42 protein-coding genes (1 of these 42 only partly in view) are annotated in these 45412 nt (G+C 46.7%); 9 read left to right on the forward strand and 33 right to left on the reverse strand.

Going from position 1 to position 45412, the window contains the following annotated elements:
* Positions 1-521: the 3' portion of a hypothetical protein gene (locus B7992_RS02520; protein WP_073159747.1), read on the forward strand. Its footprint begins 838 nt before the window's first position; only the last 521 of its 1359 coding nucleotides appear in the window; its start codon lies off the left edge, out of view; it ends in the stop codon at positions 519-521.
* Positions 522-599: 78 nt separating this feature from the next.
* Here the strand turns inward: B7992_RS02520 and B7992_RS02525 are convergent, their stop codons facing one another.
* Positions 600-1694, reverse strand: a complete 1095-nt coding sequence (locus tag B7992_RS02525) for an MBL fold metallo-hydrolase (RefSeq protein ID WP_073159871.1) — start codon at positions 1692-1694, stop codon at positions 600-602.
* Between the two features lie 203 nt (positions 1695-1897).
* Positions 1898-3238, reverse strand: a complete 1341-nt coding sequence (gene glmM / locus B7992_RS02530) for a phosphoglucosamine mutase (RefSeq protein WP_073159744.1) — start codon at positions 3236-3238, stop codon at positions 1898-1900.
* A 122-nt stretch (positions 3239-3360) separates the two neighbouring features.
* On the opposite strand from glmM, the gene B7992_RS02535 reads away from it, so the two are divergent.
* A complete protein-coding gene (locus tag B7992_RS02535) occupies positions 3361-4482 on the forward strand; it encodes a GGDEF domain-containing protein (RefSeq protein ID WP_083542051.1) in 1122 nt (373 codons plus the stop codon).
* A complete protein-coding gene (locus tag B7992_RS02540) occupies positions 4479-5423 on the forward strand; it encodes a bifunctional oligoribonuclease/PAP phosphatase NrnA (RefSeq protein WP_073159740.1) in 945 nt (314 codons plus the stop codon). The genes B7992_RS02535 and B7992_RS02540 overlap by 4 nt, the downstream gene beginning before the upstream one ends.
* Positions 5424-5477: 54 nt before the next feature.
* Here B7992_RS02540 and B7992_RS02545 read toward each other — a convergent pair whose 3' ends face one another.
* The gene (locus B7992_RS02545; protein ID WP_083539767.1) at positions 5478-7469 is read right to left on the reverse strand and encodes a cellulase family glycosylhydrolase; all 1992 of its coding nucleotides are present in this window, start codon (positions 7467-7469) and stop codon (positions 5478-5480) included.
* A 204-nt stretch (positions 7470-7673) separates the two neighbouring features.
* Between B7992_RS02545 and B7992_RS02550 the strand changes: the two genes are divergently transcribed.
* On the forward strand, positions 7674-8813 hold the full coding sequence (locus B7992_RS02550) for a diguanylate cyclase (RefSeq protein WP_083538194.1): 1140 nt from the start codon (positions 7674-7676) through the stop codon (positions 8811-8813).
* A 68-nt stretch (positions 8814-8881) separates the two neighbouring features.
* Positions 8882-9940 carry a GGDEF domain-containing protein gene (locus tag B7992_RS02555; RefSeq protein WP_088665521.1) on the forward strand — a complete coding sequence of 353 codons (1059 nt, stop codon included), beginning with the start codon at positions 8882-8884 and terminating at the stop codon, positions 9938-9940.
* Between the two features lie 26 nt (positions 9941-9966).
* Here the strand turns inward: B7992_RS02555 and B7992_RS02560 are convergent, their stop codons facing one another.
* The 13 genes from B7992_RS02560 to B7992_RS02620 form a co-directional block, all read right to left on the reverse strand.
* Positions 9967-11019, reverse strand: coding sequence for a tetratricopeptide repeat protein (locus B7992_RS02560; protein WP_254795026.1), 1053 nt, complete (start codon positions 11017-11019; stop codon positions 9967-9969).
* The gene (locus B7992_RS02565; protein WP_254795025.1) at positions 11012-11659 is read right to left on the reverse strand and encodes an energy transducer TonB; all 648 of its coding nucleotides are present in this window, start codon (positions 11657-11659) and stop codon (positions 11012-11014) included. Before B7992_RS02565 ends, B7992_RS02560 begins: the two co-directional genes overlap by 8 nt.
* A 142-nt stretch (positions 11660-11801) precedes the next feature.
* Positions 11802-12206 carry a biopolymer transporter ExbD gene (locus tag B7992_RS02570; RefSeq protein WP_073159736.1) on the reverse strand — a complete coding sequence of 135 codons (405 nt, stop codon included), beginning with the start codon at positions 12204-12206 and terminating at the stop codon, positions 11802-11804.
* Between the two features lie 53 nt (positions 12207-12259).
* Positions 12260-12898 (reverse strand): FISUMP domain-containing protein, encoded by a 639-nt coding sequence (locus B7992_RS02575; RefSeq protein WP_170932316.1) that lies wholly within the window; start codon positions 12896-12898, stop codon positions 12260-12262.
* 11 nt (positions 12899-12909) lie between these two features.
* Positions 12910-13563: a MotA/TolQ/ExbB proton channel family protein gene (locus B7992_RS02580; RefSeq protein WP_073236044.1), complete on the reverse strand. Its 654-nt coding sequence runs from the start codon at positions 13561-13563 to the stop codon at positions 12910-12912.
* A gap of 2 nt (positions 13564-13565) precedes the next feature.
* Positions 13566-15101 (reverse strand): MotA/TolQ/ExbB proton channel family protein, encoded by a 1536-nt coding sequence (locus B7992_RS02585; protein ID WP_088665522.1) that lies wholly within the window; start codon positions 15099-15101, stop codon positions 13566-13568.
* Positions 15101-15952, reverse strand: a complete 852-nt coding sequence (locus B7992_RS02590; protein WP_073236128.1) for a DUF3450 family protein — start codon at positions 15950-15952, stop codon at positions 15101-15103. Before B7992_RS02590 ends, B7992_RS02585 begins: the two co-directional genes overlap by 1 nt.
* A gap of 42 nt (positions 15953-15994) precedes the next feature.
* Positions 15995-17608 (reverse strand): hypothetical protein, encoded by a 1614-nt coding sequence (locus B7992_RS02595; protein ID WP_139259209.1) that lies wholly within the window; start codon positions 17606-17608, stop codon positions 15995-15997.
* Between the two features lie 43 nt (positions 17609-17651).
* Complete coding sequence (locus B7992_RS02600) at positions 17652-20108, reverse strand: TonB-dependent siderophore receptor (RefSeq protein WP_254917588.1); 2457 nt, start codon at positions 20106-20108, stop codon at positions 17652-17654.
* Between the two features lie 144 nt (positions 20109-20252).
* Complete coding sequence (locus B7992_RS02605; protein WP_083538196.1) at positions 20253-21470, reverse strand: HD-GYP domain-containing protein; 1218 nt, start codon at positions 21468-21470, stop codon at positions 20253-20255.
* Between the two features lie 145 nt (positions 21471-21615).
* Complete coding sequence (locus B7992_RS02610; RefSeq protein ID WP_088665523.1) at positions 21616-23913, reverse strand: caspase family protein; 2298 nt, start codon at positions 23911-23913, stop codon at positions 21616-21618.
* 12 nt (positions 23914-23925) lie between these two features.
* The gene (locus tag B7992_RS02615; RefSeq protein WP_073236058.1) at positions 23926-24711 is read right to left on the reverse strand and encodes a hypothetical protein; all 786 of its coding nucleotides are present in this window, start codon (positions 24709-24711) and stop codon (positions 23926-23928) included.
* Positions 24711-25214, reverse strand: coding sequence for an RNA polymerase sigma factor (locus tag B7992_RS02620; protein ID WP_073159717.1), 504 nt, complete (start codon positions 25212-25214; stop codon positions 24711-24713). Before B7992_RS02620 ends, B7992_RS02615 begins: the two co-directional genes overlap by 1 nt.
* 200 nt (positions 25215-25414) lie before the next feature.
* Here B7992_RS02620 and B7992_RS02625 point away from each other — a divergent pair, with 200 nt between their 5' ends.
* Both B7992_RS02625 and B7992_RS02630 read left to right on the forward strand, forming a co-directional pair.
* Entirely contained in the window at positions 25415-27070 is a 1656-nt protein-coding gene (locus B7992_RS02625; RefSeq protein ID WP_073286222.1) for a bifunctional diguanylate cyclase/phosphodiesterase, read from the forward strand.
* Positions 27070-27426, forward strand: coding sequence for an Hpt domain-containing protein (locus tag B7992_RS02630; RefSeq protein WP_073159713.1), 357 nt, complete (start codon positions 27070-27072; stop codon positions 27424-27426). Before B7992_RS02625 ends, B7992_RS02630 begins: the two co-directional genes overlap by 1 nt.
* 87 nt (positions 27427-27513) lie before the next feature.
* On the opposite strand, the gene B7992_RS02635 is transcribed toward B7992_RS02630, so the two are convergent.
* Positions 27514-27837, reverse strand: coding sequence for a hypothetical protein (locus B7992_RS02635; protein ID WP_073159711.1), 324 nt, complete (start codon positions 27835-27837; stop codon positions 27514-27516).
* A gap of 45 nt (positions 27838-27882) precedes the next feature.
* Positions 27883-28644, reverse strand: a complete 762-nt coding sequence (locus B7992_RS02640) for a hypothetical protein (protein ID WP_073286219.1) — start codon at positions 28642-28644, stop codon at positions 27883-27885.
* 130 nt (positions 28645-28774) lie between these two features.
* Here B7992_RS02640 and uvrC point away from each other — a divergent pair, with 130 nt between their 5' ends.
* Positions 28775-30655 carry an excinuclease ABC subunit UvrC gene (gene uvrC, locus B7992_RS02645; RefSeq protein WP_073286216.1) on the forward strand — a complete coding sequence of 627 codons (1881 nt, stop codon included), beginning with the start codon at positions 28775-28777 and terminating at the stop codon, positions 30653-30655.
* Positions 30656-30660: 5 nt separating this feature from the next.
* On the opposite strand, the gene B7992_RS02650 is transcribed toward uvrC, so the two are convergent.
* Positions 30661-33366: a TIGR02171 family protein gene (locus tag B7992_RS02650; protein ID WP_073286332.1), complete on the reverse strand. Its 2706-nt coding sequence runs from the start codon at positions 33364-33366 to the stop codon at positions 30661-30663.
* Between the two features lie 486 nt (positions 33367-33852).
* Between B7992_RS02650 and B7992_RS02655 the strand changes: the two genes are divergently transcribed.
* Positions 33853-34497 (forward strand): formate/nitrite transporter family protein, encoded by a 645-nt coding sequence (locus B7992_RS02655; protein WP_083539829.1) that lies wholly within the window; start codon positions 33853-33855, stop codon positions 34495-34497.
* A gap of 91 nt (positions 34498-34588) precedes the next feature.
* Here the strand turns inward: B7992_RS02655 and B7992_RS02660 are convergent, their stop codons facing one another.
* The 14 genes from B7992_RS02660 to B7992_RS02715 form a co-directional block, all read right to left on the reverse strand.
* The gene (locus B7992_RS02660; RefSeq protein ID WP_073287327.1) at positions 34589-35584 is read right to left on the reverse strand and encodes a bile acid:sodium symporter family protein; all 996 of its coding nucleotides are present in this window, start codon (positions 35582-35584) and stop codon (positions 34589-34591) included.
* A gap of 25 nt (positions 35585-35609) precedes the next feature.
* Positions 35610-36554 carry an ADP-ribosylglycohydrolase family protein gene (locus B7992_RS02665; RefSeq protein WP_217650920.1) on the reverse strand — a complete coding sequence of 315 codons (945 nt, stop codon included), beginning with the start codon at positions 36552-36554 and terminating at the stop codon, positions 35610-35612.
* A gap of 150 nt (positions 36555-36704) precedes the next feature.
* A complete protein-coding gene (locus B7992_RS02670) occupies positions 36705-37466 on the reverse strand; it encodes a hypothetical protein (RefSeq protein ID WP_176421821.1) in 762 nt (253 codons plus the stop codon).
* 110 nt (positions 37467-37576) lie between these two features.
* On the reverse strand, positions 37577-37774 hold the full coding sequence (locus tag B7992_RS02675; protein ID WP_073159696.1) for a hypothetical protein: 198 nt from the start codon (positions 37772-37774) through the stop codon (positions 37577-37579).
* 14 nt (positions 37775-37788) lie between these two features.
* Entirely contained in the window at positions 37789-38184 is a 396-nt protein-coding gene (locus tag B7992_RS02680; RefSeq protein ID WP_254794916.1) for an ATP-binding protein, read from the reverse strand.
* A 14-nt stretch (positions 38185-38198) separates the two neighbouring features.
* Positions 38199-38480 (reverse strand): hypothetical protein, encoded by a 282-nt coding sequence (locus tag B7992_RS02685; RefSeq protein ID WP_073159692.1) that lies wholly within the window; start codon positions 38478-38480, stop codon positions 38199-38201.
* Complete coding sequence (locus tag B7992_RS02690) at positions 38473-39585, reverse strand: YhcG family protein (RefSeq protein ID WP_073159690.1); 1113 nt, start codon at positions 39583-39585, stop codon at positions 38473-38475. Before B7992_RS02690 ends, B7992_RS02685 begins: the two co-directional genes overlap by 8 nt.
* A gap of 292 nt (positions 39586-39877) precedes the next feature.
* Positions 39878-40054, reverse strand: coding sequence for a hypothetical protein (locus B7992_RS16510; RefSeq protein ID WP_175547663.1), 177 nt, complete (start codon positions 40052-40054; stop codon positions 39878-39880).
* Positions 40055-40133: 79 nt separating this feature from the next.
* Positions 40134-40916, reverse strand: coding sequence for a hypothetical protein (locus B7992_RS02695; RefSeq protein ID WP_073159688.1), 783 nt, complete (start codon positions 40914-40916; stop codon positions 40134-40136).
* On the reverse strand, positions 40904-41446 hold the full coding sequence (locus tag B7992_RS02700; protein WP_073159686.1) for a hypothetical protein: 543 nt from the start codon (positions 41444-41446) through the stop codon (positions 40904-40906). Before B7992_RS02700 ends, B7992_RS02695 begins: the two co-directional genes overlap by 13 nt.
* Positions 41447-41526: 80 nt before the next feature.
* Entirely contained in the window at positions 41527-43083 is a 1557-nt protein-coding gene (locus B7992_RS02705) for a hypothetical protein (RefSeq protein ID WP_088665524.1), read from the reverse strand.
* 10 nt (positions 43084-43093) lie between these two features.
* Complete coding sequence (locus B7992_RS02710) at positions 43094-43846, reverse strand: abortive infection family protein (RefSeq protein ID WP_073159682.1); 753 nt, start codon at positions 43844-43846, stop codon at positions 43094-43096.
* Positions 43847-43921: 75 nt separating this feature from the next.
* Entirely contained in the window at positions 43922-44644 is a 723-nt protein-coding gene (locus tag B7992_RS16265; RefSeq protein ID WP_139258476.1) for a hypothetical protein, read from the reverse strand.
* Positions 44645-44671: 27 nt separating this feature from the next.
* Positions 44672-45412 (reverse strand): hypothetical protein (locus B7992_RS02715; RefSeq protein ID WP_176421823.1); only part of this gene is annotated, 741 nt, incomplete at its 5' end.

The raw sequence follows: 45412 nt of genomic DNA on the forward strand, positions 1-45412 counted from the left end.
ACAAGCTCCTCACCACCATGGAAGACAACTACTGTATCGATACCTCCCGCGTGTTTGTCACCGGCTTTAGCTTCGGTTCCATGTACAGCTACTCCCTGGCAGAAGAATTCCAGGAAAGAGTCCGTGCTGTGGTTACCTACGCTGTGGCAGACTACAACATTTACGAACCCCACAATAGCGGAACTGAAAAGCAGCTGCCCATCGCCTGGATGAATGTTCACGGCAAGAACGACGGCACCTGCCCCTACAACACCGCCCTCACAAGCGCACTGCCCCGCGTTCTCAAGAAGAACGGCAAGGCATCTGACGGTGATAGCAAATTCACTGACGCCAGTTCCGAAAAACCCCAGGAAGTGGGCGGTTCCGGCCATCTCTGCTACGACTTCAAGAACGTTGATGAACGTTTCCCTGTGAAGTGGTGCAGCTGGAACGGTTCCCATCAGTGGACTGCTTTCGACAATGGCAGCTGGCAGAACACCTGGGTACCTGAAGAAGTCCACAAGTTCTTTGAACAGTTCTAAAGAATCTTAAATCCTCTCTCATTTAAAAAAGATTCCCTGTTTGTTGCAGGGAATCCTTTTTTTATTCAATCCTTTCGATTATTCAAGATAGAGGACTTCGCCCATCTGGGGCATCAGAACAGGTTTGCCGGATTCGCTGGCAGCCTGCTTCGCGTTTTCCAGAGGTTCCCGGTAATCGTGTTTCGACAGGGCGAATCGGGAATGATGAACGGTCAGATAGCGGTTGGCGTTCAGTTCCTTCATTTCCTGACCTAGATATTTAGGCATGGTATGTATGAAGGCCCAGTCAGGATTGTACTGACCGTTTTCAAGAACAGCCAAGTCGATATCCTTGAACTTTTCGCCTATGGTCTTGAAATGGGAACCGTAACCGGAGTCACCGCTGATCCATACGTTACGTTTAGGCGTCTTGAAATAGAAAGAAGACCAGAGGGTTCTATTCTGATGGAGTTCGCGACCGGAGAAATGTCGGGCCGGCGTAGAGACGACCTTAAAAATGCGGTCATTACCAGAGACGTCCTTTTCCTGATGCAAGACGGAATCTTCCCACCAGTCTAGTTCAATCAGCTTTTCCTTTGGATAACCCCAATATTCAAAATGTTCACCCACCCCAAGGCCAGTAATGACCTTGCCTACTTTAGGTTCCAACTCGACAACGGCCTCGTAATCCAGGTGATCCCAGTGATCATGGCTAATGACCAGATAATCGATGAAGGGGAAATCCTTGGGTTTATACACATCGGTACCCTTGAACATCTTATTGACAAAGCTAACCGGGGAGCCCGCATACAGAACAGGGTCTACCAGGACTTTCTTGCCAGAAAGGTTCATCAGGTAACTGGAATGCCCGAACCATACCAACCAATCCTTGTCGGCAGGGAGCGCCTTCAAGTCCGTGCGGATAACGGTCAACGAATCACCCTTGGCAGGGGCGATCTGCACGCCGGAATTGTCAAAGAGGAATTCCTTCCATACCTGCAGTTTGCTTTTCTTGTAAATCAAGTTGACGGTGGTATCAAGATTCACAAACTGTTCGCCGTTGTAATTCGGCGACTGTTTGATACGGGCAAGGCGTTCCCCCTGAGGCAGGCGGCCAAAACTTTTCTGACTTAAGAACAACACACCGGCATCCCCCAGCAAGAATAGGATTGAAAGGATAATCGCAGTAACCATATATTTCTTTTTCTTGAAAATCTTCATTAAGTATAAAATATAAGACCTAGAGCAAGCTCTAGGTCAATATATAATTCTTTAATTTTGAAAAAAAATTTAATGAGTTTTTCGAAAAACTCAGATAAGCAAGTTAGACTAGGCGCGAACCCCGAAGCCGTAGTTTCCTACGGCGAGAAAGGGTGAGCAACGACGTATAACGCAGCTTAGATGAGTTTTTCAACTTTACTGCAGAGGGCTTCAGCCTCTTCCGCCGTGGGGGCTTCGGCAATCACGCGGATCACAGGTTCAGTGTTGCTTGCGCGAACATGAACCCAGGACTTTTCAGAACCCAGCCAGAGGCCGTCGCGTTCATCCATGGTCCAGCCGGCGAATTCAGCCTTCACCTTGGGCAGGATTTCAGCAACGCTCTTGTTGCCCAGTTCAAACTTTTTCTTGGGCATGGAGTAAGCCGGATTTTCTGCAACGAACTTTTCGGGACCGCCATCGTGGTGAGCCATCCAGCTCAAGACCAGGGCTGCAGCCACCAGGGAATCGCGACCATAATGGAGGGCCGGCAGAATCACGCCGCCGTTACCTTCACCACCGATAACGCAACCGTTTTCGATCATCTGCAGGCTAACATTGATTTCACCCACCTTGGCACGGCTGAATTCACAACCGTACTTGGTAGCCACATCTTCGTTCATGCGGCTGGTAGAGAGGTTCACACAGACGGAGCCCTTCTTCTGGGAAAGGACTTCTTCGGTAGCAATGGCGAGAGTGTATTCTTCACCGATGCTGCGGCCAAGGCCATCCACCAGGGCGCAGCGGTCTGCATCCGGGTCTACGGCAAAGCCAACAGCACATCCGTTTGCCTTTACAGCTTCACGAAGGTCGCCCAGATTTTCGGGCAGAGGTTCTGCACCGCGGGGGAAAGTTCCGTCAGGTTCGCAGTGTACGCGAACCACTTCGCAACCCAACTGTTCCAGCAAGCGGGGCACGATGTAAGAACCGGCACCGTTCACGGCATCAACGGCCACCTTGAACTTCTTGGCCTTGATGGCTTCAACGTCCACAAAGGGGATGCCCAGGGTACCATCGATGTGGATACCGTCTGCATCGGGAGCCACTTCGTACTTGCCCATGGTGCGGTAGTCAGGGTAGCTGAACTGATTGGCGTCGGCCAATTCAAACAGTTTCTTCACATCATCGGGACCCAGGAATAGGCCCTTGTTGTTCAGGAACTTCAGGGCGTTCCATTCCAGGGGATTGTGGCTAGCGGTAATGATGATACCTGCATCGGCCTTAAAATGGGTAGTCAAAATTTCCACGGAAGGAGTCGTAGAAAGGCCAACATCGACCACGTCTACACCGGAAAGACGGCAAATTCCAGCCACATACTGCACAATGGCATCGCCAGTGGGACGGCTATCGCGACCGATGACAATACGCTTGGCCTGGGTAATTTCCAAAAAAGCACGAACATGGCTCTGCAAAACCTGGGGGGTAAGGGTATCGCCCACAATACCGCGAATACCCGAAATAGAACGCATCAACTTAGACATATTAAACTCCAATTTGGAACTGCAGAAAATATAAATTTTTCATACAAAAATCAGTCCATCAAGTAAACAACAGATTAGATATTATTATAATTTTAGAAAGGGTTGGGAAAAAAGGGTACTTAATGGAATCACCTATTGACATCCGAATGGCGCTAGGAACCGATATTATCGGTATGGTTCTGGTGATTATCATGATCATCGGCAACATTTGGCGTCTCCGTTTGAAAAGCAAGGAAAGTAAGCTGCTGATTGCCATGCTTGCTACCTGTTTTTCGTGCTGTCTTGCAGACCTGCTCTCCTTTGCAACAGACGGCATGGGAGGCCCCCACGCCAGATCAATCGTCTTCCACATGAATAGTTGGCTTTACGCCTCCAACTTCCTTTGCGCCCTCAGCTGGTTTGTCTTCCTCCAGGAACACTTCAAGGTGGAACTGGGTAGCCTGCAACGCAAGAGCATGCTGATTACCATCATCACTCTTCCCGCCATGCTGGTGGTCAATACGATCCATCCTTTTATCTATGATGTTGATGCCCAGGGTGTCTATATCCGCAAATTCGGCTACTGGATCTATATCTGCGTCAACTACAGTATCATTCTAAATTCCCTGTCCATCTACTACCTCAATTATAGGCAAGATGGCACCATCCGCTTCTTCCCCATTTGGCTTTATGCAATTCCCATCTTTGTGGCAACCGTAATCCAGTCCCTTTTCTACGGCGTATCTATCATGGCGCCCAGTTTCGCAGTCGCTATCGCAGGCGCCTTTACAAGCCTGCAGAATGAACGAGTCTTCCGCGATCACCTGACCGGTCTCTTCAACCGTCCGTTCCTAGATTACGTACTAAATCTGTATTCCCAGAAGGGACGCAAGGCGACAGGCATTATGATCAGCCTCTGCGAATTTGAAGAGATCAACGACAGATTGGGGCACAAGGGCGGAGACGAAGTCTTATGCAAAACTGCAGAAATCATCCATGACTCTGTCGGACAGTGGGGATCTATCCTACGTTATGCCGGCGACGAATTCATCATCATGGTGGATTCTCAGGAAGAAATGCATATTTCAAACTGCATTGAAAAACTCAAGATGAACTTCGACAAGTTCAACCGAGAAAACACGACGCCCTACAAGATCAAGGCCGCCATCGGCTTTAAGAAACACGAAGCCAGCAAGGAAACCGTAGACGACTTCCTGGACGGTCTGAAGATTTCTGTAAAGGCAGCAAAAAAGGAACTGACATGACCATCGACGAAATGCTTTCCCAGGCGAATACCGTAGCCATTTTTGGACATGTTCGCCCAGACGGAGACTGCATTGGCTCAACCCTCGGCCTCTTCAATTACATCAAGGACAACTATCCGCAAATCAGCGCCACGGTTTTTGTCGAAGGTTTTCCGGAAAGCTATCGCCTTTTAAGCGGGTCCGACCAGACGCTGCCAGAATACGACGGCCGTGACGTGGATTTGGCATTCCTGCTGGACACCCCCAGTTTTGAACGTTGTGGAGCCAAGGGCGCAGAGTGCCTAGCCAAGGCCAAGTTTACCTGCAACATTGACCACCACATTAGTAACCCGCTAAACCTCTGCAACGTGAACATCGTGGAACCCGAAGCCAGTTCCGCCAGCGAGGTTCTGTTCTATCAGCTAGACAAGAATAAGATCAGCAAGAACGCCGCCAACTGCATGTACCTCGGTGTCGTCCACGATACCGGAGCCTTCAAATTCAGCTGCACCAGCAAGCGCACCATGAACGCCGTTGGAGACTTCATCGACAAGGGTTGCGACTTTGCAAAGATTGTCAACGAGACTTATTATACCCGTAGCTACAAGCAAACCCTGATTACAGGTTTCGCCCTAGAAAAATCCAAACTGGCCTTGGACGGTAAAGTCGTTTACTCTTACGTCACTCCCGCCGACATGGAACGCTACGATGTGAAGCCCTTTGAAATGGGAACCGTAGTAGACACCCTCCGCGAAGTCAGTGGAACCGAAGTCACCGTCTTCCTCTACCCCGTCAACGGCAAATACAAGATCAGTCTTCGTTCCAATTACTATGTCGATGTCAACAAGGTCGTCAGCACCTTTGGCGGTGGCGGCCATGTCCGCGCTGCAGGTGGCGACACAGAATTGCCTCCCGAAGAAGCAATCAACCAAATCATCGACCTGATCAAGGAACAGCTTTAAACCAAAATGGCCCCGCATTACTGCGGGGCCGGTGGGTTGTAGGAGTGAAACTTCTTACTTCTTTACTGATATCCGCAGAGCCTTGCCTCTAGCGGATTTCATAATATAGACTCCGGACTTACGAGCCTGCAGACTGGCAGTAGCGTAAGCCTCGCCCAGATTTGCAGCCATGAATTGTCCAACTCGGTTGCCCTGCATATCGAACAGGGTGTAAGCCTCTCTACCATTATCCAGACGCAGGTTCATTTCCTTCAGGCTTTCAATGGAATCTTGTTCCACAATTTCCTGGGGAATTTCGCCCAGCATAAACCAGTCAATATTGGCGTAGCTTCCGGTAATGGCCAACTTGATTATATGTTCCCCGACAGTTAGCGTAACCTTTCCGGCGTCCACATTTTCATAGACATCCCACTTGTTGTCTGCAGTTTGGGGAATGGCGACGGTATCAGTCACAGCCTTGCCATCGACAAAGAGCTGCACACTTCCGCTGGTGCCGCCGGCAGCGGCACGGATCGTTAGCGGGTATTCGCCATCGGCATCCACATCCACCGTATATTCCAGCCATTCACCGGCAATGGTATAACCGACAACATAATTACCTTCTTCAATTTCTTCCAGGTCTACACCGTCTTCGCGATAGACGTTGCCCTTGTTCTCGTCATCGGCATCATAATAGGAAGTATTGTTTTCGCCAGAGCCGTTCACATCGTAGTTTTCAGCCTGGATCTTTCCGGGGAGCTTGATAGCCTCGGAGCCAAAAGGCTTCTGGGGAATAATGGGTGTCACGTAAATACGGTAGGCGTTATAGACATTGGTAATCTTGATGGGAACCGTAATCTTTCCGTTGCTTACGGTATATTCCTTGCTGGATTCCGGAGTCGTCGAGGGAACGGCGGTATCCTTATCTTTCCAGGTCACATATTCCACAGCCACATTCACCTTGCTTCCGAAAGCGGCAGGGACACCGGCAATATCCACGGTTACATCGCCGAGGGTATTTCCACCTACAACGATGCTGGCAAAATTTTTCTTCACGTCGACAGCGGCAAATCCATCCACGCCATCGCTCTTGTCGTTAGGAGGAGTCACCTTGGCCATATAGCCACTCATGTCGCCATACCACTTGTACAGATGCCAGCCACCACCGCGTTCGTTCTTGGCGGTAAGCAAGCTTCCCAGACGACCCGGCAAGTTGGTGAACCACCAGGAAATCATGGCACTTTCTACACCATGGCGTTCAAACTTCGCGATGAAGGGAACAGAAACACCCGGGCATCCTTCTTCCAGATGTTCATTGGAAGAGTATTCATTGATACTGATTGCACGAGGAGTAACGTTATACTTTTTTTCCAGATTGCGGTAATTCTCGATCGCTCCAGCCAAGCCTTCAGACCCCCACTGATGCCAGCTAATCACATCGGGCATACAGTTGTTGGCGGAACAGTACTTCACGAATTCTTCCATCTTGGAAGCGTTATACCAAGAGTAAGAAGGTCCCACAATCCTTTCTTTGGGATCCAGCTGACGGAGCAAATCATAAGTCTGCTTCCACAAACCCGAATTAAAGTCAATGGTAGTGGATTTCCAGGTATCGTTAGGTTCGTTCCAGATTTCGTAACCGTCAAAATTCTGAACTTCAGAGGCCTTCTTGTCGTTCACCACGGCGGTCACTTCCTGCTTCCAGGAATTCATATCCTTGAACCGATAGGGCCAACCAGGCAAAATGTCCGCCAGGCGGATCTGCACCTTTCCCGTGGTGTTCTTAATACGGGGAGACACCAGGAACGCGCCTCCAATGGGCTGCTGACGTCCCTGTCCGCTGCGGGCAGGAGCCAGGAAGACGTTGGGCTTCAGGGGAGCCACATCCTTGTCGATATCCAGCGGATATGTTTCAGTTAGACCGTAAAGGGAGCCCGTGGCCACATGGGTCACGGGTCTTATGCTATCCCCCAAATTCACAGAAAGAGAAGTAGCCGCACTTGCCACCCCCATGCCGGCGAAAGCCACAACCGCCAACGCACCCTTTACAGAAAAACGCAATCCCATACATCCTCTTTTTTTACGTTTCGTTATAGTCTAAACATAAATTTCAAGCCCCCCTATAACCATTACCTCTCCAAAAACACTTTTGCAGTTTTTGCAAAAACCAAACCTCACATCCATCTTTACATTTTTTTGCAAAAGTGCAACATTTGAACAATTTGATATTATATTTTTCTTACAACAGGACGGTTTTTTACGGAAAAAGGTTTGAATCTTACAGCAATCTATGTCGCCAATAGCTTCGGCATCATGCTTATCGGCATTCTGCTTATAAGCAATTGGAGCCGTCTGCGCGAAAAAAACATAGAAAGCTGTTGTCTGCTCCTAATGATGATTTCGGCATTCATGGGTTGCGTCATCGACCCCTTCGTTTTCGCATGCGATGGCCAGCCTGGAACATTAAACCGTTTTGTCGTACAGGCGGGCAATTCCCTGCTTTACGCAGCCGACATGTTCGGCTCCTTCTTCTGGTTAATATTCCTGAAAAGCCATCTCAAAATCAAGCTCTCCCTGACCCACAAGTACATTCTCAATTGCGCCCTGATGCTGGGTATAGCCATTATCCTGGTTAACTTTTTCCTCCCGATTATTTTCGAAATATCGGATTCCAACACCTATATCCGTCGGGCAGGTTACTGGTTCTTCTGTGTCATTGACTATGGATTCATGATTGACAGCATCGTCCTTTACCTGATCTGCAGGCATCGCGGCGGTTACATGAAAAACTTCCCCATCATAGTCTACCTACTCCCCCTCCTGGCAGGTAATGTGGCTCAGTCCCTGATTTACGGCATTTCAACCATCTCTTCCTGTTTTACCATTTCTATTGCAGGCCTCATGGCCAGCCTCCAGCGCGAACGCATTTACAGGGATAAATTGACCGGCATCTATAACTTTGCCTACCTAGACGTACTCGAAGGGCAATATATAGGCAACACCCGCCATAACGTATCGGGAATCATGATCAACCTGAACGGGTTCAAGAAAATGAACAAGGAACTAGGACGATCGACCGCAAACAATGCCCTCAAGGACGCAGCCAAGATTATAGCCCATTCCATCGGTGAATTAGGAACAGTGGTCAGATATGCCAGCGATGAATTCATCGCCATCGTGAACACGCAAGACGAAATGGCCATCAACATGTGTATTGCCAGCATCAAGTCCGCTTTCAGCGAATTTAACAGGGATCCCAGAAACTCCTATAAAATGTCCGCCTGTTTCAGCAGCTGCAACATCAACCCGGAAAACGACATTTCCGCATTCCTTGATGAAATCAGCAAACGTATGCTAGAAGAAAAGGCTGACTTCTACAGTCAAGGTGAAAATAATCGCCGGCGAGCATAGTCCAACTTGGAACTTATTTATTTCTGCAAACCATCAAAAAAAAAGTTTGGTTATTTAGTTTTTCCTAGATGCGTTTACTGCCAATAGATATCGACCCCCAGGAATTTTATAAGTCCAAGTACTTGTTCTACCACAGGTTCACTTTTTGGGTTGCAATCATCGCATCCTTCTGCATGGTAACCTACTTCGTTTCGGACTGTCAGATTTTCGGATACACAGCCTGGGAAGTTCTGCCCATGCGCTTGTTCCCTCTGGTCATAGCAGCGGGACTCGCCATCCTTAGCCGAAAGACCACCAACTACAAGATTATGACCGTCGCCACCTACCTGACGGTCCTTTCGGTGTTGTGGTGTACAATCTGGGTCGTCTATTACCTTCCCGACAAGACTCATTTTGGTGAAGGTTCCGTCATCAACCAGTTCCTGTTTTTTGCAGTTGGATTTGCGGCCCCCTGGCACTATGTAGTCGCCGTCAGCGGGATTGTACTCGTTTCTATTCTGGGCACAGACTGCATTATCCACTACCCCAATTTTGACATCCTTATTTCCCTGAATCTCCCCTGCCTTATAGGAACGACGGTAGCCCACTTCTTTATGCAGAAACTCTACATCAAGCATTTCAGGGCTCAGAAGATGCTCGAGTACATTTCTATGTACGACCAGCTTACCGGAGCCAACAGCCGAAATGCCATCCAGAATCTGATCAAGGTAGAAAACAACCAGTTCATCGATGACTTGACAAGACCCCTATGCGTCGCCATGTTCGACATCGATTTTTTCAAGGCCGTCAATGATAACTACGGTCACGCCAAGGGCGACATCGTCCTAAAGGATTTTACCGCGATCGTAAAGAAGAACATGAGACAGGGCGATTATTTCATCCGATGGGGTGGCGAAGAATTTGTGCTGCTGATGCCCAACACCTCCATTAAACACGCCATGAGTCTCGTCGAGGGAATTCGCAAAAAAGTATCCCAGGCTAAAAGCAAGGTTTGCCCCATCACCATTTCGGCAGGGGTTTCCCGATACGACGGAATGGATTACAAGAAAGCCATTGACCAGGCGGACCAAGCCCTTTATAAAGCTAAGGCCGCCGGCAGGAACAACGTGGTCCTATTCGAAGAATAGAATTATTGGTTGAATTTTTGGTTGATTTATTGGCTGGACGTCAGATCCAGAATGTCAACCTGAATTGTGGCATCGTCAGGATAATACTTAAGAGCGAGATTCAGAATTCGAAGGGCTTCGTCATCCCGTTTCTGGGCGTGGGCGTCATAAGCCAGATTCTTGAAACCATAAACCGCTTCGGCGTTGCCATGTTTCGCTGCAATCTCATAAGCAGATTCTGCACGTTCCAGGAACTTGGCGTCATAAGCCAGGTTCCCGAGGAAGATGGCCGCATCCACAAAATCCGGCTTGATCTGCAAGACATTATTCAGAATATCCATGGCCACAAACTGCTTGTTGTCTTCAACAAGGACGTCGGCAAGCTTATACATGGTATTCACATCGTCGGGACGAATGGAAAGGGCTTCGCGGTAAGCGCCTGCGCTCTGCTCATAATTTTTCTGCAGGCGGAAAACATCACCCAGGTAAACCAGGAAGTCAATTTCTTCCGGGTGGGAAGTATAGCCTTCGCGAATCACGGCAACAGCGCGATCAAAATCGTCTACAGCAATGTTCGCTTCTGATAGCTGGTACACAATGCTAATGTCGGACTTGTCCAAGGCATAGGCTTTTTCTACTGCCTTCAAGGCGCCAATCTTATCGCCCGTCTTGCTGTAGGCTTCGCCAAGATAAAGCCAGCCGCTAATGTTATTAGGTTCCAGCTTTAACGCACGATGATAAGCGGCCACGCATTCTGGGAACTGCTTCAATCTAAAGTAAACGCTGGCCATATTAAACAGTGCCGGAGCGAAAGTTCCATTGGAATAGTCTACCGCCTTACGGTAGCTTGCTGCAGCCTCGGGATACTTTTCGGACTGATAATAGGAATTGGCAATATTGAAACTTACCGCAACGGGATCAGCCCCGCGGTCAGCCGCCTTGCGATACAATGTGATGGCCTGCTTAAAGCGGCCTTCACGATAAAGAGCATTGGCGCGATCCATAACATCCGATGCAGACTGTGCCGCAAATGCAGAAATCGCTAGAACAAATGCGAAAAGAATAATCAGGCCCTTCAAGGCTCGTTTAGTCCTAATCATGGAACTTCACCTCGAACGGTTGTTCCATTCCGCAGAAAGGCACCGCCTTACCATCTTTTTCTGCAGGTTCAAAAGTCATACGGCTCAAGGCATCCTTACCAGCCTGGCCAAGGCCAGATCCCGCCGGAGATTCCTCCACAATGCGGATATCATAGGCACGCCCGCTGGCATCGACGCAGAAAGTCAAACGCAGGCTGGCGTCAATTTCGCGATCACGAATCTGGGCGGGGACTTCAAACTGGGGCATAGATCTGCTATTAGGTTTCTTGTCGACATCGCCAGACTGATTGGCCATGGCGCCACCGCGAAAATCAGAGACCAGTTCCTCGCTAATGGCCGCACCGCCACCGCCTCCAGCAACCCCAAGATTCATGGCCATGCGGGGGCCCGCCTTGGGGGAACGGGAATTGGACTTCTGACGGTTAGGTTTGCGGGCAGGCTTTTTCTGTTCCTGTTTCTTCTGGACTTCTTCGGGTTTCTTTACGGCAACTTCTGTTTTTACGAATTTCTTCTGGGCATTCATCTTTCCAGAAATGAACAAGTTTGCGACCGTCACCGAAAACACCAGCAGAAGGCTGCTGAGTACCGCAACAATCAGCACAGAAAAACGTTTAACCAGTTTTAGAACAAACTTTATCATAAGGCGAAAGGCAAATATGAGTTACGAGATATGAGATATTTAGGGTCTCGTGCATTCATGGGATTCTGAAACAAGTTCAGAATGACTGTCCACACAGCTTACTTCTTTCGTATCTCGTAATTCATATCTCATAATTCATTGTTTAGTCCGCTTGTGCAGCGATTGACACTTTTTTCACTCCACTTAAATTACAGGCGTCGATTACTTGAACCAGCACCCCAGTTTCCGCACCTTTATCCGCAATAATCACGGCTTCACGATCAGGCGTCTTTGCAAGAGTCTGCTTTAGAATATCCTGCAGGCTGGCCAAATCCACCTGACGTTCGTTAATGTGGATTGTACCTTCGCGGGTAATGGCCACCAGGATATTTTCCTTTTCCAGCTGCGAGGCACTCTGGGCTTCGGGCTTTGTCACATCCACGCCAGTTTCGCGAGTAAAGCTAGAAGTCACCACAAAGAAAATCAGCAAGATGAACACAATGTCCATCAAAGGGCCCATATCGATGCCCATATCCTTTTGCTTTCGGCGAGGTAAATTAAAATCCATTTTTTAACTCTTACTCTAAAGGTATGCTTTGTTTTTTTTGCGAACCCAAAATCCTACATCTTCACACAGCGAACCGCAAAGGCATCTGATTTTTCGGCACGGTTGATGCTGCTGGCATACTCCCCTTTTTTAAGGGTAAATACATCTTTCGCCTTTCCGTTAGTTTCGCTCCAGAAATAAGCCCGCGTTCCAACCTCAGAAAATTTGGAGACGTGCAAGTCGTAACGTCCCAGCGCCAAGGCAGAGAACCCAATTTCGTCAGAGCCCTGCTTTTCAAATTCGTGCCATAGACAGAATCCCGGATTTTTCTTGCAGGCCTTCTGCATGGCCGCAAAATCCTTAGCCTTGGGTATCCTCCAGCCTTCAGGGCACAAGGTCGACAATTCCTCGATGGTGTAATAACGGCCCACCTTGTCGCAGCCGCCATATTCCTGATTGCAGAAACTTTTTTCGGAAGCGAACCTCAGATTATCCTTCATCCAGACAGCGTCGCCAATTTTCACATAGCGGTACACCTGGTTATCGCGGGCATCTACGAAGGATTCCCCATTTACGATTTCCATGGAAATTTCAACCGCGGGTTCAGCCGTCACTTCGTTTTTTCCCGCCTTATATTCTTCAGCGGATTCCTTAGAAGAGCAGCTCATTGAAACGAGGCCCAGGGCGAGCAAAACAAAAAATTTGAATTTCATAATCAGCCTCATTATTCCCGACCAGAGGTCCAGTTTTCAATAATCGTAGCGCCAAGTTCTAACTGTTGAGTCAGGTATTCAATACGTTCGTCCAGGCGCTGTTTTAACAAGGTCAGCGGAAACGCAATGAGCAAACCGCTCTGTGTAGAAATTAGAGCTTCAGAAATACCGTCTGCCATAAGGACCGGATTCTGGTTTCCGTAAAGGGTAATAACTTCAAAGGTAGACACCATGCCGGTAACGGTTCCAAGCAAACCCAACAACGGAGCCGCAGCCGCCATCACCGAAACAATGTGAGTTCCCTGCTGCATATAGCGCACGGTCTTGATCATGCGCACTTGCATGTAGTCCTGATAATCTGCCGGAGTATCGATAGCCACCTTCAAGGCCAAATGAAGTTCACGGGCCACAATTCCGCCACGTTTCTTCAAATGCCTACGGGCGGTTAAACCGCGGCCGCTTACACTTTCATGCAAGTCCTTGCGAAGGCGATCCACAACCTTGTGGACATCCTTACGGAAGATATCTCGGCCAATGCGAATCCAGGCAGAATACAGAAAATAGAATCCGATGGCACCGCACAGCAGAATAGGGAGCATCACGACGCCGCCGGCGCCATAAGTGCTCTGCAAAGCTTCTATGAATATGTACCAACTGTTATTCAATTCTATGCCTTGGGGAAAATCTTATTCAACAAGGTCGTACTCTGCACATAAAGTTCGCTGGTCACCTTCTCGATTTTTTCACTGAGAAGGCCATGCAGAATCATCACGGGAATGGCAATAATCAAACCGGTTTCTGTCGTAACAAGGGCTTCAGAAATACCTCCAGCCAAAACGCGGGCATCATTAGTTCCCACTTCCGTAATCACATTGAACAAGGTGATAATACCGGTCACAGTACCCAGCAAGCCCAACAGCGGGGCGATGGAACCCATGGCGGCAAGCAATCCCATTCTGCGTTCCAGTTTCGGCTGTTCACGAAGCAAGGCTTCCTGCAAGGCACGCTCCGCCGTTTCGCGGGAATCCCTGGCGCGATTCACCACCGCAAACATAACCATGGAAAGGCTATTCATATGCTTCAGGCAATAATTGGCGGCATCATCATAACGCTTTTCATCAACCAGGGAATGCACCTTCTTCACAAAACGGCGACCGACGCGACCACGGACTGTGAGCATGATAAAACGTTCCAGGCACAGGAGCAAGGCGAAAGCGGCCACCAGCATCAAGGGGTACATCACAATGCCACCCTTCTTGAAGAAAGCCTGCAGTTCCTCTTTCCAGGTCAATTCCTTGGTATCGGTAATGGAATTCTTTACAGCCTTATTCTGGAGAACATCCAGCGGGACGCTGACCACGGCCGGAGCGGAACCGGCTTCGTTTACAGCACCACGAATACCTGCAGAAAGTTCCATGGGCAAGGTTGAATTCCATTCGAAAATCTTACCCTGCAGAGCACCGGAACGGAGCAGGGCCTGAACTTCGCCAAGACCATCGGCAGATCCGTCTGTAGCCACTTCGCCCAGAAACACCGTACCCAGACGCAGGCGGTTCACGTTAACATCGGGGCGACTTCCCACCTGGGATTTTTCGTTACCGTAAGACTGAGTGTAGGTCAGTTCATGTCGACCCAGAACATCTTCCAGGTAGGTACGCATGGCGGCAAGCGTATTGGGATTCTTGGCATCCGCATCATTCTGGGCTTTCTTCAGGCGCAACAGACGATCGTTCATTCCCACCGGATAATCACCCGTCACTTCGCCCAGGGATTTTTCAACGGCCAGTTTCACCTGGGTATTGAAATTATCGTAAGCCCCTTCATCGGACTTTGCCTTTTCTTCCGCATCCGTAGTCAGATCCTTGCTGGCCTGAACTTCTTCGTTGACGCGGCCTAAATCCGTAGAAAGCTTGGAATAGCGGCCATCCAATTCTCGGGTTTCAGTTTGATGTTCTTCTGTCAGCTGAGTTTCATTATATCGCTTACGCCAATGTTCAGCTTCCAGTTTTTCAAGGGAATCGGCCTTCTGCAAACGAATGCGGGTAAGGGCATCCACTTCACGCTGCAAGTTCTTGAATTCCTCACGTTTCAGGGAATCCAAAATCAAGGCGCTATCGACTGCGGCAGACTTCTTGTCGCTGGACCAAGGCCAGGCAAAAGCAGAGGAAACGCACAACAAGGCAATCAGAATCAAGTTCTTCATTACTTGCCCTCCTTCACAATAGAGAGGCTTACGGGCAGCGTTACCATCTGAGGCGGCTTCTTGGCCTGTTTCACATCGATGGCAAACTTTACTGCGGCACGTTCTTCCAAATTCAGGTCTTCATTCCATTCGTATTCTACAGAAGCACAGCCCTTGCCCGCATCGCCGGCACACTTGCGAACCAGGGAACCGAAAACCGTTGCATTTTCATCGGCGTAGACCATCCACTGATTTCCGATACGCAAAATCTGTGCGTTGATCAGTTCACCATTTTTACGGGTCAGCGGAGAATTGATGATGGCCACTTCATCACCAAACTTGGTCTCTTCGGCAATGAGCGCCTTGAGGCGGGAGAAAGATTCTTCGGCAGAAGCGTTTCCACTTTCTATATCGCGGGTCAGGGACTTTACACGGTCCAGGCGAACGTCACGATTCCAAGGCAAAGTCTGCCCCACCTGAAATTCCAGCTGCTTGCTGAGGGAAGCCAACGTGGTCATGAGCGCCTTGCGCTTGGCGGCCACATTGTCGCTACGGTTCTTGGCACGAGCCTGCTTGTTGCGTTCATCATTCAGCTGAGCGGCAACAGCCTTGATCTTGGTATTCAAGGAATCGATTTCAGCCTTACGACGTTCCGAGTCCGACTTATAGCGATCCTGCAAAGTCTTATAGCGTTTTTCGTCTGCCTTCAGCATGGAATCCGTAGCGGAAATCTGCGAATTCAATTTTGCGATTTCGCTGTTAAGGGTTTCCTTCTGCAGTTGCAGATCCCGAATGTCGGAATCCACGTCGGCGAAGACGTTACCGGCAAACACCGCAACGAACATTAAAAAAGCCAGTGTTTTTATTTTCATATTCATACTCGTTCTCTTAAACACTTCAAATTACAAATTCTGTTACCGCTTGCACTGTGCATCCTTGGGGTGTTCCTTGCACCAATTGTCCACCACCCTTTTCAAAATCGGAGACTGGATTTCTTCAAGATAATAACGGCTAACCAAGGCGGTTCCGCACTGAGGATATTCAGAAATATTCCAGTCACGGTCAGAACACCATTCCCAAAGGGATTCCTTGCACTTATTTTTTTCCAGATTTATCTGGCACTGTTCAAGCAGACTATCGCAACTGGCCACACGGTTGCTTACAAAATCGCTGTTTGCGCAGAACATGAACAAAGCCTTATCATTGATGGAACCCTTCTGAGAAACAATCTTATCACGGTTTCCACGGCCCCACCACCATTCATCATCGTTCTTGGCAATTTCATCGATGTAGTCATTCCACGCCACCTTAAAATCATAAGTGTCAGACAATTCAATTCTGACCTTTTCGGCAACAGAAACACAATGGCTCTTGATTGCGAGGAGATTTACCTTTACACCATCATCCGTCTGCTCTTTCTCAACACAAACCGATTCCTCTATTAAGCGGCACCACTTCGTTTCAAACGGAACATGTTCCGCCATGCCACCTTCCTGCAGGCAATCCCAGCCACGCATATGCGTGTACGTCACATAATTTTCTGCAGACACTTCCATCAGCAAGGAATCCTTCAGCATGCCGCTAAACACGCCCGTTCCTCCGTTCACGTTGCTCTTGGGCACCACACGGGAATCACTGATGGCCTCCAGCACCGTATTCACATAATCCGAATAAGCCTGATCGGTAGCATAGAAATAAATGGTAGACTTGCCGACAGGAACAGTCATTCCGGGATACTCCATTGTGTCCAACGAATTTCGACCGGCCACCATCATACGGGTCATAAAGCCCATGCTAGCCGTACTTTCTTCAGGCTTCTTTGTTGAAACGCCGCCATAACCAGTGGAGTCGGGATCCAAGAACGAACCCAGCATATTGTTTATGGTGGTATTCATGGACTCTCCACCTTCCATCTTATCGTAGGACATGGTCATAAGAACACCACGGACACTTTCGTCATACTCCATGGGAATTTTATAGGTCTTCACATCATTGGGAAATCCCAGGAATTCAAAAGGCAAGTAGCTGTAATCATTTTTGACAAAGGCGGCATCATCCTTGACACTAGGCGGAATGACGCCCTTAGCGTGAATCTTGGTAGGAATATTCGTTTCAGCCTTCATCTTGGAAGTCACCTTGTGGCCCGCGCTATCCCACTTGAAGGTTGCATTCATAGTGTAGGATTTGCCAGGAATACCTGCATAACCCACTTCATCCATACCAAAGCAATTAGGCTTTCCTTTGGATTCCAGAGATTGCAACTGGGCTACAGAATCCCCTTCTGCACGGCCAAAATTTCCTGACACCGTCACACTGGCACTATCATAGAAAGCGAAATTTTCCGCAGAGGTTTCGTCCAATTCATACACCTTGGAAAAGCAGACATAGGGCGATTCATCGGCTACGATATAGCCGAAAGTATAGATACCGCGGTACACTTCCGTCTCTTCCGGATAGTAAGTCCAAGGCCCCTGAAAATCACAGGCCGCGAGAATAGTAGATAGTAGGAAGTAAACAGTAGGAAGCAAAACACGAGTTAAGGCTTTTCTTGTCCGAGAAGCCTCACACCTATTAGAAGTAATACTCATAATTGATCATGATCGGCAAAAAGGGGAACTGAGAAATCGAGCTATACTCCGGCGGGTTCTTGTCGGTATCGTAGTAGGAATAGAACATATTTTCGTGGTCCGTCAGATTGATAATGGTCCAGCTGAAGTTCCACTTGTTTTCACGTCCAATATCGATGGCCTTTACGTCAATACGGAAGTAGGGCGTCTGGCGGCCTGCATTGCGGGAACCAGGGATAACCTGGATATTATCGGTATACTTCTGATCTTCCATTTTCTGCTGGTAGAAATAGCCTAGATATTCACTGATAGGCATGCCTGCAGAATACTTCATGACCACAGAAGACCTAAAGTAACGTCCCTTAACCTTGTGAGGCTTTAATCCATCTTCACCCCTCCAGTTAATACCCGCATCCAGCTTTAAGGCATAGGGCTGGTGCCAACTGGGGAAATAGGGTTTAGTACCGTCATTGCTTTTAAGAACGCTGAGACTCTGGCTCCAGTTAATGCCACCGAAGATCGCACCCTTTTCACGACGGAGTGAAAGTTCGTAGCCCATGGAATAACCTTCGGCCGTTCCGAAATTATCCGCCATCAAAAAGTCCGCAGAAGCGGTTTCATCTGTTGAATCCTGAACCATCATGAAGGTGTTCAAGTTGTTCTGCGTCTTGAAATAGGCGCCTGCAATAAAATCAAGTTCATCTGCAATCTGGGCCTGTTTGTATTCCACCGCAAAGAGGTTGGATCGAGCGGGCTTCAAGTGCTTACCCTTGCTGGTAGTTACCGACGGGTAGTAGAATTCGTTAAGAGCTTCGCCGTCACCGAACATAATGGAGTTCATATACTGCAGGTAGTGTCCAGCATAAAATTCCAAAGTCTTCCGATCATCGATGTTCCACACCAGAGACAGGCGAGGTTCAATTCCAAAATCCTTGGACAGGTCCTGATAATTCAGACGCAACCCATAAGTAAACAGCCAGTCCTCATTCAGGCGCCAGGCATCCTGCCCATAAAGAACATGGTGCAAAGGCTTCTGGACATCTTCCACCCTCATACTGGAAATGTATTCATAGAACTTATCCCAGTCATATTCCAGTTCATAGCCAAAGGTTAGAACATGATTATCGATTCCGCGGAAATTGAGCCACTGCTTTGCCGCAAAGGTATAAAGGTCCTGACCGATATTAATCAAGTCCGTCAATTTCATTGTCTGGTAAAAACGGCTGTACGCCAAAGTGGCATTATAATCCCAATCGCCAAAGCGGTGGTAGAAATTAATGGGAACAGCCACATTACCCCAGTCCACATAAAGGGGATCAAATTCAAGAACGTCCTTGCCGGTGTAGAAGCTGAACTTCAATCGGGTATCCTGATCGAAATCATACATGAACGTTCCCTGCAAATCGGTAAACTCGTAATCGATGGCCAAATCCAGAACACCCAGGGCCCGGCACAAATCCAGCATATAGCCGATGTAAGTGGTACGGCCAGCGATCACCCAACGGGCATCACCCACATGGCCTTCGGTATGGAGCTGGGCGGCAAAAGTGCTAATCTTAACGCTGCTACGGCTGAACCATTCCTCCGTAGTATCGCTACCTCCGGCGCGACCATCCATTTTCAAAACGGAACTCAGACGGTTGCCGTACTGGGCAGGGAATCCACTCTTGTAGAACTGCACACCGTCAATGGTTTCCACCAGGAAGGTACTGAACAATCCGAAGAAATGGGTTGGAGAATACACCACCGCGTTATCATACAGGAACAGGTTCTGGTCGGCGGCCCCACCGCGCACATAAATTTTCGTACTGAAGTCAGAACTGGCAACCACACCGGGCAACTGCTGGATACTGCGGATCACATCCGCTTCGCCTAGGCCGGGCATGCGCTTGATACTCTTGGCGCTAACAACGGACTCACCAGGTTTGCGCTTGGGGCGACGACGTAACTGCACCACCACCTTCTTCATTTCGGTCACCTTGCCGTTGCTTCCTGCAGCCAAAAGGGCATCCACATCTACATCTTTTTCCTGAGGATCGTTCTGTAGCGAGTCGTTTCGCGGTTCCACGGAATCTGCTGCAGCCACAGCAGTCTTGGAATCGTCACCATCAGCCGTACCAGTAGTTCCCTCATTAGCCTCGGCAACAGATTCCGTCAACCCGGCATCGCCAATGACTGAGCTAAAAACACTATCCTGGCCATGGTAGACCAACTCATAGCATTTTTCCTTTTCGGCGCCACTGGTGTCGGAATTGGTAACGCAAACATTCCACAGGGTATCTTCGGGAAGCATCACCTGGAAATTTTCACCCACGACCGTTTGCAGGGCTTCGCCAGTTTCAAGAATTTCCACATTCAGTTTTTCACCGGGAGCAAAGGAAGAATCCTGAACCATGCCGTAAAACAGAATCCCTTTCTGTGCAGCAAGAGACGCCCCCTCACCAGCGGCTTCCTGCGCCACTGCCAAGACAGGCAACAAAAACATTGCAAGGTATAAAAGAAGTTTTTTCAAATCGTCTCTCGCGCTTGTCTACCAATTTAGAAATTAGCAATTACTATTCTAAACCGTTAAACACCAGAAAGAACGATAAGTGTCACCTAATAATTAGGCAATTTCATCCATGGTCTGACGGATAGGATCCTTCATCCCCAAAAATACGTCAACAAGGATAGGCTCAAAATCCGTTCCGCGGCCCTTTTCAATAATGGAAAAACATTCATCAAGAGGGATTGCATCGCGGTAACAGCGTTTCTGCGAAACTGCATCGAATACGTCGGCAACAGCCATAATGCGAGCAGCCAGGGGAATATCCTGTCCCTTTCGGCCTTCCGGGTAACCGCGACCATTCCATTTTTCGTGATGGAACTGAGCCACGTCATAAACGATCTGCCTATACCCGGCATTACCAATATGGGAGAAGGTCTGACGAATAATTCGGCCACCCTGTTCCGCATGGGTTTTCATAATGGCATATTCCTCGTCGGTCAGCTTTCCCGGCTTCTGCAAAATATGATCGGGAATGGCAATTTTTCCAATATCGTGCATAGGAGCCGCATTCACCAAGTCGTGAATAAAGTCGTGGTTAATAATATCCTTGTACACACCACGACGGTGCAGTTCCTTCACCAGCAATTCCACATAACGGCTAGTGCGCTTGACATGACCACCCGTATTTTCGTCACGGTTTTCAACCAGGTTCGCAAAACCCATCACCATGTCCGTATTCAGTTCCTTGATTCTCGCCGTATCTGCAATCTGCCGATCCACCAGCTTTGTGGTACGGGCAGAAATAAAATAGATCAAGCTACCGATACTAAAAATGCAGAGGGTTCTAGGCAAAATGCTGAACAGCACCAGACGTTTAAAGACCAGGAAGTTCTGGTCGGGAACGCAACCCATATAGAAACCGGCAAATTGCCCCACAATGGAAACGCCCACCGTCAGGAACCAAATATGCAAAGTCAGCTTCCTAGAAAAGTAAAGGCAGGCCAGGGCGATAGGAAACGCATACACCACCACCGCATGGAACGAAAGGGTGGTTTCGATAACCAGCAAGAACAGGCTGGACAGAATCACATACAGATACTTTAAATTCGGGTTGGCATTATCCACAAAACGGTTAATGACTGTAGGAGCCAAAAGCAGCAGGGCACTCAAACCAAAGGCAGAAAGCATCACCTTCTGGTCGATAATGAATACCCTGCAAAGGTTCAGGATCAACACCAGAGAGAAAATGCAAAGAGTCATCCGAAGCACTCTAGCCACAATTCTATTAGCTTCGGCCTCGTTCTGACGTACTATAAAATCACTATGCTTAGCCATACCATACCTAAACTAAAACTAAATGATAGGCAGAATTTACATTTCTTCGCGTATGTTTTTTGTAAGAAAATAAAAAAGTCTCTCGAAAAGAGGGACTTTTTTGCATTTTTCACGTTTTTTGAGGATTTTTGAAGATTTTGAGGATTTAGAATCGCCCAAATGTTATACCGGCATACATTCCAGGCCAGAATTTCGCCTTATGACCGTGATAATTCCAGTCGTCATGCCACTTTCCCTTGGGTTCCACGAGGATTCTTTCGCCATAACCCTCCGTGGCCAGATTCAAAGTTGCGCCGGCGGAAAGTCCGATTCCCTGAATCAGCCTGGCGGTACCGCCAAGACGGATACGATGGTGGAAATTTCCCTTATAGTCCTCTTCCTCACGGTCTTCGCCGTACTTATCCGTAACGTGGAGGAACATGTACTCCAGTTCAAGATGAGTACCGTACTGGCCGAACTGGGTTCCGAGACCGATGCCGTTCTCATAGACATCCTCGAATTCATCAAAACCTTTCTGAAGGGCTCGGGAGAATTCAAGTGCCGTAAACAGGTAGGCCGTACCAAAATGAACGGACATGGCGGGGGCATTCATCTCGTTGATGGATCCGGTAAAACTCCATACACCATTTCCAACGATATTGATAAGACCGATAGGAGTCTTTTCGGCGTGACCCACCACGTTGATGACACCCCACTGGCGGCCCGTCGCCTTACCGGCTACATTGATAACAGCAATCTGGGTATCGTCAACCTTCTTTGCCACGTTGATGGCGCTAACCTGAACATGGGCATCCCTAGCGACATTTATCGTACTCACCTGAACGTTAGTCGTTCCTACAATGTTGATGGCACCCACCTGGGTTGCACTTACGGTATCCCTGGCGATATTAATTGAGCCAACCTGAACTCGTGCGCTCCTTGCTACGTTAACGGCACCTACCTGAACCGCATTGGGACTTGTATTCGTTATGACATTCACAGGACCGATTTGCGGACCATCCATATGTCCCGCATAATTAAAGCCACCGGAAAGTTGCAACCCCTGGAAATTTTTCTTGCCGATATTGAATATCGGGGAAACCTGCATACCGTGCATATCATTTTTAGCCAGGTTTCCAATCAGGCTTGCCTGAGCGCCAATCATAATATCATCCGACTTCGACAGGAACACACCCATCATCAGGCCCTTACGAGGTTCGTGGGCTTTATCCGCCGCATTAAACGTTGTTCTAAATCTGCTATTATGATCCAGGGAATCAAAGCGGGCTTCCATATTCTCATCAACAACAGAAGACTTGATTTCGCCACGAGCCACCGTCTTTTCGGCGGATACAGCCTTAAAGTCTCGAACGGTCACTTTCTGCTGTTTTCCATTGGTAAGTTCAACATTCGTTTCATTCAGGTCAGCATTCCCTTCTAGACGAACCGTGTACTTTCCTGCAGGAAGACCAAGGCTCATCGATCTACCGGACTTCTTATAAAGTTCAGCTACCAGTTCGTTCGAGGCGTCACGAATAAAAACTCGACCTTCTATACCTTCATCCAAAATCATACCGGCACTAGTACTGCGCAGGTCCGTCATCACCACATCACCCGTACCCGTCAGATTCATGTCTCGACTGGGGTGCTGAGCTCCACCCATGGTGGTCTCCGTCTTCTGCAAAGTTTCGTTAAAGGCAAACTGGTAAGCCTCGGACAATGTCACCTTGCCATCGCCGCTCAAGTCTCCCGCACCGCGTAGACCGCTCACCAGGGAATGGGTAAAAAAGGAACCCCTCAACTTATCGCTTTCCTGGCTAGCTTCATCCTGGGTACTGCTGGTAATAAAGGCATAGCCCTTCATGTCGCTACTCTGGTCTACCATGAAGGCAGGAACAGCCACACCTCCCTTGGCTCGGGTAATGGCACCGGAACCACAGGCATCGATGACAGCGATCTTCACATCGGCATTCAGGGCATCTACACGTTTGCGGAATTCCTGCCAGCTGTAAGTTTCTTCACCTAGATGCAGTCCCTTTTCGTCGGCATGGCCACTGTAATAGACAAGCACTTCCTCACGGCCGCTTTTCCCCTTGCCCTTCGCCAGGATTTTGTCCACATTGTCAAAGTGGGCATTCAAAAAAGCCACACTAGGTTCCTGGATCAGGTAGACATTCTTCTGACCGACTCCACCCATATCTCTAAGCACCGCCGCGAAAGATTTGGCATCGGATTCCGCATAGCGAAGAACAGGTCGTCCCTTACCGCCATTGTTGGCGCTAATGGCAATCACATAGCGATCGATGGTCGTCGAAGGCAACCCCGGAGCAACTGCGGCAGCAGCATGAATGCGACCCACCATAAGGAACAACATGGCAAAGGAAAGCAGGCAAAGACCAATCATACTTTTCCATGGTCCCGCACCAACCACACTATCAAAAACCTTAATCAACACCTTTTTCATTTTCAACCCCCGCTACTTTTCCAATTTGCTTACCGTAAATTCAACAACCTTAATGCCTTCCTGCTTCAAGGATGCATCAATATCATTTCCATCAATGGCAAACGTATTCCTGGACGTCATCAAAAAGAACTTTTCAAAATGAGGAGCGTCATCTAGTTTATACGCAAAAGGCAAAGTCACCATTTTACCCGGTTCCAGAGCGATGGATCCAGATCCATTACCCAAGTGCACCGTCAAGACGCCGTTACCGTCCATGCTAAAGAGAATGCCGTAACACTTCTCAGGGACCGAGTAGCGGAGTTGCAATTCATCGCCTTCGCTAGCGGCACCCAGATTTTCCATCTGGACAGCGGTTTCACCATTTTTCTTCCAGACTTCCATCCGAGCTTCCAGCCCCTTGATGCGGGTTCCATCATCAACCGAAACCATAGCGACTTCAGAAGTTGAACCGTCAACACCCTTCACGCCAAGATTCCTTTCGCCACCCGATACAAAAACTGCAGCAAAAATGCCCAGGGCGATAACCATGACGGCGGCAACCTTCAAAAACAGACTGGGAGCCACCATGCGAGAATCACCGGACATTCCCCTATCGATTTCATCAAGTCGGGGTGACAAATTGCTAAAGGGATTGTCCGCCAAAATTTTGGCATTTTCGTCACGCATTGCCTGCAGACGAGCACGGAAAATTTCATCAGTCGCTTCACGACGACGCAGTTCCTGCATTTCATCAGAAGGCAGGTCCCCTGTCAAATACTGTTCCAATTTCAAATCGGATACATTCATTTTCGTTTTCATTATTTGACCTCCAAATTCTTAACCTTGGATTGCAGTGTGCGTAAACGTTTACGAACTCCGCTTACAGAAAGTCCAACAGCTTCGGCCGTCTCTTCCAGAGTCATTCCATCCACAAAGTGAAGTACGGCCATGGTACGGGTAGACTCGGGCTCCTTCGAAAAAATCTTTTTCAGGACACTGCCGGCTTCGTAGGCATCCACCTCATCGTCTAAAGACGCCAACTGCAGAAGCAAGTCTTCACTGCAGGTATTTACGCCACGGCGGGCCTTATCACGGATCCGATTCAGGCATAACCTGGTTGCCGTATTCCACAGCAGACTAGATGGAGAGGACAAATCCAGCGAGTCACGACGTTCGTAAATCCGCAAAAATACGTTCTGCATCATGTCACTAGCCTCCGCATCATCTTTCAACAAGGCGACGCATCGGCGAAACACCATTGGCCCATAGCTTTCATAAAGCCTGGAAAAAGCCATCTTGCTTGCGATTTCTTGCCTATTCATACCCGTGTAACACTACTGGAGATCAAAAATGTCACCCAAATTTAGAAGTTTTGCCCCTCTATACACGAAAACAATGTGATAATCCTCATTTTGTTATTTTTTTCTCACAAAACTTGTTTTTTTTGGTTAGATTTATTGAGAGCGAAGGGAGCCAAGCCCCCCTGACCAGCCCGTATCTAAATTTTTTACATGAGTACGAAATGGTAAAAAATGAAATTTTGATTGTCGATGACTCCGAAATCAACCGCGAGATGTTGCGGCTGATTCTTGAAGACGAGTACGACATCGTAGAGGCAAGCAACGGCCAAGAAGCCATTGATATAATCGAAAAGGGCGACCACGTATTTCGCTTGGTACTTCTGGATTTGGTCATGCCCGTCCTAAACGGATACGAAACCTTACAGGAATTCAACAAGAGGGGGTGGCAACACAAGCTCCCCGTCATCATCATTTCCGGCGACTCCACCGACGAAGCCCTGTCTAGAGCATACGATCTAGGCGCCGCAGACTTTTTTGCCAAGCCTTACAACCCGCAGATCGTTCTGCGCCGTGTAATGAACGTAATCGCCAGCCGCGAATACTCCTATAGAGATTTACTTACCGGAGCCTATAACCGATCTGGCTTCCTCCAGATGGCCAACAATTTCTTGCAAAAGTGCGAAGACCGTACCAAGTACGCCGTCATGTTCTTTGACGTTAAGAATTTCAAGGCCATTAACTCTGTCCTCGGAACAGAAGGCGGAGACGCAGTCTTAAAGCAGACCTACAGAGGAATGTCGGGCGCCGGCCTGGAACCCATTTTCGTTTCTCGATTCGAGGCAGACCACTTCGTGTGCCTAGTCGAGGCCGACAAGATCAACATCGATGCGATGATGCACGAGAACAACCAGGTTCTGGATTGGACCGGACGCAGCATGCAGTTCCGTTTCCGTACCGGCATCAGCTATATCGACAGCGATGGAGACGTCATCAACTTTGTGGACCGCGCCAAGCTGTCCCTTAGCTACATCGAAGACGAATATCTTAAGCCTTACGCCATCTTCGACGACAAGATGGCCAACAACTATATCAACGCCGCTTCCGTGACTTCAGAATTCGACACCAGTATGGCCAACGAAGAATTCAAGGTCTATTACCAGCCGATCATGGAAGCCGCTACCGGAAAGATCGCTTCTGCAGAAGCCCTTATTCGCTGGATTCACCCCGTTCGCGGTTTCGTACGCCCCGACCTGTTCATCCCAGTCCTCGAAAAAGACGGCTTCATCTCTAAGCTAGACCTGTTCGTAGACCGCAAGGTAAACCAGGTTATGCGACGCTGGCATGATCAGGGACTTCCGACCGTGCCCGTTTCCGTGAACCTTTCCTGGATGGACTTCTATGACCAGGACATGATCCAGAATATTCTTGACCATGTGGCACAGCGCGTCACAGCACCTGGTTCCGTACGTTACGAAATTACCGAATCCTCTTTCGCCGCCCTCAAGGAAAATCGCGGAGACGTTTTGAGCGCCCTGCGTGAACAGGGGGCATGGCTCCTGATGGATGACTTCGGCAGCGGTTATTCCTCCCTGGGCATGTTGATGCACTACAAGTTCGATATCCTGAAAATCGACATGAGCTTCGTGCGCCAGCTGGAAAACAATCCCGATGTCAAGCACATCGTCAAGATGATTATCGACATGTGCCATCTTCTTGGAATGAAAGTTGTGGCCGAAGGCGCCGAAACAGAAACCCAGGTCAACATACTCCGCGAGGATAACTGCGACTACATCCAGGGTTACTATTTCAGCAAGCCCCTCCCCGAAGAAGACTTTAAGCAGTTCCTTGCCAAGTGCAAGGCCGAAGGAAAGATATAATGACACTCCAGGAATTGTACGCAAAGATCAACGGCAACTACGCCGAAGCCCAGAACCGACTGATGAAGGAATCCTTCATCGAAAAGTTCGCCTTGATGTATCTGAAAGACGACAGCTTTGTTTCCTTGCAGAACGCCATCAGCGCAGGGTCTATTCCCGACTGCTTCCGTGCCGCACACACTCTGAAAGGTGTTGCAGCCAATCTGGCCTTTACAGAATTGCAGCAGGCAGCCTCTGAACTGACAGAGCAGCTCCGTCCCCAGACGGCTCCCGCCGACGCCGCCATGGTAGAAGTCCTCAAGGTGGCCCACGAAAAGGTTGTAGCCGCATTGAACGAATACAACGCCAGCAAGTAGGCTTTGCAAACGAGCAAGGCGAAAGAACAGTTTAAAAAAACGGGATCCTGATTTTTATCAGGACCCCTTTTTTAATCTTTAATGGGATTAAAGTTCTTCATTTCTGTTAGACCGTTCCATACCTTCGTCAAGCAGAAGGTTCAGGTTCTTGAGATCCTTTTCCATCTGCTCGTAGTAGGCCTTGGCACGGCGAAGCTGCTTTCGCAACTCAAAGATTTCAGACGTCAGTTCCACAGACAGCAAGGCTAGACGCTTGCGGTTATCCATCTGGAACTTTGCCGAACGTTCAAAGCGCTGATCGATAAAATCACCGATCTCCTTAAGTTCCGCATCAGGCAAATCCGTACGGATCTGGATATGTTCCTGAGCAACGGAAACGCTAACTGATCTAAGAGGTGCGATTTCTGCCATTTTACTTCATCCCCACGCCGAATGGATCTTCATCCATCAGCCAGTTTAGTCGAAAAAACTTGTCTGCGAGCCCTCCCCGCTCGCACGACTCTTGGATTCTTCCTTTTCTTCTGCGCCATGAACTTCGATGGTGGGCAGATCCTCTTGAGCAGGAGCCTGTTCCACCTCGTCGGCAACTTCTTCAACAGCTTCTTCAACGGCTTCGACAGATTCTTCCGCTTCCTGAACGTCGTCAGTTTCTACAGAAGGTTCCTCGATGCTCAAGTCGGTGCCCAGTTCGTTTTCGATGGTGGCCACCAGCTGATTGAACTTTTCCTGGGCGTCAGCGATTTCGTCGGACTGAGCCTGGAGCTGATCCATGAGTTTAGCAATGATGGCGTCCTTTTCTTCCACCTTTGCATTCAGGGCGTTCAGCAATTCAATCTTTTCGTTGATAATGCCATTCAGAGCCGCAATGTCGCGATCCTTTTCGGCAGCAAGATTCTTGAGGTTGGCAATGCTCACCAGCTTTTCGTTCAGAGCCTGTTCCTGTGCATTCACCTGATTGACGCGAGCGTCCAGGGCAGCCTTGGCGTCTGTAAGACTTGCACCCACAGCGGTCAGCTTGGCATTGGTATCGCTAAGGTTAGACTTCAGGGACGCAATGTTGGCGTTTGCGGTATCCAGCAAAATGCTCTTGTCCTGCAGCTGTGCCTTGGCATTTTCCAGTTCCTTACGAACCTTGGCGTTTTCCTGTTTGAGGGTGCGCACAGTCCCCAGGACACCTTCGACCTTCTGGGAAAGCGCATTCATATTTTCAAAATTCATCTTCGCTCCATAAGTTGAAATTCTTTGAAACTTTTCCTATCATAAGATAACTAAATTTTCATTGGAACTTCTAGAAGTTACCGCTGATTTTTATAAAAAATGTACTTGAAAATTTCGGGGAAAAACCTTCATGATTTCGGTTAGTGAACACATCCAGCGCAGACTGAACGAACTGCCCGATCGACCGGGTGTGTACATCATGAAGAATGCCTCCGGTAAGATCATCTACATCGGAAAGGCCAAGGTTTTAAAGAACCGCGTGCGAAGCTACTTCGACGGTAGCGACCATCAGGGCCACCGTGCCGCCACCCTGATGCTCCCCTACATTCGCGACATCGAATGGATCATTACCGAGACCGAAGAAGAAGCACTGATCCTAGAAGCAAATCTTGTTCGTAAACACACGCCCAAGTACAACGTCTTGCTGAAAGATGACAAGCATTTCCCATACTTGGCATTCAGTGTGCGCGAGCCATTCCCCAGGCTGTTCCTGACCCGATCCGTCAGGAAGGACTCCAATCAGTATTACGGACCCTATATGAGTTCCCGCTATGTGGACAAGCTGAAGGATATTTGCGCCAGGCTGTTCAAGATCCGCGAATGCAATATGGAACTGCCGGCACGAACGCCTCAACGCCCCTGCCTGAATTACCATATCGGAAGGTGCAAGGCCCCCTGCGCAGGACTCGTCAGCCGCGAAGATTACTACAAGGACGTCATGCAGGCAAGACTCCTGCTAGAAGGCAAGCGGGATGACCTGCAGGAAATCTGGACTCGTGAGATGAACGAGGCTGCCGCCAACCTGGACTTTGAAATGGCAGCCAAAAAAAGGGACGCCATTCAAGCCCTTCAGTCCACAGGTATCCACGCCAAGACCGACACTTCCGACCCGAACCTTTCCCTGGATATTCTGACGCTGCGCCGCAACGGAAGCCTAGCCGCCGCAGTCATCCTGGAGTACCGTGCAGGCGTTCTTACAGGCAGACGCCACTATCGGCTGAAATGCGAACTTGAAGATGACGAATCCGAAATTTTCCGTCAGATGATTCTCACCTGGTACGCCGAAGCGGAATTCATTCCCGGAGAAATCGCCACAGACATCGCCCTCCCCGAAGATGCGGCTCTTTTGCAAGACGCCCTGACGCAGCAAGCAAAACACAAGGTCTATTTCAACAACCCACAGCGAGGTGAAAAACTGGGCTTCCTGAAATTGGCAGGTGCCAACGCCGACATGATCCTCGTAGAAATGCGGGCCGAAGTACAGAAGTACAGTGAAATCGACCAGAGCGTCTTCGAACTGCAAAAAGTTCTAGGTCTCAAGAAGACTCCTTTCAGAATCGAGTGCGTAGACATTTCTCACTTGAGCGGCACCAACACGGTGGCAAGTCTCGTGGCCTTCAAGAACGGGAAACCAGACAAGTCCAACTACCGCAAGTTCATCATCAAGACCGTAGAGGGTGTAGACGATTTCGCCAGCATGCGTGAAGTCATGACCCGACGTATCCGCCGTCTCGAAGATGAAGGCACACCCATGCCCGACCTGTGGGTATGCGATGGCGGTAAAGGTCAGGTGGACGCCACCATGCAAATTCTGAAGGAGCTGGGACACGATCAGGATTTACCGCTAATCGGTCTCGCCAAACGTCTCGAAGAAATCGTATTCCCCGATGACCGAAAGAGCATCGTGCTGCACAGAACTAGCCCCGCCCTAAAACTCCTGCAGAACGCCCGTGACGAAGCCCACCGTTTCGCCATCACCTACCAGCGCAGCAAACGCAAGAAGGATCTGGAAGTGGAATGGCTAAAGCAGCCTGGCGTCGGCCATGAAACCCGCATCAAGATTCTAAGCAAATACAAGAGTGCAGAAGCCTTTATGGCCGCTCCGCTCGAAGATATAGAAATCCTGTTGGGAAAAGTCCGCGGAAACAAACTCCGCGAACAGATTGCTCAATATTGCGCCGACTTTATTACACCTGACTTTGATAAGGATCCAGAACAGGATCAATCTTAAAGGGACTACTCCAGAGTCTTGAGAAGAGAGTCCAGTCGTGCCGTCAGCTGCTTGGATCCATAGATATTCAGGTGGTCATAATCATACGCCATGGAAGACGGGTAATCATGATCCCCCATCTTATTTTCATCAAACAGGACAAAATACTTTTCAAGTTCATCCAGTTCTTTTAAACGTTTGATGAAATTTTTTGCCGTGCTGCGAAGCATACCATGACGACCATACTGGTCTGTTTTCTTATAGTAGGGGCTGATGGGGAAAACAACACCTATTACATACACTCCATTTTTTTTTGCCATTTTCAAAATATTCAAAAGTTCCTGGTAGTTTCCTTCTGGATTCGGGCTATCCTTATCCCACCCTTGTTCCAGAATTTCAGCAGTACCATCTTCGCCATACCAGCCATTCTGAACATCAGTTGCCGCCTGCCCTCTGTAATAATCAAAGGTCGTCATAATATCTTCATTTTCCACCATGCTTTTCTGGGAAACATCCACAAAACCCTTGAGCAAACCATCCTTCCAGAAGTCATGATTGATATCGTACTTGTACCCCAGAGCTGAGCCCTGGTTTTCTAGAATAGCAACCCCATCTCTATCCCTCCACAAATCAAAATCAATACCTACAACAAGGAACTTAATATTACGGCAATGGTTCAGCACATAATTTTCAATTAGATAACGACTGCAATACATATCGCAAGGAATGACAGCCATATTCAAGGCATTTCTCAAAAGACTGGAAGAGAATCCCGCATTCATGTGGGAATTGCCCAAGCCCACAATTTCAAGGGAGTCCTTGTAATTCCAGAACAGCCTTAACTTGTACGAAAGATAGTGGGTAGCCTGATCTTCGCTATAATAAGCGGCCGCACTATCCAAGCTGAGTTTCTGATCCAGTTCTGCATCCAGTTTTTCAGTCCATAGGGAAGGGTGCCATAATTCTACACCTTCAACCAGTTCAGTCACGCTGGAATCTTTTGTATTCACGGCAACAACCTTGGAATGGGCGCCATCCCCGTTAGTCAAAGTTGCAGCGATCAAATTTGACGAGGCCCATTCGGTATGGTCAAATGCATAACCCGAAGGAGCGCCAATAGAATTCACCAGTTCACCGGTACTATCCGCAATCAGGATCCGTTCGTGAACGCCATATTTTTCGCCCACAAAATTCTTGTCGGTCTTGTCCCCAAAATCAAGGAACAGGGTCTGCCCATTTCCGGATTTCGACAAAGATACATTGCAGGCCTGTTTCGAATCAAACCAGACGGTATCAACATCTTTCTTGTGAGCTCGCAAAAGTTTCGATCCAGAAACGGCAAAATTTCCCTGGACGCCACCATGATAGGATCCGTCAAACAGTTTTTTAGGCTTGCCAAATTTTCCACCAGAAAAAGGAACACGCCATGTTGACTTTTTCATAAAGGTAGATTCATCGCTATTATCGCCGGCATCCGAAACGTACACGATAACGGTATCTCCGCTTTCAAGAACATTCCACCTAGGTATGGCCGCCGATTCAACATCCAGTCTTATCGCAGGCTCGCCGCTTGCATTCAGCTTGCGAACATAGACAGAGGATTTTCCAGAAACACCTTCAAGCCCCGTGCAGAACGCCACCCACTTTCCATCTGGCGAAATTTCCGGATGGTAGGAATCAATGGAATCTTTTATTTCAACAACAGAAAGGAACGCATTCGAGTAATCCACATAGGCCAGGCTCCCGCGGCTGTCATCTCGAAAAACCAACTTGGCCCGATACGCCCCCGAAAGTTTTCGAACTGTCGCAGAACTGGCTAGAGGAGCCACAAAGCTATTCTGAGCCAATCCTGTTTCAGACAACCACACCGCATTGGGAATTGCACCGAACGCAAGACGGAAACCCACATAGGACGCCCGGGTCGTCGAAGTCACGACATACACATCCCCGCGGCTGTAGCGGTTAACAAAGGAGGACTCGTTGCGAAAACTTCCGCCCTTCAGAACACGTTCCCCAAGACTCCCCCCATTGGGAGCCCCCACATAATTTGAGATAGTGGTATCCCTGAACAGGCCCAACCAGTCGTTCACCCATTCGGACACGTTACCCTCCATATCGCAGACCATGGATTTTTTCCTGGAGCATACTTTTTTAGGAGAATCAACGTCATCATCTGCAGTCCAACTGTTACGGACATTCCAATCCATGTTCGCGGCAAAAATCCATTCCGCTTCGGTAGGCAATCGGTAGGCATTCACTTCCGGATGAAAAATCAAACCTTCTATACCATTGCAATGACCTTCGCCGTCATAGGAGGCCTTGACATAGGTGTATGCCGTATCCAGCTTTTCGTTCTTGCTCTTGGCATTGGCATAAAGAACCGCATCATAATAATTGACATTGGAAACAGGCAGACTATCCTTTTGGCAATTTACCGACTTGTCAAAGGATTTGTATTCGCCGCAAGTGACCTCATGATCTTGGATGGAGTAATCATAATCAAAGGTGACCGTCATTTTCGGACGTTCATTAGCCTTGGCCGTACCGACATCAGTTCCAAGAACAGTTGATTTCCCTGAAGAAAGAACCCTTACAAAACCAGGGCGTTCAGAATCCTCTTCCCCCAACGGGCTAGAACTTCCACCGTCATCGCACCCCAACAGAAGCGAAACAGAGAAAAGCACCTGAAAAACAGGGAAAAACGCAAATTTTGAAAACCTAAATTCTGCCATATCCACAAAAATAAGTTTTTCAGCCACTCCAGATAATCATATTCTACAATGGGTCCTCCAAATAAGAAAAAATTATATCTTAAAATGACTTGTCCCGTGCATCCTAATTAGGTATATTACGCCTAGGCATCCTCACGGATCAACGCCCGATCTAACAGTATATTAAAAGCTCGTCGCTCTTACGGTACAGTTTAGGCCCACGGCTCCCTGACTTGGCTTGACCATGCTTCAAAGCTTAAAAAGGTGGGAAAAACGAAATCCTGAGGCACTGCTATCTTTTTTAGAATAGTAGTATCGAGTGTTTCGCCGTGGAACGGATGCCATACTTTTTTTAGACAAGGGAAGGCTTCGCCCTCCCTAAAACCCTCCTGGGCAATCGCGAAAGCGATTGCGATTTTGGATTGAAGCCGAGGGGTAATTTTGACGGTCCCGCTTTCCTTGGAGCGGGACTTTTTTTAGGGTGCAGTTTTTTCTATGTTTTGGGGTATGATTAAGTCTATTTTTGCCGGCCTGATGATTAGCGTGGGATGCGTCAGCTTCCTTTCTGTCGACAACAAGATTGCAGGAACATTCCTGTTTTCCCTGGGTCTTTACACCATCATCCTGCTAAAGTTCGACTTGTTCACCGGCAAGGTGGGTTACCTTTCTACAAATCGCAACCTGGCTTACCTAAAGTATCTGGGCAAGGTCTGGCTGGGCAACCTGATCGGCACTACCGTTGGGGCAGCCACCGTTGCGGCCACACGCCTTACCATCAGCACAAGCGCTCTGGTTGCGGTCAAGCACAACGACAATTTGCTGAGCCTTCTGATCTTGGGAGTCTTCTGCGGTATGCTCATGTTCATCGCCGTCGAAGGCTACAAGCGCTGCGGCAACCCGCTGATTGTCGTATTGCCTGTCATGGGATTTATCCTTTGCGGTTTTGAACACTGTATTGCCGACATGTTCTACTTTGCCTTCGCGATTATCAAGGGCATTGCAGGCGGTATCGCGGGCGGGAACGTTGCGACCTTCGGCGGTGTTAGTGAAATTGGCAGCACCGTGCTTCGTCTCGCCGTTATCACCATAGGTAACCTGATCGGCGGTTGTCTGGTTTGTTACGCCAGCGTGAACATCAACAAAGAAGCTTAGTAAACAACCTAAATTTTATACAGGAAAGGCCCGCATTTTCGCGAGCCTTTTTTTTAAAGATTGCATTTTTACACTGCAATTTTTATAAAAATTATCTGGAATTTTTCCTGTCCAGTTTTGCAAAGATTCCTGCAAGAACCGTACCGCTAATGGAATGGTAGGCACAGCTGATAGCGCAGGGAACCACACACAGGGCGGCTTCAGGATGGGCCGCAATATTTTCGGGATTGGCGAAAAATCCAGCAGCGAGGACGGTAGCCATTCCCGCATTTTGCACGCCAACTTCAATAGCGACGGTACGCTTCTTGGCGGTATTGAACTTAAGAATGCGACCTACACTGTAACCCAGCACATAGCCCAACGCATTATGGCAGAACACCACCGCAAGCACCAGCAGTAAAAGGGTTATACCGTTTGCCAGCAAGTGAGGGCGAACCGTCACGATGACGCCACCCACAATAAGCGCAAGTCCAATGACACTGACGCTTGGCATGTTGGCCTGCAGTTCCTTGAATCCGTCGCGATGTCCAAAAAAGTGATTGCAGAGAAAACCGATCATCACGGGGCCGATGGTCACATAGAGAATGTTCAGGAACATGCCCACTGCATTCACGTTGATGCTGGTGTCTGCAAGCCACAAGACCAGCAGCGGCGTCATGACGGGAGCGAGCAAGGTGCTGACGGTCGTCATTCCCACGGAGAAAGCCACATCGCCCTTCGCCAGGTAGCTCATCACATTGCTGGAGACGCCACCGGGGCAGCAGCCCACCAGAATGATACCTACAGCGAGATACGGATCCAGTCCGAAAACTTTCGTAAGGCACAGGGCAACCAGCGGCATGATGGTGTACTGAGCCAAGGCGCCAGCGCAAATGTCCAGCGGGCGCTTCGCCAGGTTCTTGAAATCCTCAATGCGAAGGGTCAAGCCCATGGACAGCATGATGATTCCGAGAATCACGGAAGAAACATTTCCACGCACCCAGGCGAAAGTGACAGGAGCAAAGAAGGCAACCACCGCGCAGGCGATTACAAAGAGAGAAGTAAAGGTGGAAAGAAAACGGGTCACCGCCCTGATTACTTTAAGCATGGCCCAAATATAAAATGGTTCCGTCTTACTTGCAAGCCACGAATTTCTGGAACCGGATTAGCATTTTCAACATTCGTTCATCCAGGCGGTTGACGGTCTCCTGCTGGATTTCTACAGGAATGCCGTAGACAGCTTCGGCCATGGCGCAGGCGATACAGCAGAGGGTATCGCTGTCGCCGCCCAACGAAACAGCCAGGCGGGCTACTTCCTCGAAGGAGTTCCCTTCACGGAAGGCGCAGAAGGCCTGAGGCACCGTATTCTGGCAGGATTCATCCATATGGTAGGTGGGGCGGATCTTGTCGCAGGTCATCTTGCTGATGGGGTATCCGTAGGTACGTTCCACATAGTCGAGGATTTCCTCCTTGGACTTACCTGCACGACCTAGGAAAATGGCGGCGGCCACGGCCTTGGCGCCCTTGATTCCCTCGGGATGATTGTGAGTGACGCGGGCAGAAACCTCGGCAAATTTTTCCACATCTTCCAGAGTATCGTAAGCCCAGCCCACCGCAGAAACTCGCATGGCGGAACCGTTTCCCCAGCTGTTGTAGGGCTTTGGATTCCTGTCTACCAGCCAGTAACGGAAATTTCCACCGTAGCCTGCATAGGGGAATGCCTGCCCCCACTTTTGCATGGAAGCGACCATAGCCTTTTCGGTCTTTTCAAGGTCGGGTTGACCGCCCACAGGTTGACCGCCCGCGAATCCAGCCATTACCGCTTCCGCCACAGCCACCGTCATGACGCTGTCATCGGTCCATTCCGACGCACGATTGAACAGCGGGAATTCCGTGGTCTTGATGTTGTTGCAGTCAAATTCGTAGGGAGCCCCGATAGTATCGCCAGCGATAGCCCCCAGAAGGCAGGTGTCCTTTTTTAAACTTAACTTCGGCGCTTTATTTTCCATTTCGCCCCAGCAAATGTTACTCGCAGCCTTGCGGAAAATTTCCTTCATTTTCTTTTCTTGTTCTGTCATAAAGACTCCTTTTCCCTCTTTATCGTTTTAAAACCAGCTTTTGTAAAGCCCGCATGATGCAGGCGCCAGCATTAATTGTTACACCGTAAATGTAACCGAAAAGAAAGAGGACAAGGTCGCCTGGAAAGCGACAGAAAAATGGTCCAGGAATTAATGAGTCACTTCAATCACATTCTTATTGGGCTGCCGCTGGGCGTAATATCCTTCCAGGATCTGCAGGATGGATTCCTTTTCCCGCAGGACAAGGCGACGATGGCTCATGTAAAACTGCTGGGCAGAACAGCCCTTCAAAAATTGAATCTGCTGGTAAAGCAACTGCACGTTGTAAAAATCGGGACCGTTATGATTTACCGTAGGGTAAGTGGAATCTCCCAGGAAAGCGATAGCGTCACGGGACTGCTCGCCGCAACAATCGCAATCGGGTACATCGTCGCCTACAGTGAGCATCAGGGAACCTTTGGCGTGACTGCTGGGAATTGGCTCAATGCAAATCTTTAAACCATCTTCAAACTGCAAGGGCGACTCAACAACCTGAGTGCCGCTGCGGGCGCGAATGTTTTCATCGCAATGGCGGAAGGTCTCACGTCCAACGAAAAGGTTGTCGAAGGAGACCCGCGAAAGGTTGAAGAAATGGTCCCGATGGAAATGGGAAATGACGATATTTTTCTTGAGTGGGACAGCATCTTGATGCAAGCGCGGCGCAGTTCCCTCAAGAAGTTCTCCCACAGAAACATCGCAAGGCAAATTGTTCACAAAATCTGCGGCCTCATCCGAGGCGCCAACATCAAAAATCCACCAAGCGGTTTCCCCACGGATGGCATAAACATCCGCACTCAACGGCCCCTTTTCGCTAGGGTTCGATGCTGGCAGATGAAGGATTCTTGATTGCAAATCGCGGAACATGATTCTCAAATGTAACTATTTAGAATGCGCAGCAAACTTTTTGGAGATTTTTTGTCACCAAAGACATCCTTTTAGAAATTTAGTGACACAAAACACAGAACACATCCAGCCACGGCTATTTAAACCGGGGCTTCAAGAAAGTGTGTGGGTAGCCCAGCACTCCAAACCAGCAACAAATGCCAGATTTGCAACATGCAATTCAGCATGTCGTTCATGAAATAGTGCGCGTTGCGGTAAGCGATAAGCCCACCATCGCGATACCTGCGGACGGTGCTGTCGAACTGGGCGTTGAGATCTTCAAGTTTTAGTGGTTGCATAGTTATTATCGGAGTCACTTTTTCAAAGAATATGTCCTATTCTTGTTCGCTCCGTTGGAGACAATTTTGCCTTCTTCTACAAGTTCTGTGATATAGTCCTTGGTACGAGAAATCTTCAAACCAATAACATCTGCAATTTCTTGAGACCGGGCTTCTTCGTGTTCAGCAAGGTATTCGACAATCATTTTCTTGAAATTTATCGCCGATTTATCGCCGATTTTTGAATTCTGTCGGCGATAAAAGTTCACTCGAAATATGTCTCCGATTTCGGTGAATTCAGGGAGAGCTACGCCGTATTCCTGACACATCGTATTAATTCGCTGGAAACCGGACCCCCATCCTTCGAGAACATGAACCTTTTCCAAAGTGCGGGCAAGAGTCTTGTTACGGACGGACGAGCGGCCACTCAAGGCCTCTTCCAAAGTCAGCGTTCCGTAAAGAGTGCCTGGCGAAGAAATCTCCACACGTTCGTTGCCTTGTCATGCGAACGACCTGCAAGCAGGTGCAAGTTTTCCAAATCAGCCTTTGTGATTTTTCGTTTGGAACGTTTTGAAAAATCCTTGCATAGAAAATCTATATCGGCATCGGTCGCCTTGAGCGAACGATACGGAAGTTCATCGTAAGAGATGTTTTTTCCGCGATTTTCAAGTTCACTAAGGGCCGCCAAATCAGCGTTGCGAATGGTTGCCGAGGAGACATTAGCCATCCTTAGGTCTGTCAATTAACCCCGATTCCAATTCGTTGATTGTCGGAATTAAGCCTTCAACTTTTGCAGGGTATAATTTTTCAAGTTCAAAATCTGAAATACCTATTGGCTGGTTGCTCGATTCCAACGCATATTGGGCTAACAAGCGATCTTTACTCTTACAAATAAGCAGACCAATTGTAGGGTTATCCTCTTCACGCTTTAAAATGTGATTTGCGGAAACAACATATCCACCTAATTGACCTACATCTTGAAAATCGAATTCACCCATCTTAACTTCGATGACGACATAACATCTAAGAGTAAGGTGATAGAATAGCAAATCAATAAATTTTTCTTTTTTTCCGACCTGCAGCCTGTACTCCTTGCCCACATAGGCAAAACCAGACCCCAGCTCTATCAAGAAATTAGTGATATTGGAAAGTAAAGCCGACTTTAACTGTTTTTCGTTATACTCCTTTGTCACGCCGGCAAAAGCGAAACTATAAGGGTCCTTTGTAATTTCTTTCGCAAGATCGCTAGTTGGAGATGGTAATGTCTTCGAAAAATTGGTAATCGCCTTGCCCTGTCGCTCATATAGGTTTGAATCGATCCAATTCATAAGCGAAGAACGGCTCCACCCATTTTCAACAATCTGCCCTACAAAGAAAAGCGCTTTGGGCGGATTGTCAGAGAATTTATCAATGAGCAAACGATGGTGGCCCCATGGTACTTTAGGCAATTCTTCCGCAACTTGCGGAAATATTTGCGGATACAATTCTTCCGCAACTTGCGGAAACAATTTCTTGGGATCCGAATAAAGCTGATAAAATCGCTTTGCATATCTCAAATTCCCTTCTGTCAGCCCCTCCGCATCTGGCAACAACTTTCTTAAATCGCGGCTAAGAGTGGCATAAAATTTGGTGCCATACTTATTATCAATCTGCTTTTCGAGGATGTCTTTCCCAACGCTATAATAAAATTTCAACTGCTCCGAATTGATGTGAACAGAAGCCTTGATCAAATAGCTTTTATATCTTGATGACAACTGTTTGACCCATTCAAGATAATCCTTATCGAGAATGGTTAAAGATTGTTTTTGCCCGTTTTCACTTTTTCTACTCATGCAAGACCTCTCGCCCTAAATATACTCACAATCAGATGTCACAAAATGTCAAACCGGCGTTTTTCCGAAAAAAAACATTTTCTCGTCTAAAATTTTGCCGTTTTTCGTTCAATTTCGCCAATTTTCGTCTAAAGTTCGTCTAAGGTTCGTCTTTAAAATTGCCATTTAGACGAGCGGGGGCAATAGATTGAAGCGATACTTATTTTCCGAGACTTTTCAATTCCTTCCTATCTTTATTCTTCCAGAAGGTGAGACCGTTTCGGGCGCCTCCGGCAACGAACGCAGCCGCCATTCACGGGACCACGGGGTGGCTCCCCTTGCCGCCAGAAGTCCGAATCAAACTTTTCGGCAGCAAGATGGAATAGTCGCCGAAGAGAAGCTTGAAGTTCTTAACGACAACCTTCTCGACCTCTTCTTCGGTCTTGAATTGAACCTTGGAATAGAATGTACCAGTGGGAGTGAAGAGCATGGGGGAGACCTTACATAAAAAGTTCTTTATTTGAGTTCGTTATTATCCATTTCCATTATTCAAAAATTTTTCATTCTAGTTAGCACTCAATTATTCTCATTGCCCAACCATTAGACCAATCTTCTCGTTCCTCATTTTTCCAAACAATTTCCTTCCCCTCCTTATAAGCAATAAATGCCGCATTTCTATTTTTTTGCTCTCTTGGAACATTGAAATTTAGAAAAGCCATTCTACCATCCGCTCGCTCACTCATATACTTCAGTCTATTTTTATACTTACCATACATAGCTTTTAATGGAGTATGCGTTGGATTGAAAAGGATATCGTATTTCACACTTCGAATGCTACCACCACCAAATTGATAACGTAATCCATCAACTCTATTATTATCATTTTGACAATTATGAAGGATATTTAATTCGCCACAAATTAGAATTAGAAATTTTTTTTGATTCAAACTCACTGTACGTTCATTTGATTGTATCTGTCGCCATAATTCTTCATATAACGACTTTGGCGCTTTACTCGTGGCCAATAGTTGACATACAGGACCCAATTTTTTCTTTCCTTTTTCAAAAGCATATAATCCATATGGCGGTACTTTATTTTTCAAAATACGTTCATTATTCATTTCGAAAATAATTGAAAACTTCTTAAAAAATAGGCCAACTTTATTTACAATCTTCTCTACACTTTTGTCAGATTGTGTTTTTTTATCAAATAATGTTGAACCTGAAAATAACAAATACGTCACATTATTATTCAAGGCAAAAGTTCGTATTTGCTTGAATAAATTCCAACGAGTTGCATTATTAATCGTATTCCACGAATTCTGAAATGAGACCAAACCTATTTTCGCCATATACACTCCGATTTGAGCAATCGTTTAAATTTTGCTACATCTTTTTTATTTTTATGGTCTAAATCGCACCACTTATATTCACCTAAAGGAATGCGAATAACTTTTTTCACCTCTTCCGGACATATTTTCGGAAGAAAATCGCGAACAGAATCATACCAAGCACGCTGTTGGTTTCTATACTTGGGGTCAGGGTCCTTAGACCTTATCTTTTTGCACATTCGCTTGTATGATTTTACATCATATGAAAACTCAAAACCTTTTGGATAGTTTTTCAATGCTGTATACCGCTCTTCCGTAAAATGCTGCGACTCATCTATTTCTATTAAAAGTTTTTTTGATGGTATATATAAGTCAGATTCACATAGATTTTTCACCCTAACAAAACGTTTATTCCTTCCACAACTCTGCAGCGCCTTATATATCTTGCTCAATGATTGATACACTTTCTTCCCTTCATAATCTGCCAATCGGACGGAAGCAGTTTCAAATTTGGGTTTAAACTCAATTTCATCATAGATTCTGAAGAACATTGCATAAATTACACTTTTACATTTATTGCACCGACAATCATGTGGCATATGACATCTCCTTATGAAAATCTATGACCTGATTATTTAATCCTGTAAGTTTCCAAACATTCAAACAGTAGCCTTTTCAAGCCTTCATTGTTCAAATGTTCCTGAACCGCATCATACTTGATCCTATATCGTTCACAGCCAACGGCCTGGCCAGAAGAGCATGGAAAACGAAATGTTTTACAGAAAATCGGTTTGCTATCATCATCCCAACTATACGAATTATCGCCACTATACTTACAGAGAAAACAATTCCTCACATCTTGTTTCTTTAATTTAAAAACAGAAATGGCTGCTTTAAATTGATCCTTGTAAGTAGGAAAACCTAATTCTTGTTCCAATCTTGATGTTGGGATAAGGATATATTCGACGATAGCTTGTTTTTGCTCTAAAATTTTTTTCTTAATGTCCGTAATTCTGTGTTCGCTCAATGGCATACAGCGACCATTTTTGTAAACTACTATGGCGTTAAAAAATTGTCTCTTGCAATCTAATTCATTTTTCTTTTCAAAATTTAAGAAGCGGACTTTAGAGCCCTCCTGAACCACAGAGCATTCTTGCCACGGATATGTATCAGAATCTAGATTGATTGCATACTGAACAACACGCCCATCATCACCATATTCGCAGGTTTCCGACAATCTTAATCCAAACTGAAATCGTATTTTCGCCTTTTTCCCATTCGTAATGATTAAATCTTGCGAGAAGTTTTCAGCTTTATCCTCTTTTATAAACGTATTGAACATCTCTGCTAAATCAAATCGGTCAAATCCTGTAGGCTTAACGCAACGCCCTTTTTCTAAATGAGGGCAGTTTTTTGATTCACATATTTTTGTGCACGAATAAACGAGTTCAACTGATTGTTCATTCTGCTGATAATAGCGAAAGTAATCTAAAAAGTGCTGTCGCGCTTTATCAAGACTTTTTAAACAGATTGGTTTTTCTGCAAGCTTTTTTGAATTAGGAATGTTAAAGCATTCTGTGAATGTGTTGTCTATTTTTATATCGCCATCGTTCAATTCAGGTTTTAAGCACTTTAAATCAGCTTCCTCAGAAAGGCTTATTTCTACAATAGGAATATTTGATTTAATTTTTTCTTCAGACGACGGATGATTTACAAATATTTCAATATAAACTTTTTCGCCATCATCATTAGTTAGCAAGATATCTGGCGTCAAACCTGTATCAGGATCATATTTTTCTACCTCATAATGATTGAAGTGGGGAAAAAGTTCAAATTCTTCGTATTCCCCTACGTTTTCAACGCAATGGTCTTTTCCTAAAGGACAGTCAGGATTTACACATATTTTCGTTTGAAGAAAATCAACCAACAATCTTTTATTTATTTTCTTCGCCAATTCAAACAAATCGACAAACATCTTTTTCCCGACTTGATGCAAATATGTTTCGGGATTGCATATACAACCTGGAGTATGCCTAAAATGACGTTCTCGCTGTTTTCCAAGAACAGCCGTCAATCCATTATTGCATCCAAAACAAGTAAAGCAATGAACCTTTCGATACGCATCAGTCACCTCACTGATGTTTTTTAAAGAGCCATCATCACTTAATGCATTCTGCCAGGTAATCATAGGCTAAACATTATTTCCTATTTTCCACAACAGCCAAAATAAAATCAGCAACGATTCTTGAAGAATTCACAAATAATCTCGCATGATAATCTTTTATATTTATGCGCCGGTTCCCAAGGCCATGAGCATCACTTCCCTTATTTCGCATTTGAGAAATTGAATCTACAATTTTATTCAGACCGGACAATAGATTATTTATTCGAACATCAGTTTCTGCATCTTGGTGCATACTATAAAGTTTCTTAACTTGTTTATACAAATCATCTATTTTCCCATTATCATTAGGTTTCTGATTTTGTTGTTCAATTGCAAAACAAAAGACTTCTTCTACCAATGTTCTTGATTTAGTAATTGCACTGTCATAATCGCCATTCTCTATATCATTCAACGCTCGATTTGACAAACTGACAATATAATCACGAGAGACTTCTTTTATTGCAGGAGTCTCCGGAGATAAATCTTCTACATCAGAGTCAAATGATATCTGATACTCAACATTCACTATTTCTGGAGCATGATCTCTATATGGATAAACAGATATTACTGCATCAAAGATTCTTTTTTTATCAACCGCACTTAATGCATTTAGCAAATCTGTTTCTTTGGGTGGAGATTTGATGAAATATGTGCTTATCGTAGAGAATAAATAATGTCCATAAGTACTTGATTCCGAAAGTTCCCCTTCGGAATGAATTAGTAAATCCGCAAGATTTGCGTGGTTCCTACTTATCAGAACTCTTCGAATTTTTTGAATGTTGTCCATTTCATTCCCCAAATACCTTAGCTAGTCTTTTTGCTTTAAATTATTTAAAAAACATGTTCATTTTTCCAATTCTTTTCATCTAAAAAAAAGTCCTTTACTTTTAAAATTTGGACTTGATGGATGAGCTGAATATAGCAAATCAACATTTTGATTAGATTTCCAAATCGAATCTAAAGATTCCTGCACCAAAACATTCAATGCATTCATATATTTAGGTTTATATTTATTCCGAATGTTTGGATTATTCATCATTCGATTACACCGATTTATGTACGATTTTATGGTACTATTTTGCTTTGAGCATGTGCAGGCATTTATAACTGCAAACGGCTCAAGTCGCCGCATTCGGCGTTCAAAGTCACTTTTACCAAACTTTTCCCAAACCAATCTAAATAATACATCCCGCTTTTCGTGATCAATCGAATCTAAATTATTACTACATTGATAAGATATTGCTTCAACGAGATACAATAAAACTTTAGGCGGGCAAACTCTATGAGAAGTTCTGCTTCCATAGGTTTCTGACAACAAACTCGCAATATTTTCATCAATAGATATTCCCGTAGGACCATTTGCAGGACGAATAGCGGTTCTCGTACTTTGATTATATTCACTTTTATGGGGAGATTCGAGTATCAGAACAACTATAGGCAAGGATTCATCATTTTCAGATTTTTCTGAAATAGAGCTATTTTCTATATTAACAACACATCTATATTCATCAGGACAGGGCTTGTCTGTAAAACAAGGTTTTCTATAAACGGATTCGCACAACGCTTTAAATTTTCTATTGTACATATGCTACAAAAAAAACTTTTTGACCAATTATATCGAAATATTACTGAATTCTATTTCGCTAATATTAAGAACTTCTAGTTTTTCTTTGTATTTACTCCACATTCTTTTCTTAAAATCAGGATCTGTTTCACCACTCCATTTTTTAGGTGCAAAAAAATGCTTTATGGCAGGATAAATTGCATTTTGTTTTCCTGTTGTTATTCCAACTATTTTTTCTGCAATTTTTTTAGCAATCACTTTATTTTTAAACGGATCCTTTGAGCCATAAGGACTACAATCTCTTCTATTATCATCAATAAAAATTTCTGTATAGGGTTCTGCTAATCTCACAATTTGATCATCATTCAATACATCAAAGAAATAATCTACATATTCAGAAAGTGCATTTTCGTTTTCCCAGTTCATCCATTGTTTTAAGCCAACAACAATAGAATTGACAATTGAATCTAGATTAATATTACTTTTGGGACAAATGCCACATTCTTTCAAAATGTGGACGTATGCTGAACTATAATAAAAATCATTGTTGCCATCATGTCGCTTGGCGTATCCTTCAAAATTTTTTGATAAATGCTTTATGATAATCTCATATGGATCATCCGCATTCGACTCTAACAAACATTGTTTTAGAAGCATGCTATATTTATTAGAAATATATGCAGTGGTATTTGGGTATAGCATTACTGCATTTTCTAGAAAACTAGCACATTTTTGGCTCTTCATCAACATGTGTGGGTGGCTTCGCCACCCTTTTTTGTTGACATTCGC

The sequence above is a fragment of the Fibrobacter sp. UWH1 genome, assembly GCF_002210365.1.
Classification (GTDB): Bacteria; Fibrobacterota; Fibrobacteria; order Fibrobacterales; family Fibrobacteraceae; genus Fibrobacter.

Excerpts from the sequence above, each read along its gene's own strand:
- B7992_RS02565 (WP_254795025.1), bottom strand. The coding sequence starts at position 11,659 with ATGATAAAGTTTGTTCTAAAACTGGTTAAACGTTTTTCTGTGCTGATT.
- B7992_RS16510 (WP_175547663.1), bottom strand. The coding sequence starts at position 40,054 with ATGCTCTTCACTCCCACTGGTACATTCTATTCCAAGGTTCAATTCAAG.
- B7992_RS02635 (WP_073159711.1), bottom strand. The coding sequence starts at position 27,837 with ATGGCAGAAATCGCACCTCTTAGATCAGTTAGCGTTTCCGTTGCTCAG.
- B7992_RS02690 (WP_073159690.1), bottom strand. The coding sequence starts at position 39,585 with ATGAGTAGAAAAAGTGAAAACGGGCAAAAACAATCTTTAACCATTCTC.
- B7992_RS02525 (WP_073159871.1), bottom strand. The coding sequence starts at position 1,694 with ATGGTTACTGCGATTATCCTTTCAATCCTATTCTTGCTGGGGGATGCC.
- B7992_RS02705 (WP_088665524.1), bottom strand. The coding sequence starts at position 43,083 with ATGATTACCTGGCAGAATGCATTAAGTGATGATGGCTCTTTAAAAAAC.
- B7992_RS02575 (WP_170932316.1), bottom strand. The coding sequence starts at position 12,898 with ATGAAATTCAAATTTTTTGTTTTGCTCGCCCTGGGCCTCGTTTCAATG.
- B7992_RS02540 (WP_073159740.1), top strand. The coding sequence starts at position 4,479 with ATGACCATCGACGAAATGCTTTCCCAGGCGAATACCGTAGCCATTTTT.
- B7992_RS02570 (WP_073159736.1), bottom strand. The coding sequence starts at position 12,206 with ATGGATTTTAATTTACCTCGCCGAAAGCAAAAGGATATGGGCATCGAT.
- B7992_RS02650 (WP_073286332.1), bottom strand. The coding sequence starts at position 33,366 with ATGGCAGAATTTAGGTTTTCAAAATTTGCGTTTTTCCCTGTTTTTCAG.
- B7992_RS02625 (WP_073286222.1), top strand. The coding sequence starts at position 25,415 with ATGGTAAAAAATGAAATTTTGATTGTCGATGACTCCGAAATCAACCGC.
- glmM (WP_073159744.1), bottom strand. The coding sequence starts at position 3,238 with ATGTCTAAGTTGATGCGTTCTATTTCGGGTATTCGCGGTATTGTGGGC.
- B7992_RS02630 (WP_073159713.1), top strand. The coding sequence starts at position 27,070 with ATGACACTCCAGGAATTGTACGCAAAGATCAACGGCAACTACGCCGAA.
- B7992_RS02655 (WP_083539829.1), top strand. The coding sequence starts at position 33,853 with ATGATTAAGTCTATTTTTGCCGGCCTGATGATTAGCGTGGGATGCGTC.
- B7992_RS02545 (WP_083539767.1), bottom strand. The coding sequence starts at position 7,469 with ATGGGATTGCGTTTTTCTGTAAAGGGTGCGTTGGCGGTTGTGGCTTTC.
- B7992_RS02555 (WP_088665521.1), top strand. The coding sequence starts at position 8,882 with ATGCGTTTACTGCCAATAGATATCGACCCCCAGGAATTTTATAAGTCC.
- uvrC (WP_073286216.1), top strand. The coding sequence starts at position 28,775 with ATGATTTCGGTTAGTGAACACATCCAGCGCAGACTGAACGAACTGCCC.
- B7992_RS02700 (WP_073159686.1), bottom strand. The coding sequence starts at position 41,446 with ATGTTCTTCAGAATCTATGATGAAATTGAGTTTAAACCCAAATTTGAA.
- B7992_RS02535 (WP_083542051.1), top strand. The coding sequence starts at position 3,361 with ATGGAATCACCTATTGACATCCGAATGGCGCTAGGAACCGATATTATC.
- B7992_RS02665 (WP_217650920.1), bottom strand. The coding sequence starts at position 36,554 with ATGACAGAACAAGAAAAGAAAATGAAGGAAATTTTCCGCAAGGCTGCG.
- B7992_RS16265 (WP_139258476.1), bottom strand. The coding sequence starts at position 44,644 with ATGTACAATAGAAAATTTAAAGCGTTGTGCGAATCCGTTTATAGAAAA.
- B7992_RS02675 (WP_073159696.1), bottom strand. The coding sequence starts at position 37,774 with ATGCAACCACTAAAACTTGAAGATCTCAACGCCCAGTTCGACAGCACC.
- B7992_RS02640 (WP_073286219.1), bottom strand. The coding sequence starts at position 28,644 with ATGAATTTTGAAAATATGAATGCGCTTTCCCAGAAGGTCGAAGGTGTC.
- B7992_RS02695 (WP_073159688.1), bottom strand. The coding sequence starts at position 40,916 with ATGGCGAAAATAGGTTTGGTCTCATTTCAGAATTCGTGGAATACGATT.
- B7992_RS02710 (WP_073159682.1), bottom strand. The coding sequence starts at position 43,846 with ATGGACAACATTCAAAAAATTCGAAGAGTTCTGATAAGTAGGAACCAC.
- B7992_RS02560 (WP_254795026.1), bottom strand. The coding sequence starts at position 11,019 with ATGATTAGGACTAAACGAGCCTTGAAGGGCCTGATTATTCTTTTCGCA.
- B7992_RS02605 (WP_083538196.1), bottom strand. The coding sequence starts at position 21,470 with ATGGCTAAGCATAGTGATTTTATAGTACGTCAGAACGAGGCCGAAGCT.
- B7992_RS02590 (WP_073236128.1), bottom strand. The coding sequence starts at position 15,952 with ATGAAAATAAAAACACTGGCTTTTTTAATGTTCGTTGCGGTGTTTGCC.
- B7992_RS02620 (WP_073159717.1), bottom strand. The coding sequence starts at position 25,214 with ATGAATAGGCAAGAAATCGCAAGCAAGATGGCTTTTTCCAGGCTTTAT.
- B7992_RS02585 (WP_088665522.1), bottom strand. The coding sequence starts at position 15,101 with ATGAAGAACTTGATTCTGATTGCCTTGTTGTGCGTTTCCTCTGCTTTT.
- B7992_RS02660 (WP_073287327.1), bottom strand. The coding sequence starts at position 35,584 with ATGCTTAAAGTAATCAGGGCGGTGACCCGTTTTCTTTCCACCTTTACT.
- B7992_RS02615 (WP_073236058.1), bottom strand. The coding sequence starts at position 24,711 with ATGAAAACGAAAATGAATGTATCCGATTTGAAATTGGAACAGTATTTG.
- B7992_RS02610 (WP_088665523.1), bottom strand. The coding sequence starts at position 23,913 with ATGAAAAAGGTGTTGATTAAGGTTTTTGATAGTGTGGTTGGTGCGGGA.
- B7992_RS02685 (WP_073159692.1), bottom strand. The coding sequence starts at position 38,480 with ATGGCTAATGTCTCCTCGGCAACCATTCGCAACGCTGATTTGGCGGCC.